The sequence below is a fragment of the Streptomyces sp. NPDC052396 genome (assembly GCF_044593195.1).
In the GTDB taxonomy this organism is placed as follows: domain Bacteria; phylum Actinomycetota; class Actinomycetes; order Streptomycetales; family Streptomycetaceae; genus Streptomyces.
The window spans coordinates 56,955-113,348 of the sequence record NZ_JBIUAW010000008.1 but is presented as its reverse complement, the minus strand read 5'-3'; the positions used below and the strand labels follow the sequence as shown (position 1 = coordinate 113,348).

General features: G+C 71.5%; 54 protein-coding genes and 1 riboswitch (2 of these 55 running past the window's edge). Of the genes, 43 read left to right on the top strand and 11 right to left on the bottom strand.

From position 1 onward, the window contains the following. The 10 genes from mltG to nusB form a co-directional block, all read left to right on the top strand. A protein-coding gene (gene mltG / locus ACIHFE_RS21960; protein WP_400108883.1) for an endolytic transglycosylase MltG crosses the window boundary here: on the top strand, nt 1-1,433 show its 3' portion. Its footprint begins 256 nt before the window's first position; 1,433 of the gene's 1,689 nt are visible here — the last part of the coding sequence; its start codon lies off the left edge, out of view; the stop codon is at nt 1,431-1,433. Beyond that, on the top strand, nt 1,430-2,263 hold the full coding sequence (locus tag ACIHFE_RS21955) for a shikimate dehydrogenase (RefSeq protein ID WP_400108882.1): 834 nt from the start codon (nt 1,430-1,432) through the stop codon (nt 2,261-2,263). Before mltG ends, ACIHFE_RS21955 begins: the two co-directional genes overlap by 4 nt. A gap of 117 nt (nt 2,264-2,380) precedes the next feature. Then, nucleotides 2,381-3,565 carry a chorismate synthase gene (gene aroC / locus ACIHFE_RS21950; RefSeq protein ID WP_400108881.1) on the top strand — a complete coding sequence of 395 codons (1,185 nt, stop codon included), beginning with the start codon at nt 2,381-2,383 and terminating at the stop codon, nt 3,563-3,565. Then, complete coding sequence (locus ACIHFE_RS21945; protein WP_400108880.1) at nt 3,562-4,095, top strand: shikimate kinase; 534 nt, start codon at nt 3,562-3,564, stop codon at nt 4,093-4,095. Before aroC ends, ACIHFE_RS21945 begins: the two co-directional genes overlap by 4 nt. A 7-nt stretch (nt 4,096-4,102) precedes the next feature. Further along, nucleotides 4,103-5,194, top strand: coding sequence for a 3-dehydroquinate synthase (gene aroB, locus ACIHFE_RS21940; protein ID WP_400108879.1), 1,092 nt, complete (start codon nt 4,103-4,105; stop codon nt 5,192-5,194). Nucleotides 5,195-5,232: 38 nt separating this feature from the next. Further along, a complete protein-coding gene (gene aroQ / locus ACIHFE_RS21935; protein WP_400109279.1) occupies nt 5,233-5,724 on the top strand; it encodes a type II 3-dehydroquinate dehydratase in 492 nt (163 codons plus the stop codon). 120 nt (nt 5,725-5,844) lie between these two features. After that, nucleotides 5,845-6,603 carry an AAA family ATPase gene (locus tag ACIHFE_RS21930; RefSeq protein WP_400108878.1) on the top strand — a complete coding sequence of 253 codons (759 nt, stop codon included), beginning with the start codon at nt 5,845-5,847 and terminating at the stop codon, nt 6,601-6,603. Nucleotides 6,604-6,660: 57 nt separating this feature from the next. Further along, the gene (locus tag ACIHFE_RS21925) at nt 6,661-7,782 is read left to right on the top strand and encodes a M24 family metallopeptidase (RefSeq protein ID WP_400108877.1); all 1,122 of its coding nucleotides are present in this window, start codon (nt 6,661-6,663) and stop codon (nt 7,780-7,782) included. 45 nt (nt 7,783-7,827) lie between these two features. Next, a complete protein-coding gene (gene efp / locus ACIHFE_RS21920) occupies nt 7,828-8,394 on the top strand; it encodes an elongation factor P (RefSeq protein ID WP_400108876.1) in 567 nt (188 codons plus the stop codon). A 2-nt stretch (nt 8,395-8,396) separates the two neighbouring features. Continuing rightward, nucleotides 8,397-8,825, top strand: coding sequence for a transcription antitermination factor NusB (nusB, locus tag ACIHFE_RS21915; RefSeq protein ID WP_400108875.1), 429 nt, complete (start codon nt 8,397-8,399; stop codon nt 8,823-8,825). Between the two features lie 87 nt (nt 8,826-8,912). On the opposite strand, the gene bldD is transcribed toward nusB, so the two are convergent. After that, on the bottom strand, nt 8,913-9,413 hold the full coding sequence (gene bldD, locus ACIHFE_RS21910; protein WP_004948690.1) for a transcriptional regulator BldD: 501 nt from the start codon (nt 9,411-9,413) through the stop codon (nt 8,913-8,915). A gap of 197 nt (nt 9,414-9,610) precedes the next feature. Between bldD and pyrR the strand changes: the two genes are divergently transcribed. The 13 genes from pyrR to metK all read left to right on the top strand — a co-directional run bounded on the left by pyrR (nt 9,611) and on the right by metK (nt 23,790). Further along, nucleotides 9,611-10,174 carry a bifunctional pyr operon transcriptional regulator/uracil phosphoribosyltransferase PyrR gene (gene pyrR / locus ACIHFE_RS21905; RefSeq protein ID WP_400108874.1) on the top strand — a complete coding sequence of 188 codons (564 nt, stop codon included), beginning with the start codon at nt 9,611-9,613 and terminating at the stop codon, nt 10,172-10,174. Nucleotides 10,175-10,265: 91 nt separating this feature from the next. Then, the gene (locus ACIHFE_RS21900) at nt 10,266-11,243 is read left to right on the top strand and encodes an aspartate carbamoyltransferase catalytic subunit (protein WP_400108873.1); all 978 of its coding nucleotides are present in this window, start codon (nt 10,266-10,268) and stop codon (nt 11,241-11,243) included. Beyond that, a complete protein-coding gene (locus ACIHFE_RS21895) occupies nt 11,243-12,538 on the top strand; it encodes a dihydroorotase (RefSeq protein ID WP_400108872.1) in 1,296 nt (431 codons plus the stop codon). Before ACIHFE_RS21900 ends, ACIHFE_RS21895 begins: the two co-directional genes overlap by 1 nt. A gap of 1 nt (nt 12,539) precedes the next feature. After that, nucleotides 12,540-13,103: a hypothetical protein gene (locus ACIHFE_RS21890; RefSeq protein WP_400108871.1), complete on the top strand. Its 564-nt coding sequence runs from the start codon at nt 12,540-12,542 to the stop codon at nt 13,101-13,103. After that, a complete protein-coding gene (gene carA, locus ACIHFE_RS21885) occupies nt 13,100-14,242 on the top strand; it encodes a glutamine-hydrolyzing carbamoyl-phosphate synthase small subunit (protein ID WP_400108870.1) in 1,143 nt (380 codons plus the stop codon). The genes ACIHFE_RS21890 and carA overlap by 4 nt, the downstream gene beginning before the upstream one ends. Then, on the top strand, nt 14,235-17,546 hold the full coding sequence (gene carB, locus ACIHFE_RS21880) for a carbamoyl-phosphate synthase large subunit (RefSeq protein ID WP_400108869.1): 3,312 nt from the start codon (nt 14,235-14,237) through the stop codon (nt 17,544-17,546). Before carA ends, carB begins: the two co-directional genes overlap by 8 nt. A gap of 70 nt (nt 17,547-17,616) precedes the next feature. Next, complete coding sequence (locus ACIHFE_RS21875) at nt 17,617-18,732, top strand: quinone-dependent dihydroorotate dehydrogenase (protein WP_400108868.1); 1,116 nt, start codon at nt 17,617-17,619, stop codon at nt 18,730-18,732. After that, on the top strand, nt 18,729-19,589 hold the full coding sequence (gene pyrF / locus ACIHFE_RS21870) for an orotidine-5'-phosphate decarboxylase (RefSeq protein ID WP_400108867.1): 861 nt from the start codon (nt 18,729-18,731) through the stop codon (nt 19,587-19,589). The genes ACIHFE_RS21875 and pyrF overlap by 4 nt, the downstream gene beginning before the upstream one ends. A 202-nt stretch (nt 19,590-19,791) precedes the next feature. Further along, nucleotides 19,792-20,115 (top strand): integration host factor, encoded by a 324-nt coding sequence (locus ACIHFE_RS21865; RefSeq protein ID WP_400108866.1) that lies wholly within the window; start codon nt 19,792-19,794, stop codon nt 20,113-20,115. Between the two features lie 37 nt (nt 20,116-20,152). Then, nucleotides 20,153-20,743 (top strand): guanylate kinase, encoded by a 591-nt coding sequence (gene gmk, locus ACIHFE_RS21860; protein WP_400108865.1) that lies wholly within the window; start codon nt 20,153-20,155, stop codon nt 20,741-20,743. Between the two features lie 74 nt (nt 20,744-20,817). Further along, entirely contained in the window at nt 20,818-21,090 is a 273-nt protein-coding gene (rpoZ, locus tag ACIHFE_RS21855) for a DNA-directed RNA polymerase subunit omega (protein WP_030360466.1), read from the top strand. Nucleotides 21,091-21,188: 98 nt separating this feature from the next. Continuing rightward, nucleotides 21,189-22,391, top strand: a complete 1,203-nt coding sequence (gene coaBC, locus ACIHFE_RS21850; protein ID WP_400108864.1) for a bifunctional phosphopantothenoylcysteine decarboxylase/phosphopantothenate--cysteine ligase CoaBC — start codon at nt 21,189-21,191, stop codon at nt 22,389-22,391. Nucleotides 22,392-22,581: 190 nt separating this feature from the next. After that, nucleotides 22,582-23,790, top strand: coding sequence for a methionine adenosyltransferase (gene metK / locus ACIHFE_RS21845; protein WP_400108863.1), 1,209 nt, complete (start codon nt 22,582-22,584; stop codon nt 23,788-23,790). Between the two features lie 88 nt (nt 23,791-23,878). Here the strand turns inward: metK and ACIHFE_RS21840 are convergent, their stop codons facing one another. Next, a complete protein-coding gene (locus tag ACIHFE_RS21840; RefSeq protein WP_400108862.1) occupies nt 23,879-25,126 on the bottom strand; it encodes a helix-turn-helix domain-containing protein in 1,248 nt (415 codons plus the stop codon). A 169-nt stretch (nt 25,127-25,295) separates the two neighbouring features. Here ACIHFE_RS21840 and ACIHFE_RS21835 point away from each other — a divergent pair, with 169 nt between their 5' ends. Then, nucleotides 25,296-27,413 carry a primosomal protein N' gene (locus ACIHFE_RS21835; protein WP_400108861.1) on the top strand — a complete coding sequence of 706 codons (2,118 nt, stop codon included), beginning with the start codon at nt 25,296-25,298 and terminating at the stop codon, nt 27,411-27,413. Nucleotides 27,414-27,536: 123 nt separating this feature from the next. On the opposite strand, the gene ACIHFE_RS21830 is transcribed toward ACIHFE_RS21835, so the two are convergent. Beyond that, on the bottom strand, nt 27,537-28,052 hold the full coding sequence (locus ACIHFE_RS21830) for a hypothetical protein (protein ID WP_400108860.1): 516 nt from the start codon (nt 28,050-28,052) through the stop codon (nt 27,537-27,539). A gap of 256 nt (nt 28,053-28,308) precedes the next feature. On the opposite strand from ACIHFE_RS21830, the gene fmt reads away from it, so the two are divergent. The 4 genes from fmt to ACIHFE_RS21810 all read left to right on the top strand — a co-directional run bounded on the left by fmt (nt 28,309) and on the right by ACIHFE_RS21810 (nt 32,575). Then, nucleotides 28,309-29,244, top strand: coding sequence for a methionyl-tRNA formyltransferase (fmt, locus tag ACIHFE_RS21825; RefSeq protein ID WP_400108859.1), 936 nt, complete (start codon nt 28,309-28,311; stop codon nt 29,242-29,244). 37 nt (nt 29,245-29,281) lie between these two features. After that, nucleotides 29,282-30,709 carry an RsmB/NOP family class I SAM-dependent RNA methyltransferase gene (locus ACIHFE_RS21820; protein ID WP_400108858.1) on the top strand — a complete coding sequence of 476 codons (1,428 nt, stop codon included), beginning with the start codon at nt 29,282-29,284 and terminating at the stop codon, nt 30,707-30,709. Between the two features lie 45 nt (nt 30,710-30,754). After that, complete coding sequence (gene rpe, locus ACIHFE_RS21815; RefSeq protein ID WP_400108857.1) at nt 30,755-31,441, top strand: ribulose-phosphate 3-epimerase; 687 nt, start codon at nt 30,755-30,757, stop codon at nt 31,439-31,441. Between the two features lie 144 nt (nt 31,442-31,585). Then, nucleotides 31,586-32,575, top strand: coding sequence for a sugar-binding transcriptional regulator (locus ACIHFE_RS21810; RefSeq protein ID WP_400109277.1), 990 nt, complete (start codon nt 31,586-31,588; stop codon nt 32,573-32,575). Nucleotides 32,576-32,609: 34 nt separating this feature from the next. Here ACIHFE_RS21810 and ACIHFE_RS21805 read toward each other — a convergent pair whose 3' ends face one another. Further along, complete coding sequence (locus ACIHFE_RS21805; protein ID WP_400108856.1) at nt 32,610-33,155, bottom strand: GNAT family N-acetyltransferase; 546 nt, start codon at nt 33,153-33,155, stop codon at nt 32,610-32,612. A 301-nt stretch (nt 33,156-33,456) separates the two neighbouring features. Here ACIHFE_RS21805 and ACIHFE_RS21800 point away from each other — a divergent pair, with 301 nt between their 5' ends. Further along, complete coding sequence (locus tag ACIHFE_RS21800) at nt 33,457-34,899, top strand: GuaB1 family IMP dehydrogenase-related protein (RefSeq protein WP_400108855.1); 1,443 nt, start codon at nt 33,457-33,459, stop codon at nt 34,897-34,899. Nucleotides 34,900-35,250: 351 nt separating this feature from the next. Then, nucleotides 35,251-36,747: an amino acid permease gene (locus ACIHFE_RS21795; protein WP_400108854.1), complete on the top strand. Its 1,497-nt coding sequence runs from the start codon at nt 35,251-35,253 to the stop codon at nt 36,745-36,747. 57 nt (nt 36,748-36,804) lie between these two features. On the opposite strand, the gene ACIHFE_RS21790 is transcribed toward ACIHFE_RS21795, so the two are convergent. Next, the gene (locus tag ACIHFE_RS21790; protein ID WP_400108853.1) at nt 36,805-37,923 is read right to left on the bottom strand and encodes an FAD-dependent monooxygenase; all 1,119 of its coding nucleotides are present in this window, start codon (nt 37,921-37,923) and stop codon (nt 36,805-36,807) included. 162 nt (nt 37,924-38,085) lie between these two features. On the opposite strand from ACIHFE_RS21790, the gene ACIHFE_RS21785 reads away from it, so the two are divergent. The 4 genes from ACIHFE_RS21785 to efeB all read left to right on the top strand — a co-directional run bounded on the left by ACIHFE_RS21785 (nt 38,086) and on the right by efeB (nt 43,144). After that, nucleotides 38,086-39,063: a TetR/AcrR family transcriptional regulator C-terminal domain-containing protein gene (locus ACIHFE_RS21785; RefSeq protein ID WP_400108852.1), complete on the top strand. Its 978-nt coding sequence runs from the start codon at nt 38,086-38,088 to the stop codon at nt 39,061-39,063. A 50-nt stretch (nt 39,064-39,113) separates the two neighbouring features. After that, nucleotides 39,114-39,569, top strand: coding sequence for an Lrp/AsnC family transcriptional regulator (locus ACIHFE_RS21780; RefSeq protein WP_109278803.1), 456 nt, complete (start codon nt 39,114-39,116; stop codon nt 39,567-39,569). Between the two features lie 160 nt (nt 39,570-39,729). After that, on the top strand, nt 39,730-41,793 hold the full coding sequence (gene efeU, locus ACIHFE_RS21775) for an iron uptake transporter permease EfeU (protein WP_400108851.1): 2,064 nt from the start codon (nt 39,730-39,732) through the stop codon (nt 41,791-41,793). 67 nt (nt 41,794-41,860) lie between these two features. Further along, the gene (gene efeB / locus ACIHFE_RS21770; protein WP_400108850.1) at nt 41,861-43,144 is read left to right on the top strand and encodes an iron uptake transporter deferrochelatase/peroxidase subunit; all 1,284 of its coding nucleotides are present in this window, start codon (nt 41,861-41,863) and stop codon (nt 43,142-43,144) included. 19 nt (nt 43,145-43,163) lie between these two features. Here the strand turns inward: efeB and ACIHFE_RS21765 are convergent, their stop codons facing one another. Continuing rightward, nucleotides 43,164-43,643 (bottom strand): DUF2269 family protein, encoded by a 480-nt coding sequence (locus ACIHFE_RS21765; protein ID WP_400108849.1) that lies wholly within the window; start codon nt 43,641-43,643, stop codon nt 43,164-43,166. Between the two features lie 123 nt (nt 43,644-43,766). Between ACIHFE_RS21765 and ACIHFE_RS21760 the strand changes: the two genes are divergently transcribed. Continuing rightward, a complete protein-coding gene (locus ACIHFE_RS21760; protein WP_400108848.1) occupies nt 43,767-44,219 on the top strand; it encodes a MarR family winged helix-turn-helix transcriptional regulator in 453 nt (150 codons plus the stop codon). Between the two features lie 6 nt (nt 44,220-44,225). On the opposite strand, the gene ACIHFE_RS21755 is transcribed toward ACIHFE_RS21760, so the two are convergent. Next, a complete protein-coding gene (locus tag ACIHFE_RS21755) occupies nt 44,226-44,765 on the bottom strand; it encodes a hypothetical protein (RefSeq protein ID WP_400108847.1) in 540 nt (179 codons plus the stop codon). 282 nt (nt 44,766-45,047) lie between these two features. Between ACIHFE_RS21755 and ACIHFE_RS21750 the strand changes: the two genes are divergently transcribed. Together ACIHFE_RS21750 and ACIHFE_RS21745 are read left to right on the top strand one after the other, a co-directional pair. Then, on the top strand, nt 45,048-45,851 hold the full coding sequence (locus tag ACIHFE_RS21750; protein ID WP_400108846.1) for a carbon-nitrogen hydrolase family protein: 804 nt from the start codon (nt 45,048-45,050) through the stop codon (nt 45,849-45,851). Between the two features lie 65 nt (nt 45,852-45,916). Next, complete coding sequence (locus ACIHFE_RS21745; RefSeq protein ID WP_400108845.1) at nt 45,917-47,614, top strand: flavin monoamine oxidase family protein; 1,698 nt, start codon at nt 45,917-45,919, stop codon at nt 47,612-47,614. 7 nt (nt 47,615-47,621) lie between these two features. Here the strand turns inward: ACIHFE_RS21745 and ACIHFE_RS21740 are convergent, their stop codons facing one another. From ACIHFE_RS21740 to ACIHFE_RS21730, 3 genes are all read right to left on the bottom strand, one after another. Further along, complete coding sequence (locus tag ACIHFE_RS21740; protein ID WP_400108844.1) at nt 47,622-48,254, bottom strand: DUF5995 family protein; 633 nt, start codon at nt 48,252-48,254, stop codon at nt 47,622-47,624. Between the two features lie 4 nt (nt 48,255-48,258). Further along, nucleotides 48,259-48,381, bottom strand: a complete 123-nt coding sequence (locus ACIHFE_RS21735; RefSeq protein ID WP_400108843.1) for a hypothetical protein — start codon at nt 48,379-48,381, stop codon at nt 48,259-48,261. A 67-nt stretch (nt 48,382-48,448) separates the two neighbouring features. After that, nucleotides 48,449-49,852 carry a uracil-xanthine permease family protein gene (locus ACIHFE_RS21730; RefSeq protein ID WP_400108842.1) on the bottom strand — a complete coding sequence of 468 codons (1,404 nt, stop codon included), beginning with the start codon at nt 49,850-49,852 and terminating at the stop codon, nt 48,449-48,451. 219 nt (nt 49,853-50,071) lie between these two features. Between ACIHFE_RS21730 and ACIHFE_RS21725 the strand changes: the two genes are divergently transcribed. Next, entirely contained in the window at nt 50,072-50,758 is a 687-nt protein-coding gene (locus ACIHFE_RS21725; RefSeq protein WP_400108841.1) for a hypothetical protein, read from the top strand. A gap of 128 nt (nt 50,759-50,886) precedes the next feature. Here the strand turns inward: ACIHFE_RS21725 and ACIHFE_RS21720 are convergent, their stop codons facing one another. Then, entirely contained in the window at nt 50,887-52,083 is a 1,197-nt protein-coding gene (locus ACIHFE_RS21720; protein ID WP_400108840.1) for an MFS transporter, read from the bottom strand. 157 nt (nt 52,084-52,240) lie between these two features. After that, nucleotides 52,241-52,371: riboswitch (FMN riboswitch) on the top strand. Between the two features lie 163 nt (nt 52,372-52,534). On the opposite strand from ACIHFE_RS21720, the gene ribD reads away from it, so the two are divergent. The 5 genes from ribD to ribH all read left to right on the top strand — a co-directional run. After that, nucleotides 52,535-53,638, top strand: a complete 1,104-nt coding sequence (ribD, locus tag ACIHFE_RS21715; protein WP_400108839.1) for a bifunctional diaminohydroxyphosphoribosylaminopyrimidine deaminase/5-amino-6-(5-phosphoribosylamino)uracil reductase RibD — start codon at nt 52,535-52,537, stop codon at nt 53,636-53,638. A gap of 3 nt (nt 53,639-53,641) precedes the next feature. After that, nucleotides 53,642-54,262: a riboflavin synthase gene (locus tag ACIHFE_RS21710; protein ID WP_400108838.1), complete on the top strand. Its 621-nt coding sequence runs from the start codon at nt 53,642-53,644 to the stop codon at nt 54,260-54,262. Next, nucleotides 54,259-54,903 (top strand): nicotinamide riboside transporter PnuC, encoded by a 645-nt coding sequence (locus tag ACIHFE_RS21705; protein WP_400108837.1) that lies wholly within the window; start codon nt 54,259-54,261, stop codon nt 54,901-54,903. The genes ACIHFE_RS21710 and ACIHFE_RS21705 overlap by 4 nt, the downstream gene beginning before the upstream one ends. 83 nt (nt 54,904-54,986) lie before the next feature. Beyond that, nucleotides 54,987-56,267: a bifunctional 3,4-dihydroxy-2-butanone-4-phosphate synthase/GTP cyclohydrolase II gene (locus ACIHFE_RS21700; protein ID WP_400108836.1), complete on the top strand. Its 1,281-nt coding sequence runs from the start codon at nt 54,987-54,989 to the stop codon at nt 56,265-56,267. Between the two features lie 25 nt (nt 56,268-56,292). Beyond that, nucleotides 56,293-56,394: the beginning of a 6,7-dimethyl-8-ribityllumazine synthase gene (ribH, locus tag ACIHFE_RS21695; RefSeq protein ID WP_400108835.1), read on the top strand. 384 nt of this gene lie beyond the right edge of the window; the window shows 102 of its 486 coding nt (coding positions 1-102); the start codon lies at nt 56,293-56,295; the stop codon falls past the right edge of the window.

Sequence of the window (56,394 nt, the reverse complement as noted above, 5' to 3'; positions counted from 1 at the left end):
GGGCTCCGGGCGCGTACCCCGCGCCGCACCAGCAACAGGCCGTACCCCAGCAGTACCAGCAGCAGCCGCATGAGCAGCTGGTACAGCAGCAGGACCAGCAGCATCAGCAACCCCAGCATCAGCAGTCTCAGCATCAGCAGCAGCCCGTGCCCCAGCAGCAGCACCAGCAGCCGCAGGAGCAGTGGCAAGCCGATCCTGATCCCGGGGACACCGGCGAACTCTCCTTCTTCGACGGCCTGTCCGGCGAGGAGGCCAAGGCCGCGCCCGCCGCCGGGGAAGCCGCCGAGGACGAGGAGGCGGCCGAGGAGAGCCCCCGCGGCCGGGAGCGGCGCGGCAAGGGCAAGGACAAGGGCAAGAAGAACAAGCGGCGCAGCGGCACCGCCTGTCTGGTGGCCTCCGTGGTGCTGCTGGGCACCGTGGGCGGCATCGGCTATCTGGGCTACGACTACTGGGAGACCCACTACGGCCCCGCGCCCGACTACCAGGGCGAGGGCTCCGGCCAGGTGCAGATCGTGGTGGCCAAGGGCGCCGGCCTCACCCAGATCGGTGATCTCCTGGCGCGCAACGGCGTGGTCAAGAGCGCCCGCGCCTTCTCCGAGGCGGCCGCCGGCAAGGCCATCCAGCCGGGCACCTACACCCTGCACCAGGAGATGTCCGGCGAGGCGGCGGTCGCCATGATGACCAACGCCGGGAACTTCCTGACCCTGCGCGAGGGCATCCGGGCCGCCCAGGTCTACAAGGCCGTTGACGACAAGCTCGGGCTCAAGCCCGGCACCACCAAGGATGTGGCGCACAGCCAGGCGAAGAACCTGGGGCTGCCGGACTGGGCGAACAGCGACCCCAGCATCAAGGACCCGCTGGAGGGCTTCCTCTTCCCCTCCCAGTACAACGCCGGCAAGGGCACCAAGCCGGAGGACCTGCTGCGGCAGATGGTCGACCAGGCCAAGAAGAAGTACGCCGAGCAGGACCTGGACGGCAAGGCCAAGGAGCTGGGCCTGAAGTCGCCGCTCCAGTTGATCACCGTGGCCAGCCTGGTCCAGGCCGAGGGCCGCTCCCCGCATGACTTCGACAAGATCTCCCGGGTGATCTACAACCGGCTCAAGCCGGACAACAAGGAGACTTACGGGCTGCTGGACTTCGACTCCACGGTCAACTACGCCAAGAGCCAGAGCACCCTGGACACCGGTTCGGTCAACGACCTGCGCAAGTTCAAGGACCCGTACAACACCTACAACATCAAGGGCCTGCCGCCCGGCCCGATCGGCAACCCGGGCGCGGAGGCGCTGAAGTCCGCGCTGGAACCGGCGCCCGGCCCCTGGTACTACTTCGTGTCGGTCAACGAGAACGAGACACTGTTCGCCGTGACCAACGAGGAGCAGAACAAGAACCGCCAGCGCTATGAGCAGGAGCACAAGAAGGCGGCCGGCCAGTGAGTGACCGCCACCGGGCGGCGGTACTGGGCTCGCCCATCGCCCACTCGCTCTCCCCGGTGCTGCACCGGGCCGCCTACGCCGCACTCGGCCTGGCCGGCTGGAGCTATGACCGGTTCGAGGTGGACGAGGCCGCGCTGCCCGGCTTCCTGGACCGGCTGGACGACAGCTGGGCCGGGCTGTCCCTGACCATGCCGCTGAAGCGGGCGGTGATCCCGCTGCTGGACGAGATCAGTGCCACCGCCGCCGCCGTGGAGGCGGTCAACACGGTGGTGTTCACCGGGGACGGCCGGCGGGTCGGCGACAACACCGACATCCCCGGCCTGGTGGCGGCGCTGCGCGAGCATGGCGTGGGCGAGGTCGGCTCGGCCGCGGTGCTCGGCGCCGGAGCCACCGCCTCCTCGGCGCTGGCCGCGCTGGCCCGGGTGTGCACCGGCGAGGTCACCGCCTATGTGCGCAGCGCGGAGCGGGCCGCCGAGATGCGCGGCTGGGGCGAGCGGCTGGGGGTGGCGGTGCGCACCGCCGACTGGTCCAGGGCTGCCGAGGCGCTGGGTGCGCCGCTGGTGATCGCCACCACCCCGGCCGGTGCCGTGGACGCGCTGGCGCATGCCGTGCCGGAGCACCCCGGCACGCTGTTCGATGTGCTCTACGAGCCCTGGCCCACCCCGCTGGCCACCGCCTGGGCGGCCCGCGGCGGATCCGTGCTGGGCGGCCTGGACCTGCTGGTGCACCAGGCGGTGCTCCAGGTCGAGCGGATGACCGGCCGGGTACCGGCCCCGCTGGCGGAAATGCGCCTGGCGGGCGAGGCGGCACTGGCGGCGCGCGGCGGCTGACCACGGCGGACGCCGGTGTCTCACCCACCCGTCCGCATCGCGGACCTGAGCCGGGTGCGGGCGGTCGCCCATGGGAGGATCAGGGCGAGCATTCCGCCTGGCACTTGAGGAGCACCGTTGAGCAGGTTGCGCTGGCTGACCGCTGGGGAGTCGCACGGCCCCGCACTGGTGGCGACGCTGGAGGGACTTCCCGCCGGCGTGCCGGTGACCACCGAGATGGTGGCGGACCACCTGGCCCGGCGGCGGCTCGGCTATGGCCGCGGCGCGCGGATGAAGTTCGAGCGCGACGAGGTCACCTTCCTCGGCGGGGTGCGGCACGGTCTGACCATGGGCTCCCCGGTCGCGGTGATGGTGGGCAACACCGAGTGGCCCAAGTGGGAGAAGGTGATGGCGGCCGACCCGGTGGACCCGGCGGAGCTGGCCGCCCTGGCCCGCAACGCCCCGCTGACCCGGCCCCGTCCGGGCCACGCGGACCTGGCCGGCATGCAGAAGTACGGCTTTGACGAGGCCCGTCCGGTGCTGGAGCGGGCCAGCGCCCGGGAGACCGCGGCCCGGGTGGCGCTGGGCGCGGTGGCCCGGTCCTTCCTCAAGGAGGCGGCCGGCATCGAGATCGTCTCCCATGTGGTGGAGCTGGCCGCCGCCAAGGCGCCCTACGGCGTCCACCCCAAGCCCTCCGATGTGGCGCGGCTGGACGCGGACCCGGTGCGCTGTCTGGACGAGGCCGCGAGCAAGGCGATGGTCGCCGAGATCGACCAGGCGCACAAGGACGGCGACACCCTGGGCGGCGTGGTCGAGGTGCTGGCCTACGGCGTGCCGGTGGGCCTGGGCTCCCATGTGCACTGGGACCGGCGGCTGGACGCCCGGCTGGCCGCCGCCCTGATGGGTATTCAGGCCATCAAGGGAGTGGAGGTCGGCGACGGCTTCGAGCTGGCCCGGGTGCCCGGCTCCCGGGCGCATGACGAGATCGTCCCCACCGAGGACGGCATCCGCCGCTCCTCCGGCCGCTCCGGCGGCACCGAGGGCGGCCTGACCACCGGCGAACTGCTGCGGGTGCGCGCCGCGATGAAGCCCATCGCCACCGTGCCCCGCGCCCTGGCCACCGTGGATGTGGCCACCGGCGAGCCGGCCCAGGCACACCACCAGCGCTCCGACGTCTGCGCGGTGCCCGCGGCGGGCATCGTGGCCGAGGCGATGGTGGCGCTGGTGCTGGCGGACGCGGTGCTGGAGAAGTTCGGCGGCGACAGCGTTGCGGAGACCCGCCGCAACCTGCGCGGCTACCTCGAGAACCTGGCCATCAGGTGACCGGGCCGCTGGTGGTGCTGGTGGGCCCGCCCGGCGCGGGCAAGTCCACCATCGGCGCGCTGCTGGCGCGGCGGCTGGAGACCGGCTACCGGGACACCGACGCCGATATCGAGGCGACGGCCGGCAAGCCCATCCCGGAGATCTTCGTCGAGGACGGCGAGCCGCACTTCCGCGAGCTGGAGCGGCGGGCGGTGCGCGCCGCCGTCGAGGAGCACCCTGGGGTGCTCGCGCTGGGCGGTGGCGCGATCATGGACCCCGGCACCCGCGCCCTGCTCGACGGCCTTCCGGTGGTCTTCCTGGAGGTCGAACTCGCCGACGCGGTACGGCGGGTGGGGCTGGACACCCCCCGCCCGCTGCTCGCGGTCAACCCCCGCAAGCGGTGGCGCGAGCTGATGGAGCAGCGCCGGCCGCTCTACACCGAGGTCGCCCGCGCGGTGGTGCCCACCGGCGGCCGCACCCCCGCCCAGGTCGCCGACGCGGTGATCGAGGCCTTGGGCCTGCAGGGCCGTAACCGACAGACCATCCAGTGAGGAACCCATGACCGACGCCCCCACCCGTATCCATGTCGCAGGCAGCGCGGGCACCGCGCCCTACGAGGTGCTGGTAGGGCACCAACTGCTGGGCGAGCTGGCCGGTTTGATCGGCAAGGCCGCCCGGCGGGTGGCCGTGGTGCACCCCGAGGCGCTGGCCGCCACCGGTGAGGCGCTGCGCGAGGACCTGGCCGCCCAGGGCTATGAGGCCGTCGCCATCCAGGTGCCCAACGCCGAGGAGGCCAAGACCGCCGAGGTCGCCGCCTACTGCTGGAAGGCGCTGGGCCAGAGCGGGTTCACCCGCACCGATGTGATCGTCGGTGTCGGCGGGGGAGCCACCACCGACCTGGCCGGCTTTGTGGCGGCCACCTGGCTGCGGGGGGTGCGCTGGATCGCGGTGCCCACCACCGTGCTGGGCATGGTGGACGCCGCGGTCGGCGGCAAGACCGGCATCAACACCGCCGAGGGCAAGAACCTGGTGGGCGCCTTCCACCCGCCCGCCGGGGTGCTGTGCGACCTGGCCGCGCTCCAGTCGCTGCCGGTCAACGACTATGTCTCCGGCCTGGCCGAGGTGATCAAGGCCGGTTTCATCGCCGACCCGGCCATCCTGGAGCTGATCGAGGCCGACCCGGAGGCCGCCCGCACCCCGGACGGCCCGCACACCGCGGAGCTGATCGGGCGGGCGATCCGGGTCAAGGCGGAGGTGGTCTCCAAGGACCTGCGGGAGTCCGGCCTGCGGGAGGTCCTCAACTACGGGCACACCCTGGCGCACGCCATCGAGAAGAACGAGCGCTACAACTGGCGCCATGGCGCGGCGGTTTCGGTCGGCATGGTGTTCGCCGCCGAACTCGGCCGGATCGCCGGGCGGCTGGACGACGCCACCGCCGACCGGCACCGCGCGGTACTCACCTCGGTGGGGCTGCCGGTGACCTACCGGGGCGACCAGTGGCCCAAGCTGCTGGAGACGATGAAGATCGACAAGAAGACCCGGGGCGACCGGCTGCGCTTTATCGTGCTGGAGGGCCTGGCCCGGCCGGCCGTGCTGGAGGCGCCGGATCCCGCCATGCTGCTGGCCGCGCACGCGGAGATCGCGGCGTGAGCGGCGCACGCGCGGCCGCCGGGCCGCAGACGGAGGCGATGGCCGCACCTCTGCGCCGCGCGGGCGGAGAAGCGAACCAGGAGCAGGTGACGGCCGCCCGGGTGCTGGTGCTCAACGGCCCCAATCTGGGGCGGCTGGGCTCCCGGGAGCCCGATGTCTACGGTTCCACCTCCTACGCCGGCCTGGTGCGCGAGTGCACCGCGCTGGGCGCGGAACTCGGCCTGGCGGTCGAGGTGCGGGAGACCAATGACGAGGGCGAGCTGGTGCGCTGGCTGCATGAGGCGGCCGACGGAGCGCTGCCGGTGGTCATCAACCCCGGTGCGTTCACCCACTACTCGTACGCCATGCGGGACGCGGCCGCCCAGCGCACCGCCCCGCTGATCGAGGTGCACATCTCCAACCCGCACGCCCGGGAGGAGTTCCGGCACACCTCGGTGATCTCGGCGGTGGCCAGCGGCACCATCGCCGGGTTCGGCATCGGCTCCTACCGGCTGGCGCTGCGTGCCCTGGCGGAGCAACTGACCGGCTGAGCCAGGGGCTTCGGGCACTTTCCGGGCCGTCGGGCCGTTGACCGCCCGGCGGCCCGCCGCGGCCGTCTCGGGTACCCTCAACGCGCCCCAGACACCAGTACGAGACGGAGTGCCAGTCGGATGCAGCACGCAGGGGGAGAGCCGCTGCCACCAGCGGGGGACGGCCTGGGGCCGATACCGGCCGCGCCCGGCTGGGCGGCCCCCGCTCCCCGGCCGGCCGGTCCGCCGGCGGTCCCCGGACCGCCCCCGGCGCACTTCCCGCCCGCGCCGGCCGCACCCGCACCCCCCGCGCCCCAGGCCACCGTGGTGGCCGACCCCCTGCAGGCGCCGGTGGCGGTGCTGCTGATCGGCCCGGCGGGCGCCGGCAAGACCACCGTGGCCCGGCACTGGGCGGACACCCGGCGGGTGCCCACCGCTCACATCAGCCTGGACGACGTCCGGGAATGGGTGCGGGCCGGCTTTGCCGACCCCCAGTCCGGGTGGAACGACCACTCCGAGGCCCAGTACCGCCTGGCCCGTCGCACCTGTGGCTTCGCTGCCCGCAACTTCATCGCCAACGGCATCTCCTGCATCATCGACGACGCGGTCTTCCCCGACCGGCCCTCGGTGGGCCTGGGCGGCTGGCAGCGGCATATCGGCCCCGGCCTGCTGCCGGTGGTGCTGCTGCCGGGCCTGGAGGTGGTCCTGGAGCGCAATGCCGAGCGCACCGGCAACCGCCGCCTCGGCGACGAGGAGGTCGCCCGGATCCACGGCCGGATGGCCGGCTGGTACGGCGCCGGGCTCCCCATCATCGACAACTCCCAGCAGGACGTGGCCACCACCGCCCGGCTGCTGGACGAGACCGTCACCCGCGCGCTGGCCGCGTCCAGCGGCTGGTAAAGCCCGGTCGGACGCGCTGGAACGGACGGTTCCGCTCGCCGTACGTACGCTCGAAGCATGTCCGACGTGTACGCGGCACGGCGCTCACGGCTCCTCGAACGATGTGTCACGGGCGGCAGCGAGGCCGCGCTGGTGACCGGCACGGCCAATGTCCGCTATCTGGCGGGCGGCGCGCCGGCCGGTTCCGCGCTGCTCGTCGGCCCCGGCCATGATGTGCTGCTGTGCACGGTCGACCCGTACGCCGACCACTTCGCCGGCACCGGCCCGGCCGGGCGGCCCGCCGAGGATCTCAGGGTCCAGCTGCTGCCCAGCGTGGAAGGCGACCCGGCGGTGGCCGCCGCCGAGCGGGCGGTGGCCGCCGGAGCGCGGTCGCTGGCGGTCGAGGAGCACCATCTGACCGTGATGCGCCATCGCGCCATGGGCTCGGTGGCGCCCCGGCTGCGCCTGGACGACCTGGGCCCGGCCGTGGAGCAGCAGCGCGTGGTCAAGGACGGCGAGGAGATCGCCGCGCTGCGCATCGCCGCCGAGATCGCCGACCAGGCGCTGGGCGAGCTGCTGGAGTCCATTCTGGTCGGGCGCACCGAGCGGCATCTGGCGCTGGAGCTGGAGCGCCGCCTGGTGGACCACGGCGCCGGCGGGGCGGCCTTCCCCACCTCGGTGGGCACCGGCCCCAACTCGGGGCTGGCCGGGCATGTACCGACCGACCGGCGGGTGGAGGAGGGCGACTTCCTCAGCGTCTGCCTGGGCGCCGACTACCGGGGCTACCACAGCGAGGTCGCCCGTACCTTTGTCATCGGCACCTCGCCCGCGGAGTGGCAGATCGAGCTCTACGACCAGGTGTTCGCGGCCCAGCGGGCCGGGCGGGAGGCGCTGGCCCCCGGCACGCCGTACCGTGAAGTGGACCGGGCGGCACGCCGGGTGCTGGAGGCGGCGGGGCACGGGGAACGGGTCGGTCCGTCCATCGGGCACGGGGTGGGACTGGAAAACGGCGAGGACCCGCGTCTCGCGCCCTCGGCCATGGGTAAACTGGACGCTTGCGTGCCGGTCACCGTAGATCCGGGAGTCCACCTCCCGGGGCGGGGCGGCGTCCGGATCGATGACACGCTCGTCGTCCGCCCAGAGGCGGACGGCGGACCCGAGCTACTCACCATCACGACCAAGGAGCTGCTCGCGCTGTAGCGCGCGCCTTCGGGGTCCCAGTTCAGTCCAGGAGATTCCGCAACCGTGGCTTCCACGAACGACCTCAAGAACGGCATGGTGCTCAAGCTCGAAGGCGGCCAGCTCTGGTCCGTCGTCGAGTTCCAGCACGTCAAGCCTGGCAAGGGCCCCGCGTTTGTCCGCACCAAGCTCAAGAACGTGCTCTCGGGCAAGGTTGTCGACAAGACCTTCAACGCCGGCGTGAAGGTTGAGACGGCCACCGTCGACCGCCGCGACATGCAGTTCTCCTACATGGACGGCGACTACTTCGTCTTCATGGACATGGAGACCTACGACCAGCTGCACATCGACCGCAAGGCCGTCGGTGACGCCGCCAACTTCCTGATCGAGGGCTTCAACGCCTCCGTCGCCCAGCACGAGGGCGAGGTGCTCTATGTCGAGCTCCCGGCCGCCGTCGAGCTGGTCATCAAGCACACCGACCCGGGCGTCCAGGGCGACCGCTCCACCGGTGGCACCAAGCCCGCCACCCTGGAGACCGACTACGAGATCCAGGTCCCGCTGTTCATCTCGACCGGCGAGAAGATCAAGGTCGACACCCGCTCCGGTGAGTACCTCGGCCGGGTGAACAGCTAACCGTGGCCGCCCGTAGCAAGGCCCGTAAGCGCGCCTTCCAGATCCTCTTCGAGGCCGATCAGCGCGGCACCACCGTGCAGACGGTGCTCGCCGACTGGATCCGGCACTCGCGGTCCGACGACCGGCAGCCGCCGGTCACCGAGTACACCATGCGGCTGGTCGAGGGGTACGCCGGGCATGTGGCCCGGATCGACGAGCTGATCGCGACCTATGCGGTGGACTGGGACCTGGACCGTATGCCCGTCGCCGACCGGAACATCGTCCGGCTCGGAGCGTACGAGCTGATCTGGGAGGACGAGACTCCGGACGCGGTGGCCATCGATGAGGCCGTGCAACTGGCCAAGGAGTTCTCGACCGACGAGTCGCCCGCCTTCGTCAATGGTCTGCTGGGCCGTTTCAAGGAGCTGAAGCCGAACATCCGGCGTTCCTGAACGGCCAACGGCCATGCGAAACCGCCGTGGGGCGGGAAACCGGCAAGGTTTCCCGCCCCACGGCGGTTTGTTTCCAAGAGCCGGACGTCAGGCGTCCTCGTGCTGCACGGCCCGACGGGCGTCCGCGTCCAGCACCCCCCAGCTGATGAGCTGCTCGGTCAGGACCGAAGGGGACTGGTCGTAGATCACGGCGAGGGTGCGCAGGTCATCCTGGCGGATGGAGAGCACCTTGCCGTTGTAGTCGCCGCGCTGGCTCTGAATGGTGGCCGCATAACGCTGGAGCGGACCCGCCTTCTCGGCCGGGACATGGGCCAGCCGCTCAAGGTCCAGCACCAGCTTCGGCGGGGGCTCGGCGGCACCGCCCGGCGTGGTGCCGGGCAGCAGCTCCTGCACGGGCACACCGTAGAAGTCGGCCAGCTCGGCCAGGCGCTGCACGGTCACGGCACGGTCGCCGCGCTCGTACGAGCCCACCACCACGGCCTTCCAGCGCCCCTGGGACTTTTCCTCGACTCCATGGAGGGAGAGTCCCTGCTGGGTGCGGATGGCACGGAGCTTGGCCCCGAGCTGTTTGGCGTATTCGCTGGACATAAAGCTCCCCGGACGAAGAGTGGTAACTCACTGTGAGGTTACGCAGCGTAATCTGCCTTCGTCAAGCCGAATGGTTCATGCGGTGCACCCCCCAAGGGCCCGTTCACCGGTTCCCGGCGGTACTGGTACCGTGGACCACGCAATTTCGACGTCCTTTAATGTCCGTCCCGTGAGGCGGAGAAGGAGGTCCGTTTCGTATGGACGCAAATGCTCCGGCGCGTCCCGTGCTCGAAGCACCGGACATCGCCCGGGTTCTCACCCGTATCGCCCACGAAATCGTCGAGCGCGCCAAGGGCGCGGACGATGTGGTGCTGCTTGGCATTCCCACCCGGGGTGTCTTCCTCGCCCACCGGCTGGCCGCCAAACTCCAGGAAATCACCGGCGCCCGCACCCCGGTCGGCTCTCTCGACATCACCATGTACCGCGATGACCTGCGGCTGCGCCCGGCACGTGCGCTGGCCCGTACCGAGATTCCCGGTACCGGCATCGACGGCCGGCTGGTGGTCCTGGTGGACGACGTCCTCTTCTCCGGCCGGACCATCCGCGCCGCGCTGGACGCGCTGAACGACATCGGCCGCCCGCGCGCCGTGCAGCTCGCGGTCCTGGTCGACCGCGGCCACCGCGAACTTCCGATCCGCGCCGACTATGTCGGCAAGAACCTCCCCACGTCGTTGCGGGAGACGGTCAAGGTGCAGCTCACCGAGGAGGACGGGCGCGACAGCGTCCTGCTCGGCGTGCACCCGGCCCCCGCCGGGCAGTAGCGGCCCCCAGCGGACCCGGTGACACCGGGCCCGCGAGCCCGCATGCCCGGCCCTCACTCCCGCATACCTCCCCAACATCGGAGTAATCCGGATGAAGCGTCACCTCATCTCGGCCGCCGACCTCTCCCGCGACGACGCGGTGCTGATCCTCGACACCGCCGAGGAGATGGCCCGGGTCGCTGACCGGCCGATCAAGAAGCTGCCGACCCTGCGCGGCCGCACCGTGGTCAACCTCTTCTTCGAGGACTCCACCCGCACCCGCATCTCCTTCGAGGCCGCCGCCAAGCGGCTGTCGGCCGATGTCATCAACTTCTCCGCCAAGGGCTCCTCGGTCTCCAAGGGCGAGTCGCTCAAGGACACCGCGCTGACCCTGGAGGCGATGGGCGCGGACGCGGTGGTCATCCGCCACCACGATTCCGGCGCCCCGTACCGGCTGGCCAACTCCGGCTGGATCGACGGCGCGGTGGTCAACGCCGGCGATGGCACCCATGAGCACCCCACCCAGGCCCTGCTGGACGCCTTCACCATGCGCCGCCGGCTGACCGGCCCGGACGCCGGGCTGGGCCAGGGCCTGGACGGCCGCCGGATCACCATCGTGGGCGACATCCTGCACAGCCGGGTGGCCCGCTCCAACGTCCATCTGCTGACCACCCTGGGCGCCCAGGTCACCCTGGTCGCCCCGCCCACCCTGGTGCCCATCGGGGTGGAGCAGTGGCCCTGCGAGGTCTCCTACGACCTGGACGCGGTGCTGCCCAAGTCCGACGCGGTGATGATGCTGCGCGTCCAGCGCGAGCGGATGAACGCCGCCTTCTTCCCCACCGAGCGGGAGTACGCCCGCCGCTACGGCCTGGACTCCGAGCGGATGGGCCGGATGCCGGAGCACTCCATCGTGATGCATCCCGGGCCGATGAACCGGGGCATGGAGATCACCGCGGAGGTCGCCGACTCCGCCCGCTGCACCGCGGTGGAGCAGGTCGCCAATGGCGTCTCCATCCGGATGGCCGTGCTGTACCTGCTGCTGGGCGGCGCGGAGCCCGCCGTCACCAACCGCACCGAGGAGAACAAGTGATGACCGACAAGACCCTGATCCGCGGTGCGAAGGTCCTCGGCGGCGAGCCGCAGGACGTGCTGATCGACGGCGAGACCATCACCGAGGTCGGCACCGGCCTCAGCGCCGACGGCGCCACCGTCATCGAGGCGGCCGGCAAGATCCTGCTGCCCGGCCTGGTCGACCTGCACACCCACCTGCGCGAGCCCGGCCGCGAGGACTCCGAGACCGTCCTGACCGGCACCCGCGCCGCGGCCGTCGGTGGCTACACCGCCGTGCACGCCATGGCCAACACCTTCCCGGTGGCCGACACCGCAGGCGTGGTCGAGCAGGTCTGGCGGCTGGGCCGGCAGTCCGGCTACTGCGACGTCCAGCCGGTGGGCGCGGTCACCGTGGGCCTGGAGGGCAAGAAGCTGGCCGAGCTGGGCGCCATGCACGACTCGGCCGCCGGGGTGCGGGTCTTCTCCGACGACGGCAAGTGTGTGGACGACGCCGTGATCATGCGGCGGGCGCTGGAGTATGTGAAGGCCTTCGACGGCGTGATCGCCCAGCACGCCCAGGAGCCCCGGCTGACCGAGGGCGCCCAGATGAACGAGGGCGTGGTCTCCGCCGAGCTGGGCCTGGGCGGCTGGCCGGCCGTCGCCGAGGAGTCGATCATCGCCCGCGATGTGCTGCTGGCCGCGCATGTCGGCTCCCGGGTGCACATCTGCCACCTGTCCACCGCCGGCTCGGTGGAGATCGTGCGCTGGGCCAAGTCCAAGGGCTGGCATGTCACCGCCGAGGTGACCCCGCACCACCTGCTGCTCACCGACGAGCTGGTGCGCAGCTACAACCCGGTCTACAAGGTCAACCCGCCGCTGCGCACCGAGGCCGATGTGACGGCCCTGCGCGAGGCGCTGGCAGACGGCACCATCGACTGTGTGGCCACCGACCACGCCCCGCACCCGCACGAGGACAAGGACTGCGAGTGGGGCGCGGCCGCCATGGGCATGGTGGGCCTGGAGACCGCGCTGTCGGTGGTCCAGCACACCATGGTCGACACCGGCCTGCTGGACTGGGCCGGGGTCGCCGACCGGATGTCCTTCCGTCCGGCCGCCATCGGCCGGCTGGCCGGGCACGGCCGGCCCGTCGCCGCGGGGGAGCCCGCCAACCTCACCCTGGTCGATTCCGCTTACCGTGGTGTGGTGGACCCCGCGGGCTTCGCCTCCCGCAGCCGTAACACCCCCTACCAGGGCCTGGAGCTGCCGGGGCGCGTCACCCACACCTTCCTGCGGGGCCGGGCGACGGTCGCCGACGGGAAGCTGACGGGAATCTGACGTGACAACTTTGATCAACCTGGCGGGCGAGCAGAAGTCGCAGGCCGTCACCGACTGGGCCGCGCGCATCGGCTGGGTGGTCGGACTGCTGCTCTTCGTCGCGCTGCTGTACTGGCTGATGCGCGAGGGCTGGAAGTGGCGCGGCACCCTCCAGGGCGACCTGCCCGAGCTGCCCGCCGTTCCCGGGGAGCCGGGCGAGCCCCTGCTGGAGATGGCCGGCCGCTACCACGGCTCCACCACCGCCGGGCAGTGGCTGGACCGCATCGTCGCCCAGGGCCTGGGCACCCGCAGCCGAGCCGAGCTCACCCTGACGGAGCAGGGCGTGACCGTCGTCCGTCCCGGAGCCCAGGACTTCCTCATCCCGGCCGGTGCCCTGCGCGGGGCCCGGCTGGAGAAGGGCATCGCCGGCAAGGTCCTCACCGAGGGCGGCCTGCTGGTGCTCACCTGGCAGCACGGCGAACGGACCATCGACTCCGGTTTCCGCTCCGACCGGGCGGCCGAGCACCCGGCCTGGGTCGAAGCAGTGAACAAGCACCACAACCGCACCACGGAAGGCGCACGATGACGACCTCCACCAGGGGGACCGAAAAGGTCCCCGCAGTACTCGTCCTGGAGGACGGCCGCAGTTTCCACGGCCGTGCCTACGGGGCCGTGGGGTCGACCTTCGGCGAGGCCGTCTTCTCCACCGGCATGACCGGCTACCAGGAGACCCTCACCGACCCCTCCTACCACCGCCAGGTGGTCGTCATGACCGCCCCGCACGTCGGCAACACCGGTGTCAACGACGAGGACCCCGAGTCCGCCCGGATCTGGGTGGCCGGCTATGTGGTCCGCGACCCCGCCCGGATCCCCTCCAACTGGCGCTCCCGCCGCTCCCTGGACGAGGAGCTGCGCGCCCAGGGCGTGGTTGGCATCTGCGGCATCGACACCCGGGCGCTCACCCGCCACCTGCGCGAGCGGGGTGCCATGCGGGTGGGCATCTTCTCCGGCAACGCGCTGCCCGACGAGGGCACCATGCTGGCCGAGGTGCGCCGGGCACCGGAGATGACCGGTGCCGACCTGTCCGCCGAGGTGGCCACCAAGGAGACGTATGTCGTCCCGGCCATCGGCGAGAAGCGGTTCACCGTGGCCGCCATCGACCTGGGCATCAAGGGCATGACCCCGCACCGGATGGCCGAGCGCGGCATCGAGGTGCATGTGCTGCCCGCCACCGCCACCATCGACGATGTCTACGCGGTCGCCCCGGACGGCGTGTTCTTCTCCAACGGCCCCGGCGACCCGGCCACCGCCGACCATCCGGTCTCGGTGATGCGCGGCGTGCTGGAGCGCGGAACTCCGCTGTTCGGCATTTGCTTCGGCAACCAGATCCTCGGCCGCGCGCTGGGCTTCGGCACCTACAAGCTGAAGTACGGCCACCGGGGCATCAACCAGCCCGTGCAGGACCGTACGACCGGCAAGGTCGAGGTCACCGCGCACAACCATGGCTTCGCCGTCGACGCCCCGCTCGACAAGGCGACCGACACCCCTTACGGCCGTGTCGAGGTCTCCCACGTCTGTCTGAACGACAACGTGGTCGAGGGTCTCCAGCTGCTCGACCAGCCGGCCTTCAGCGTCCAGTACCACCCCGAGGCAGCCGCAGGTCCGCACGACGCCGCATACCTGTTCGACCGCTTCGTCTCCCTGATGGAGGGCCAGCGTGCCTAAGCGCACCGACATCCAGTCCGTTCTGGTCATCGGCTCCGGCCCGATCGTCATCGGTCAGGCCGCCGAGTTCGACTACTCCGGCACCCAGGCCTGCCGCGTGCTGAAGGCCGAGGGCCTGCGGGTCATCCTGGTCAACTCCAACCCGGCCACGATCATGACCGACCCGGAGATCGCCGACGCCACCTATGTCGAGCCGATCACCCCGGAGTTCGTCGAGAAGATCATCGCCAAGGAGCGCCCCGACGCGCTGCTGCCCACCCTCGGCGGCCAGACCGCGCTCAACACCGCGATCTCCATGCATGAGAACGGCGTTCTGGAGAAGTACGGCGTCGAACTCATCGGCGCCAATGTGGAGGCGATCCACAAGGGCGAGGACCGCGACCTGTTCAAGGGCGTCGTCGAGGCCGTGAACGCCAGGACCGGTCATGGCGAGTCCGCCCGCTCGGTCATCTGCCACACCATGGACGAGGTCATCGCGGGCGTGGAGACGCTCGGCGGCTACCCCGTCGTCGTCCGCCCCTCCTTCACCATGGGCGGCGCCGGCTCCGGCTTCGCGCACGACGAGGAGGAGCTGCGCCGCATCGCTGGCCAGGGCCTGACGCTCTCCCCGACCACTGAGGTGCTCCTGGAGGAGTCCATCCTCGGCTGGAAGGAGTACGAGCTGGAGCTGATGCGCGACAAGCACGACAACGTGGTGGTCGTCTGCTCCATCGAGAACTTCGACCCGATGGGCGTGCACACCGGCGACTCCATCACCGTCGCCCCGGCGATGACGCTCACCGACCGCGAGTACCAGGTGCTGCGTGACATCGGCATCGCGATCATCCGCGAGGTCGGCGTCGACACCGGTGGCTGCAACATCCAGTTCGCCGTCAACCCCGACGACGGCCGGGTCATCGTCATCGAGATGAACCCGCGCGTCTCGCGCTCCTCGGCGCTGGCCTCCAAGGCCACCGGCTTCCCGATCGCGAAGATCGCTGCCCGTCTTGCGGTCGGCTACACCCTCGATGAGATCCCCAACGACATCACCGAGAAGACGCCGGCGTCGTTCGAGCCGACCCTCGACTATGTCGTGGTGAAGGCGCCCCGTTTCGCCTTCGAGAAGTTCCCCTCCGCCGACCCCACCCTCACCACCACCATGAAGTCGGTGGGCGAGGCCATGGCCATCGGCCGTAACTTCACCGAGGCGCTGCAGAAGGCCCTGCGCTCGCTGGAGAAGAAGGGCTCCCAGTTCGACTTCGTCTCCGCACCCGGGGACAAGGCGGAACTGCTGGCCAAGGCCAAGCAGCCGACCGATGGCCGGATCAACACCGTGATGGCCGCCATCCGCGCCGGGGCGACGCAGGAGGAGGTCTTCGAGGCCACCCGCATCGACCCCTGGTTCGTGGACCAGCTGTTCCTGATCCACGAGATCGCCGAGGACCTGCGCACCGCCGCCGAGCTGGAGCCCGCCCTGCTGGCCGAGGCCAAGCGGCACGGCTTCTCCGACGCCCAGATCGCCGCCGTCCGCGGCCTGCGCGAGGACGTGGTCCGCGAGGTGCGGCACGCACTGGGCGTCCGGCCGGTCTACAAGACGGTGGACACCTGTGCCGCCGAGTTCGCCGCGAAGACCCCGTACTTCTACTCCTCCTACGACGAGGAGTCCGAGGTCGCCCCGCGCGAGAAGCCCGCGGTGATCATCCTGGGTTCCGGCCCCAACCGCATCGGCCAGGGCATCGAGTTCGACTACTCCTGCGTCCACGCCTCCTTCGCGCTCAGCGACGCGGGCTATGAGACCGTGATGGTCAACTGCAACCCGGAGACCGTCTCCACCGACTACGACACCTCCGACCGGCTTTACTTCGAGCCGCTCACCCTGGAGGACGTCCTGGAGATCGTGCACGCCGAGCAGCAGGCCGGCCCGGTGGCCGGCGTGGTGGTCCAGCTCGGCGGCCAGACCCCGCTCGGCCTGGCGCAGGCGCTCAAGGACAACGGCGTGCCCATCGTGGGCACCTCGCCCGAGGCCATCGACCTGGCCGAGGAGCGCGGCGCCTTCGGCCGGGTGCTCACCGAGGCCGGCCTGCCCGCGCCCAAGTACGGCACCGCCTTCTCCTTCGAGGAGGCCAAGACCATCGCCACCGAGATCGGCTACCCGGTGATGGTCCGCCCCTCCTACGTCCTGGGCGGCCGCGGCATGGAGATCGTCTACGACGAGCCCTCGCTGGCCGGCTACCTGGAGCGGCACGCGGGCCTGATCTCCGAGCACCCGGTGCTGATCGACCGCTTCCTGGACGACGCCATCGAGATCGACGTGGACGCGCTCTACGACGGTCGGGAGCTCTACCTCGGCGGCGTGATGGAGCACATCGAGGAGGCCGGCATCCACTCCGGCGACTCGGCCTGCGCGCTGCCCCCGATCACCCTCGGCGGCTTCGACATCAAGCGGCTGCGCGCCTCGACCGAGGCCATCGCCAAGGGTGTCGGCGTCCGGGGCCTGATCAACATCCAGTTCGCCATGGCCGGGGACATCCTCTATGTGCTGGAGGCCAACCCGCGTGCCTCCCGTACCGTCCCCTTCACCTCCAAGGCCACCGCGGTACCGCTGGCCAAGGCCGCCGCCCGGATCTCGCTGGGCGCCACCATCGCCGAGCTGCGGGCCGAGGGGATGCTGCCCCGGTCGGGCGACGGCGGCACGCTGCCGATGGACGCGCCGATCTCGGTCAAGGAGGCCGTGATGCCGTGGTCGCGCTTCCGCGACATCCACGGCCGCGGCGTGGACACCGTGCTGGGCCCGGAGATGCGCTCCACCGGCGAGGTCATGGGCATCGACAGTGTCTTCGGCACCGCCTACGCCAAGTCCCAGGCGGGCGCCTACGGGGCGCTGCCGACCAAGGGCCGGGCCTTTGTCTCGGTGGCCAACCGCGACAAGCGCTCGATGATCTTCCCGGCCCGGGAGCTGGTGGCCCATGGCTTCGAGCTGATGGCCACCTCCGGCACCGCCGAGGTCCTCAAGCGCAACGGCATCAACGCCACCGTGGTGCGCAAGCAGAGCGAGGGCGAGGGGCCCAACGGCGAGAAGACCATCGTCCAGCTGATCCACGACGGCCAGGTCGACCTGATCGTCAACACCCCCTACGGCACCGGCGGCCGGCTCGACGGCTATGAGATCCGCACCGCCGCGGTCGCCCGGGCGGTGCCCTGCCTGACCACGGTCCAGGCGCTGGCCGCCGCGGTCCAGGGCATCGAGGCCCTCACCCGGGGCGACGTCGGCGTCCGTTCCCTGCAGGAGCACGCCGGACACCTGACCGCCGCCCGCGAGGCATAAGGCGACAGCAGGGGGACACCCGCGCGGTGTCCCCCTCTTCGCGAGCCCTCACCGCCCGAAAAGGGATGGAATGTACCGACTCTTCTTCAACCTGATCTTCAAGCGGATGGATCCGGAGCAGGCCCACCACCTGGCCTTCGCCTGGATCCGCGGCCTTGCCCGGATCCCCGTCCTACGCACCTTCGCGGCCGCCGTCCTGGCCCCCCGCCACCAGGAGCTGCGCACCGAGGCCCTGGGGCTGCGGATGCACGGTCCGTTCGGCCTGGCCGCCGGCTTCGACAAGAACGCCGCCGCCATCGACGGCATGGCCATGCTGGGCTTCGACCATGTCGAGATCGGCACCGTCACCGCCCAGCCGCAGCCGGGCAACCCCAAGCAGCGGCTGTTCCGCCTGGTCGCCGACCGCGCCCTGATCAACCGGATGGGCTTCAACAACGACGGCTCGGCCGCCGTGGCCCAGCGGCTGGCCAACCGGAACCCGGTGTTCCGTACCACCGTGGGCGTCAACATCGGCAAGACCAAGGTGGTGCCCGAGGCCGAGGCGGTCGCCGACTACGTCACCTCCACCGAACGTCTGGCGGCCCACGCCGACTACCTGGTGGTCAATGTCTCCTCGCCCAACACCCCCGGCCTGCGCAACCTCCAGGCCACCGAGCAGCTGCGCCCGCTGCTCACCGCGGTCCGCGAGGCCGCCGACCGCACCGTCACCGACCGCCGGGTCCCGCTGCTGGTCAAGATCGCGCCCGACCTCGCCGACGAGGACGTGGACGCGGTCGCCGACCTCGCCGTGGAACTGGGCCTGGACGGCATCATCGCCACCAACACCACCATCGCCCGGGACGGACTGGGCCTGGCCACCCCCCGCGACACCGTCGAGGCCATCGGCGCGGGCGGCCTGTCCGGCGCCCCGCTCAAGGCCCGCTCCCTGGAGGTGCTGCGCCGCCTGTACGCCCGCGTCGGCGACCGGATCACCCTGATCGGCGTCGGCGGCGTGGAGAGCGCCGAGGACGTCTGGGAGCGGATCCTGGCCGGTGCCACCCTGGTCCAGGGCTACAGCGCCTTCATCTACCAGGGCCCGTTCTGGTGCCGGGCCATCCACCGCGGCCTGGCCCGGCAGCTGGCCGCCAGCCCGTACGCCACCCTCGCCGAGGCCGTCGGCGCCGACCACCGGAAGGTGACCGCATGACCGAGCCCGTACCCTTCGGCGCCCGGCTGCGCCGTGCCATGGACGAGCGCGGCCCGCTGTGCGTGGGCATCGACCCGCATGCCTCGCTGCTCGCCGACTGGGGCCTGACCGATGACATCGCCGGCCTGGAGCGCTTCAGCCGCACCGTGGTCGAGGCGCTGGCCGACCGGGTGGCCGTGCTCAAGCCGCAGTCCGCCTTCTTCGAGCGCTTCGGCTCGCGCGGCATCGCCGTGCTGGAGCGGACCGTGGCCGAGGCCCGGGCCGCCGGCGCCCTGGTGCTGATGGACGCCAAGCGCGGCGACATCGGCTCCACCATGGCCGCCTATGCCGCCACCTACCTCGACCCCGCCTCCCCGCTGTTCTCGGACGCGGTGACGGTCAGCCCGTACCTGGGCTACGGCTCGCTGCGCCCGGCCCTGGACCTGGCCCGGGCGAGCGGCACCGGCGTCTTCGTGCTGGCCCTCACCTCCAATCCGGAGGGCCCCGAGGTGCAGCACGCCCTGCGCGCGGACGGGACGAGCGTGGCCGCCACCATGCTGGCCCACCTGCGGGCGGAGAACGCCGGGGCGGCCCCGATGGGCTCCTTCGGCGCGGTGGTCGGCGCCACCCTGGGCAGCGCGCCCGCCGCCGACCTGGCGATCAACGGTCCGCTGCTGGCCCCCGGCATCGGCGCTCAGGGCGCCACCGCGGCCGACCTGCCGAAGGTGTTCGGCGCGGCGGCCGGCGATGTGGTCCCGAACGTCAGCCGGGGTGTGCTGCGGCACGGTCCGGACCTCGGCGCGCTGCGCGAGAGCGCGGCCCGGTTCACCGATGAGGTGCGCTCGGCGGTGGAATCCGCGCTCCAGTCAAAAAATTGACGGTTGGTATGTCCGGAAAAGTCCTGGTCGAGCAAGGCTGACCAGGACTTTTCGTCTGTTCTCGCTGACTGGAGCGGGATCGGCCGCTAGTCTCCGACAAGAGCGAACGTGCAAGCGCGTTGCTCGTTGCTCCCCAGGTGTGGGCCGACTAGGTTCCTCACCGGTCCGTATCCGACAGTTCGACATCCGAGGTGACGTAGGCGTGGCTCTTCCGCCCCTTACCCCTGAACAGCGCGCAGCCGCGCTCGAAAAGGCCGCCGCGGCTCGCCGGGAGCGCGCCGAGGTCAAGAATCGGCTCAAGCACTCCGGCGCCTCGCTGCACGAGGTCATCCAGCAAGGCCAGAAGAACGACGTCATCGGCAAGATGAAGGTCAGCGCTCTCCTGGAGAGCCTGCCGGGCGTGGGCAAGGTCCGTGCCAAGCAGATCATGGAACGGCTCGGAATCTCCGAGAGCCGCCGGGTGCGGGGGCTCGGCTCCAACCAGATCGCCTCCCTGGAGCGGGAGTTCGGCAGCAGCGCCGCCTGAGTTTCCAGGCACTCCCGGGAACCGGGATAATCACTGCATGAGTAATGCTGTCTCCCGGGGGACGTCCCCCGTACCCCCGGCCAGACGTCCGCGGCTGACCGTGCTCTCCGGCCCATCCGGGGTCGGCAAGAGCACGGTCGTCGCCCATATGCGCAAGGCCCACCCCGAGGTGTGGCTGTCGGTCTCCTGCACCACCCGCAAGCCGCGCCCCGGTGAGCAGGAGGGCGTGCAGTACTTCTTCGTCAACGACGAGGAGTTCGACAAACTGATCGCCAATGGCGAGCTGCTGGAGTGGGCCGAGTTCGCGGGCAACCGCTATGGCACGCCGCGCCAGGCGGTGCTGGACCGCCTGGAGGCCGGCGAGCCGGTGCTGCTGGAGATCGACCTGCAGGGCGCCCGCCAGGTGCGGGAGACCATGCCGGACGCCCAGCTGGTCTTCCTGGCCCCGCCCAGCTGGGAGGAGCTGGTCCGCCGGCTCACCGGCCGGGGCACCGAATCGCCCGAGGTGATCGAGCGCCGGCTGGCCACCGCCAAGGTGGAGCTGGCGGCCGAGTCCGAGTTCGATGTGACGCTGGTCAACACCTCCGTCGAGGACGTCGCCCGTGAGCTGCTAGCCTTGCTGCGTTGAACTGGGAATTTCCTGAAGATTTCCACATCAGCCGGATCAACTGGATCGCAACATCCCCCGTCGGAAGGCAGAGAGTGTCCTCTTCCATCACCGCGCCCGAGGGCATCATCAACCCGCCGATTGATGAGCTGCTCGAGGCGACCGACTCGAAGTACAGCCTGGTGATCTACGCCGCCAAGCGCGCGCGCCAGATCAACGCGTACTACTCGCAGCTGGGCGAGGGTCTGCTGGAGTACGTCGGCCCGCTGGTGGACACCCACGTCCACGAGAAGCCGCTCTCCATCGCGCTCCGCGAGATCAACGCGGGCCTGCTGACCTCCGAGGCCGTCGAGGCCCCGGCTCAGTAAGGCGAAGAGTTCCACCGAAGGGTCCGGCAGCGCTGCTGTCGGACCCTTGGTGTGTCATGGGTACATAGACACTTCGGCAGCGCGGGGAGAAGCGAGCGATGGACAAGCCCAAGGTCGTCCTGGGGGTCAGCGGCGGGATCGCCGCCTACAAGGCGTGCGAGCTGCTGCGCCGTCTCACCGAGTCGGGGCATGACGTACGGGTGGTACCCACCGCCTCCGCGCTGCACTTCGTCGGCGAGGCCACCTGGTCCGCGCTCTCCGGCCACCGGGCCGCCACCGAGGTGTGGGAGACCGTGCACGAGGTGCCGCATGTGCGCATCGGCCAGCAGGCCGACCTGGTGGTGGTGGCGCCCGCCACCGCCGACATGCTGGCCAAGGCCGCCCATGGCCTGGCCGACGACCTGCTGACCAACACCCTGCTCACCGCCCGCTGCCCGGTGGTCTTCGCGCCCGCCATGCACACCGAGATGTGGGAGAACCAGGCCACCCAGGAGAACGTCGCCACCCTGCGCCGGCGCGGCGCCGTGGTCATCGAGCCCGCCGTCGGCCGGCTGACCGGGGTGGACACCGGCAAGGGCCGGCTGCCCGATCCGGAGGAGATCTTCGAGGTCTGCCGCCGGGTGCTGGCCCGTGGCCCGCTCCCCGCGGACCTGGCCGGCCGCCATCTGGTGATCAGCGCGGGCGGCACCCGGGAGCCGCTGGACCCGGTGCGCTACCTGGGCAACCGCTCCTCCGGACGGCAGGGCTACGCCCTGGCCCGCACGGCGGTGGCCCGCGGCGCCCGGGTCACCCTGGTCGCGGCCAACAGCGAGCTGGCGGATCCGGCCGGGGCCGATGTGGTGCATGTGGGCACGGCGGTCCAGCTGCGGGAGGCGGTGCTCAAGGCGGCGGCGGACGCGGACGCCGTGGTGATGGCCGCCGCGGTGGCCGACTTCCGGCCCGTCCACTACGCCACTGGCAAGATCAAGAAGCAGGAGGGCCAAGAGCCCGCGCCGGTGGAGCTGGTGCGTAATCCGGACATCCTCGCCGAGCTGTCCGCCGACCGCGCCCGCCCGGGCCAGGTGGTGGTCGGCTTCGCCGCGGAGACCGACGATGTGCTCGCCAACGGCCGCGCCAAGCTGGCCCGCAAGGGCTGTGACCTGCTGGTGGTCAATGAGGTGGGGGAGCACAAGACCTTTGGCTCCACCGAGAACGAGGCCGTGGTGCTGGCCGCCGACGGCGCGGAGACGCCGGTTCCGCATGGCCCCAAGGAGGCCCTGGCCGATGTGGTATGGGACCTGGTCGCCCGCCGTCTGGCCTGATGACCGCTTGAGTCCCTGTCCAGTGTGACTCAAGAGGCCAGTGTCGCAGGTCACGTAACCGGTGATGGCCAACCCGATGCCCGGAGCGCACCAAGGACGGATAAACTGACACCGGATCCGCGCCGAGCGCAGCTCTTGGCAGGCTCCGTCAAATGATCAGCCAGCAGCCGCTGCAACCCCAGGGAGCGATGTGTCCCGCCGCCTGTTCACCTCGGAATCTGTGACCGAGGGCCACCCCGACAAGATCGCTGACCAGATCAGCGACACCATTCTCGACGCCCTCCTGCGGGAGGACCCCACATCCCGGGTCGCCGTTGAGACGATGATCACCACCGGCCTGGTGCATGTGGCCGGCGAGGTGACGACCAAGGCGTACGCGCCGATCGCGCAGCTGGTGCGCGAGAAGATCCTGGAGATCGGCTACGACTCCTCCAAGAAGGGCTTCGACGGCGCGTCCTGCGGCGTCTCGGTCTCCATCGGCTCCCAGTCCCCGGACATCGCCCAGGGCGTGGACGCCGCCTACGAGGCCCGGGTCGAGGGCGATGAGGACGAGCTCGACAAGCAGGGCGCCGGCGACCAGGGCCTGATGTTCGGCTACGCCTGCGACGAGACGCCCGAGCTGATGCCGCTCCCGATCAACCTGGCGCACCGCCTCTCCCGTCGGCTGACCGAGGTGCGCAAGAACGGGACCATCCCCTACCTGCGCCCCGACGGCAAGACCCAGGTCACCATCGAGTACGACGGCAACAAGGCCGTCCGTCTGGACACCGTGGTGGTCTCCTCCCAGCACGCCTCGGACATCGACCTGGAGTCCCTGCTGGCCCCCGACGTCCGTGAGTTCGTGGTGGAGCACGTCCTCAAGGAGCTGATCGAGGACGGCATCAAGCTGGACACCGAGGGCTACCGCCTGCTGGTCAACCCCACCGGCCGCTTTGAGATCGGCGGCCCGATGGGCGACGCCGGCCTCACCGGCCGCAAGATCATCATCGACACCTATGGCGGCATGGCCCGCCACGGTGGCGGCGCCTTCTCCGGCAAGGACCCGTCCAAGGTGGACCGCAGCGCCGCCTACGCCATGCGCTGGGTGGCCAAGAACGTGGTCGCCGCCGGTCTGGCCGCGCGCTGTGAGGTCCAGGTCGCCTACGCCATCGGCAAGGCCGAGCCGGTCGGTCTGTTTGTGGAGACCTTCGGCACCAACACGGTGGAGACCGAGAAGATCGAGAACGCCATCGCCGAGGTCTTCGACCTCCGCCCGGCCGCGATCATCCGCGACCTCGACCTGCTCCGCCCGATCTACTCGCAGACCGCCGCCTATGGCCACTTCGGCCGTGAGCTGCCCGACTTCACCTGGGAGCGCACCGACCGGGTGGAGGCGCTGCGCAAGGCCGTGGGTCTGTAACCCGCGCCGAGCCTCTGTCACCGGGGCCCGGAGACCGCTGACGGTCTCCGGGCCCCGGTGTATTGCCCGGCCCGCGCATGGCCCGCGCCTAGCGACCGGCGAGGCGCAGGCAGACATTCAGTTCCGGGGACAGTTCCCGCACCGCCGGTACCGCGTCATGGCGGGACAGGGCGTGGGCCAGGCGCCGGAGATCGGTGCCGATGGTCGCGGAGCGGACCAGGGCGAGCGGCTGCAGCAGTTCGCGGGTCACCACGCACGCCTGCTCGACCTCGCCCGCGGCCGCATGGGCGAGCGCGCGGCGTACGCCGAAGCGGGCGCGCATGCGCAGGGCGTGTTCCGGTATGCGGGCCGTGACCTGGTCGAGCAGGGCCGCCGCTTGCCGCGGGCACCCCAGATCGTGCAGGCACCAGCCGGTGGCGGCCTGCACCGGATCCGGAAGGTGGCTTGTCCCGATCACCGGCTCGTCGGGGCGGTCATCGGGCCGGGCCAGCAGCTCCCGGGCCTCCTCCAGCGAGCGCATACAGGCGTCGTAGTCGCCCGCCAGGGCATGCCCCTGGGCCTCCTGCTGGGCGGCGAGTCCGGCGATGCGCGGGTGCCGGGTGCCGGCCCGGGCCCGGTGCGACAGGGCGATGGTCCGGGCCGAGTCATCGCGGTAGAAGGTGACCAGGGCCTGGCGGACCAGGCCATAGGCGGCGAAGTCCCGGTCGCCCGCGGCGGCGGCCAGCTCCACGGCCCGGCCCGTCCACCTCAACGCGCCCGGCTCGTCGCCCGCCTCCTGGGCCATCCACCCGGCGTACTCGGCGAACCGCGAGGTCAGCGACAGCAGGCCGGGCCCGCCCCGGTGGCCCGCCTGCAGCGCGAGATCCCGCAGCGAGTGCGTCTGGGCGGTCAGCGCCGGCAGCACCAGGGCCGGCCCGACGACCTGGCCGAGCTTTCTGAACTGGTCGAACAGCGACCGGGCGATCTCCAGTACCGCCGGCTCACCGAGTTCGGAGGCCGCCGCGGGGGCGGCGATGCCCACGCCGAGCGCCGAGGCGGCGCCCGCGAACACCAGCTGCCGCCTGCCCAGGGGGTGGTACCAGCCCTGGGCGCCGGCGTCCGGCGGCGGTGCCGGGCACGGCCGCACCGGTACCAGGCCCGCCAGCGCGCCGTCCGCCGCCAGCCGGACGTCGCACAGCCGGGCCAGTTCGGGCGTGGGCCGCTTGAGCCCGCGCTCCACCTTGCTCAGCTGCGCCTTGCTGTAGTGCACCAGAGTGCCGAGCCGGGCCAGTGACATCCCCGCCGCCTGGCGGCGTCGGCGCAGTTCCTGACCGAAGTCCTGTAGGCCCTCCACCATCCGCCCCCTGACCGTTCGCCGAACCGTCCGGCGCCATTGTCCTGCCGGCCCGTGGCCGGCGCCCCGGTGCGAACAAGGCGAACCGGCGGTTTCCCGTTTCCCCTTGGCCGGAGGGGCCGAGCAGCGGACGCGGCGGCCACTGTCCGAGCCGTCTGATAGGACTGAGGCTGTGAGCAGCGAGAACGGTCGGCCGGAGGAGGAGCCTTCGCCTCAGCGGGCGGAGCAGCTCGAGCTCATCCGGGAGCTGGTGCGCAAGGCGGAGGTGCCGCGGGCCAAGCCGCGGACCTGGCGGGGCGCGCCCCTGGCGGCCGAGCTCCCGGTGGCCCGGGTGCTGGTGGACAAGGGGCCCGTCCACCTGGACCGGCTGTGGGACTACGCGGTGCCCGCCGAACTGGACGCCGAGGCCCGGCCCGGCACCCGGGTACGGGTCCGCTTCGGTGCCGGTGCCCGCAATGTGCACCAGGGCCGCCGCGAGGGCGGCGGGCTGCTGGACGGCTTCATCGTGGAGCGGGTGGCCGAGTCCGACTACCAGGGGCCACTGGCGGTCATCGCCCAGGTGCTCTCCCCGGAGCCGGTGCTGGGCCCGCAGCTGCTGCGGCTGTGCCGGGCGGTGGCCGACCGGTACGCCGGGTCGCTGGCGGACGTCCTGCAGCTGGCGGTGCCGCCCCGGCACGCCCGGATCGAGGCCGAGCCCTCACCGTCCCTGCTGCCGCCGCCCCCGCCCCCGCCACCGGGCAGCTGGTCCCGCTATCCCACCGGCCCCGGCTTCCTGGACGCCCTGTCCCGGGGCGGCTCCCCGCGGGCGGTGTGGACCGCGCTGCCGGGGGAGCAGTGGGCGAGGGAACTGGCCGGGGCGGCCGCGGCCACCCTGGCGTCCCGGCGCGGGGCGCTGATCGTGGTGCCGGACGGCCGCAGCGCTGCCCGGGTCGACGCCGCGCTGGGCGAGCTGCTGGGCCCGGGGCGGCATGTGCTGCTGACCGCCGACACCGGCCCCGAGGAGCGCTACCGCCGCTGGCTGGCCGTCAACCGCGGTGCGGTACGGGCGGTGGTCGGCACCCGGGCGGCCATGTTCGCACCGGTGCGCGACCTGGGGCTGGCGGCGGTCTGGGACGACGGCGACTCCAGCCACAGCGAGCCGCACGCCCCCCAGCCGCACACCCGGGAGGTGCTGCTGATGCGCGCCGCGCACCAGAAGGCGGCCTTCCTGCTCGGCGGCTTCTCCTGCACCGTCGAGGCCGCCCAGCTGGTGCGCACCGGCTGGGCCCGGCCGCTGGCGGCCGGCCGGGAGCGGATACGCGCGGCGGCCCCCCTGATCCGTACGGTCGGCGACGGCGAGCTGGCCCGGGACGAGGCGGCGCGGGCGGCCCGGCTGCCCTCGCTGGCCTGGCGGGTGGCCCGGGAGGGCCTGGAGCGCGGCCCGGTGCTGGTGCAGGTGCCGCGCCGGGGGTATGTGCCCCGGCTGGCCTGTGACCGGTGCCGGGAGCCCGCTCGCTGTACGCACTGTGCCGGCCCGCTGGAGGCCCATGACGCGGACGGTGCGCTGCACTGCGGCTGGTGCGGGGAGCGGCAGGGCGACTGGCACTGCGCCGAGTGCGGCGGGACCCGGCTGCGGGCCCGGGTGGTCGGTGCCCGGCGCACCGCCGAGGAGCTGGGACGGGCCTTTCCGGCGGTGCCGGTGCGCACCTCCGGACGGGACCAGGTGCTGGACACCGTGCCGGGCACCCCCGCCCTGGTGGTGTCCACGCCCGGGGCGGAGCCGGTCGCCGAGGGCGGATATGCGGCGGCCCTGCTGCTGGACGGCTGGGCGCTGCTGTCGCTGCCCGATCTGCGGGCGGGGGAGGAGGCGCTGCGCCGCTGGCTGGGCGCGGCGGCGCTGGTGCGCGGCCAGGAGGCGGGCGGCCAGGTGGTGATCGTGGCCGAGCCGACGCTGCGGCCGGTGCAGGCACTGGTCCGCTGGGATCCGGCGGGGCACGCGGTGCGCGAGCTGTCCGAGCGGGCGGAGCTGGGCTTTCCGCCGGTGTCGCGGATGGCTTCGGTCAGCGGACCGGCGGACGCGGTCGCGGAGTTGCTGACGGCGGCCGAACTCCCTTCGGAGGCCGAGGTGTTGGGGCCGGTGCCGGTGACCTCGCGGGGCGCCGCACCGGGGGAGGAACGGGCGCTGGTACGGGTCCGGCCGGGCCTGGGCGGGGAGTTGGCCGCGGCGTTGAAGACGGCCCAGGCGGTGCGGCTCGCCCGGGGCGCGGGCCTTGGTGTGCGGTTGCGGATGGATCCGCCGGATATCGGGTGACCGCCGCGGGGAGGCCATGCGCCTGGCGGCGGGTGGGGTACCCACCCGCACCGTCTTTGGCTGTCAACGGGGTTGGCCGGTCTTTCCGCCGGGCGGCCCGTCGACGTCGGCGGCCGGCCGTGGTCAGCCGTTGCGGGGGCCCGGGAACGCCGAGGGGCGGGCCGGCTCCTCGCGGTGCGAACCCGAGGGCTGACCCGGCACCGAGCGGGCCGCCGGCACCACCGGCATGGCGGCCGGGGTCAGCGAGGTGCTCTGCTCGGCCGTCGAACTCTCCACCGCGTTCTGCCCGTTGGCCCGGCGGGCGCCGTAACGCCGGTGCACCGCCTGCTTGGTGACGCCCAGCGCCGAACCCACCGCGTCCCAGGAGAAGCCCAGCGAGCGGTCGAAGTCGACCGCCGCCGTCACCAGGGTCTCCACGCTGTCGCGCAGTTCCTGCGCCAGCCGGACGGTCGGGGCGGGGGCCCGGCCGTAGACCACAAAGCCCGCGGACGGGCCGGTACGGCGTGGACGGTAGACATTGCCCAGCTGAGCGGTCAGGGTACGAAGCGCGTCCACCTGTCGGCGGACCCGCTCGATGTCCCGGACCAGAAGATGCAGGCTGGCCCTCGCCTGGGCGTCATGGGTTGCGTGGTCGGGCATGAACAAGCCTCTCGAACCGGCGGTGAACGGGACGTAAGCAAGAGAGAGTTGACACGCAACGGAAGCGGGCCGCGGTTGCGGCCCGGTTCGGTCAATCTCTCTTGACCCAACGCGCCACGGCCCCGCGGGTCACGGTATGGGGGCGCACATCCGCCGGAATGAGGCGCATGCCGCCCCGCACGCCCCTTCAACTGGGGCCCCCGCCTAGACTGGTGCGCCGTCCCGCCCGGTGCTTGAGAGGTTGTGTTCGTCCCCCATGAGGCTCGTCTTCGCCGGAACCCCCGAGGTCGCCGTCCCCGCCCTCGACGCCTTGATCGCCTCCGAGCGCCATGAGGTCGTCGCCGTGGTCACCCGCCCCGACGCACCCGCCGGGCGCGGCCGCCGGATGGTGGCCAGCCCGGTGGCCGAGCGCGCCGAGGAAGCGGGCATCGAGGTGCTCAAGCCCGCCCGCCCGCGCGACGAGGATTTCCTCGCCCGGCTGCGCGAGATCGACCCGGACTGCTGCCCGGTGGTCGCCTATGGCGCGCTGCTGCCCAGGCCGGCCCTGGAGATTCCCCGGCACGGCTGGGTCAATCTGCACTTCTCCCTGCTGCCCGCCTGGCGCGGCGCCGCCCCCGTGCAGCACGCCGTGCTGGCCGGGGACGAGGTCACCGGGGCGGCCACCTTCCAGATCGAGGAGGGACTGGACTCCGGCCCGGTCTATGGCGTGATCACCGAGCAGGTGCGCCCCACCGACACCAGCGGTGACCTGCTCACCCGGCTGGCCTTCGCCGGCGCCGGGCTGCTGGCCGCGACCATGGACGGCATCGAGGACGGCAGCCTCAAGCCGGTGCCGCAGCCCGCCGACGGCATCTCGCTGGCTCCCAAGCTCACCGTGGAGGACGCCCGGCTGGACTGGTCGGCGCCCGCGCTGCGGGTGGACCGGGTGGTCCGCGGCTGCGCCCCGGCGCCCGGTGCCTGGACGCAGTTCCGCGGCGAGCGGTTGAAGGTGATGCAGGTGACCCTGGACCACGACCGCACCGACCTGACCCCCGGGCAGATCGCCGCGGGCAAGAACAGCGTGCATGTCGGCACCGGCTCGCACGCCGTGGAGCTGCTGTGGGTCCAGCCGCAGGGCAAGAAGCCGATGAAGGCCGCCGACTGGGCCCGTGGGGTGCGCATCGCCGCAGGCGAGAGGCTGGGCGGGGCGTAGGCTTGAGCCTTCGCCACTTCGTTTTCCGGAGCACCTTGTGAACCACGGCAACGGCCCCGCCCCTACCAGCAAGCGCCCGCCGAGGCCGCACCGCAGGCCCAAGAAGGACCCGGTGCGCATCCTCGCCTTCGAGGCACTGCGGGCCGTGGACGAACGGGACGCCTACGCCAACCTGGTGCTCCCGCCCCTGCTGCGCAAGGCCCGGGAGAAGGAGGGCTTCGACTCCCGGGACGCCGCACTGGCCACCGAGCTGGTCTATGGCACCCTGCGCCGGCAGGGCACCTATGACGCGATCATCGCCGAGTGCGTGGACCGCCCGCTGCGCGAGGTGGACCCGCCGGTGCTGGATGTGCTCAGCCTGGGCGCGCACCAGCTGCTGGGCACCCGCATTCCCAGTCATGCGGCGGTCTCCGCCAGCGTGGAGCTGGCCCGGGTGGTGCTCGGCGACGGACGGGCCAAGTTCGTCAATGCCGTACTGCGCCGGATCAGCGCCCACGATCTGGACGGCTGGCTGGAAAGGGTCGCTCCGCCGTACGAGGAGGACCCCGAGGAGCACCTCGCGGTGGTCCACTCCCACCCGCGCTGGATCGTTTCCGCCCTGTGGGACGCGCTGGGCGGGGACCGGGCCGGGATCGAGGAGCTGCTGGCGGCGGACAACGACCGTCCCGAGGTCACCCTGGTCGCCCGCCCCGGCCGGGCCACCGTGGACGAGCTGCTGGACGAGCACACCCTGCCCGGCCGCTGGTCGCCGTACGCGGTACGGCTGGCCGAGGGCGGCGAGCCCGGAGTGCTGGAGGCGGTACGCGAGGGCCGGGCCGGCGTCCAGGACGAGGGCAGCCAGCTGGTCGCACTGGCCCTGGCCAACGCTCCGCTGGCCGGGCCGGACCGCCGCTGGCTGGACGGCTGCGCCGGCCCCGGCGGCAAGGCCGCCCTGCTGGCCGCGCTGGCGGCCGGCCGCGGCGCCGCCCTGCTGGCCTCCGAGAAGCAGCCGCACCGCGCCCGCCTGGTGGCCCGCGCCCTGGCCGGCAACCCCGGCCCGTACCAGGTCATCGCCGCCGACGGCACCCGCCCGCCGTGGGCGGAGGGCGCCTTCGACCGCGCCCTGGTCGATGTGCCCTGCACCGGGCTGGGCGCGCTGCGCCGCCGCCCGGAGGCCCGCTGGCGCCGCCGCCCGGAGGATGTGGCGGGATTCGCGCCCCTGCAGCGCGACCTGCTGAACCAGGCGCTGCGCGCGGTGCGCGTGGGCGGCGTGGTCGGCTACGCCACCTGCTCCCCGCACCCGGCGGAGACCCGGGCGGTGGTGGAGGACGTGCTGCGGCGCCCGGGTGTGACGGCGGAGTGGATCGACGCCCGGCCCCTGATGCCGGACGTGCCCTCGCTGGGCGACGGACCCGACGTCCAGCTCTGGCCGCATCTGCATGGCACCGATGCGATGTACCTGGCCCTGCTGCGCCGTACCGGCTGACCCTGGCGGTCGGCGCCGCCCCGGGGACATGGCAGGCTTGGGGGCATGAGTGTCCAGATCAACCCCAGCATCCTGAGCGCGGACTTCGCCCGCCTGGCCGACGAGGCGCAGGCGGTGAAGGGGGCCGACTGGCTCCACGTCGACGTGATGGACAACCACTTCGTCCCCAACCTCACGCTGGGCGTGCCGGTCGTGGAGTCGCTGAGCCGGGCCACCGACACCCCGCTGGACTGCCATCTGATGATCGCCGACCCGGACCGCTGGGCCCCGCAGTATGTGGAGGCCGGCGCCGGCTCGGTCACCTTCCACGCGGAGGCGGCCGCCGCCCCGGTGCGGCTGGCCCGGGAGATCCGGGCCAAGGGCGCCCGGGCGTCCATGGCGCTGCGGCCCGCGACGCCGATCGAGCCCTACGCCGATCTGCTGCCCGAGCTGGACATGATCCTGATCATGACCGTGGAGCCCGGTTTCGGCGGCCAGGAGTTCCTGGACGTCACCCTCCCCAAGATCCGCCGTACCCGGGAGCTGATCTCCCGGCATGGGCTGCAGCTGTGGCTCCAGGTCGACGGCGGCGTCTCGGCCTCCACCATCGAGCGCTGCGCCGAGGCGGGCGCCGATGTCTTCGTGGCCGGGTCCGCCGTTTACGGTGCGGACGACCCGGCGGCGGCCGTACGCTCGCTGCGTGAGCGGGCCGCGGCGGCCACCGCCACCGCGTCTTGGGCCTGTACGCACTGAGCAGGCCAGGCCCCGGCCCGGCTCTTCGCGCTAAGGTCAAGACCTGATCAAGGACCGCCGTTTCTGACAGGATGACGGTCGAGTCCACAACCTGAACACAGCAGTGAGGAGACCGTGGTGTCGACGGGCCGTTCAGCCGTGCCGATGGGGCCCGCCGAGCTGGTGCAGGCGGCCGCCATGGCCCGCCGCTTCTACCTCGAGGGCAAGTCGAAGATCCAGATCGCCGAGGAGTTCGGCGTCAGCCGCTTCAAGGTGGCCCGGGTGCTGGAGACGGCACTGGAGCGCGATCTGGTGCGGATCGAGATCCGGGTGCCGGCGGAACTGGACGCGGAGCGCTCCGACGCGCTGCGCGCCCGCTACGGCCTGCGGCACGCGGTGGTCGTGGAGTCCCCGGCCGACGCGGCCGAGGACGCGCCCGACCCGGAGAACCTGGGCGAGGTCGCGGCCGGCCTGCTCGGTGAGCTGGTGCACGAGGGCGATGTGCTGGGCCTGGCCTGGGGCCGCTCCACCATCCATATGGCGGCGGCGCTGCACCGGCTGCCGCCGTGCACGGTGGTCCAGCTCACCGGCGTCTATGACGCGGGCACCGCCGAGCGCGGCTCGGTGGAGGCGGTGCGCCGCGCCGCCGCCGTCTCCGGCGGCGAGGCACACCCCATCTACGCCCCGATGCTGCTCCCCGACCCGGCCACCGCCGCCGCACTGCGCGGCCAGACCGGCATCGCCCGGGCCTTCGACTACTTCGACAAGGTGACCGTGGCGGCCGTCTCCATCGGCTCCTGGGAGCCCGGCATCTCCACCGTCTACGACATGCTCAGCGACGACGAGCGCGCCCACTACGCCTCGCTGGGGGCCGCCGCCGAGATGTCCGCGCACCTCTTCGACACCGAGGGCCGCCGCATCGGACGGGACCTGGGGGAGCGCTGCATCACCGTGGAGGCGGACCGGCTGCGCCGCATACCAGAGGTGGTGGCCATCGCCGGTGGACAGCGCAAGGCGGCGGCGATCGGTGCGGTGCTGCGGTCCGGGCTGGTCACCAGCCTGGTCACGGACACCGCCGCCGCGGACTATCTGCTGCACCAGACCGGCCCCGGCCCGCGCCCGGCCCTGGACCGGGCCGACCCCGACACCCACTGACCCGCCCCGGAAGACCGCCCGCCGCCCCCGCCGTTCAGCAGGGGCGGCTCATGAACAGGGCGACCTCGCCGGCGGACGCGGTGCCCTGGTACAGGGAGGTGTCCAGCCCGCAGAAGCGGAAGCCCATCCGCAGATAGGCCCGGATGGCCGGGGCGTTGACATGGGTGACCTCCAGCCAGAGGTGCCCGGCGCCGGCCCGGCGCCCATGCTCCAGGGCCCGTTCCAGCAGTGCCCGGCCCGCCCCGCGCCCCCGGTGGGCGGGGGAGACCGCGATATCGGCGATGGTCAGCCGCCGGTTCCAGGACTCGTAGCGGACGTCCGCAAACCCGCACACCAGGTCACCATGCACGGCGACGAACCGCTGCATACCGGCCGGTTCCGGGTCCGCCTGGGCATCGTCCTCCGGGAAGATCTTGCGGAGAGGGGGGTCCACCGGTATCGACCGGAGGGTGAAGCCGTCCTCGGCGGTGGTGACCTCGAAGACGGTGTCCGTGGCGAACGATGCGTCGATGGCGCTGATGGCGTCCTGATCCCCGGGGCGTGCCGGACGACAGGTGATCTCCCGCTCGGTCCTCGTCATGGCGCCACGCTATCGGCGCGGGGCGGCCGCATGGTGCGGCTCCGCCGGGTGGGCGCGACTGGCCGCCGACGGCCCGCACCTGGAACACACCGAACGCGCGGCCGAACCCGGCGCGCCCGCTTGGCCGAAGCGACAGCCCCCCTCGGCCGGAGCTGGCCGAAGCCACAGAATGCGACATGGGTTCGCCAGAAACCGGGATCATCATGGATGATGGGTCCAGGAACCTCAGCCCGATCCGGTGCTGGTTCGAGCTGACTCCCCACCCGCATCCGCATTCAACATCGCAGGTGAGAGAGCCAGTATGCGTTTCCTCAATGACCAGAAGCCGCCGTACGACCTGACGTACGACGATGTGTTCATGGTGCCCAGCCGCTCCGCGGTCGGCTCCCGGCAGGGTGTGGACCTTTCCGCGCCCGACGGCACCGGCACCACCATCCCGCTGGTCGTCGCCAACATGACCGCGATCGCCGGCCGCCGCATGGCCGAGACGGTCGCCCGCCGGGGCGGTCTGGTGGTCATTCCCCAGGACATCCCGATCGAGGTCGTGGCCGAGGTCATCTCCTGGGTCAAGGGCCGCCACCTGGTGCTGGACACCCCGATCGTGCTCGCCCCGACCCAGACCGTGGCCGACGCGCTGGCCCTGCTGCCCAAGCGGGCGCACGGCGCCGGCGTGGTGGTGGACGAGAACCACCGCCCGGTCGGCGTGGTCACCGAGCACGACCTGACCGGCGTGGACCGCTTCACCCAGCTCTCCGAGGTCATGTCCAAGGAGCTGCTGCTGCTGGACGCGGACATGGACCCGCGGGAGGCCTTCAACCAGCTGGACGGCGCGCACCGCAAGCTGGCGCCCGCCGTGGACAAGGACGGCAAGCTGGCCGGCATCCTCACCCGCAAGGGTGCGCTGCGTGCCACCCTCTACACCCCGGCCACCGACGCCCAGGGCAAGCTGCGGGTCGCCGCCGCCGTGGGCATCAACGGCGATGTGGCGGGCAAGGCCAAGGCGCTGCTGGAGGCCGGGGCGGACACCATCGTGGTGGACACCGCGCACGGCCACCAGGAGGGCATGATCGCCGCGGTCAAGGCCGTCCGCGGTCTGGACCCGCAGGTGCCGATCGTGGCCGGCAACATCGTGGCCGCCGAGGGCGTGCGCGACCTGATCGAGGCCGGCGCGGACATCATCAAGGTCGGTGTGGGCCCCGGCGCCATGTGCACCACCCGGATGATGACCGGCGTGGGCCGCCCGCAGTTCTCCGCGGTGCTGGAGTGCGCCGCCGAGGCCAAGAAGTACGGCAAGCATGTGTGGGCCGACGGCGGCGTCCGTCACCCGCGCGATGTGGCCATGGCGCTGGCCGCCGGTGCCTCCAATGTGATGATCGGTTCCTGGTTCGCCGGCACCTATGAGTCCCCGGGCGACCTCCAGCAGACCGCCGACGGGCGGCTGTACAAGGAGAGCTTCGGCATGGCCTCGGCCCGCGCGGTGCGCAACCGCACCAGCGAGGAGTCGGCCTACGACCGGGCGCGCAAGGGGCTGTTCGAGGAGGGCATCTCCACCTCGCGGATGTTCCTGGACCCGGCCCGCCCGGGCGTCGAGGACCTGATCGACTCGATCATCGCGGGTGTCCGTTCCTCCTGCACCTACGCGGGTGCGGGCAACCTGGCGGAGTTCGCCGAGCGCGCCGTGGTGGGTGTGCAGAGCGCCGCCGGTTATGCGGAGGGCAAGCCGCTGCACGCCAGCTGGCAGTAACCGCCAACACCGTTTCACCTGCACAAAGGGGCGTGGCCGCCAAAGGCCACGCCCCTTTGTGCCTTATGCGCCACATGCCTATTGACGATGCTGCATATCCATGCGTAAGGTGACATGCAATGAACAGTCGTTCTTGACGTGCAGACGCAACGATCATGCGGGCATGCGCAAGAATGGTGCATTACGAGCGCAGGTCCCCTCCCCATAAGGTCCTGCGCAGTACGTGGAGTGGCGGGTACCGCTTCTCGCGGTCCCCCTCTTTTCCTCCGGGTTGCTCGTCCTGCCGATGCCCCGTGGGCGGCCGCTTGGGTACCGGTGTTCCACCGGCAGCGAGGAAACGGAGCGACCCCAGTGTTGGACCAAGGCACAGCGGCCCCCGCCACCGGCGAGGACCAGCGGTCCCCCCGCCCGTCCAGCGGATTCGGCGGCCGCATGATGCGGCGCAAGCCGGTCGAGCGACTGGTCGCCGAGGGCGGCCATGGCGAGGGCGGTACGCTGCGCCGTTCGCTGGGCATGTGGCAGCTGACGATGATCAGCATCGGGGCCACCCTGGGCACCGGCATCTTCGTGGTGCTGGGCGACGCGGTGCCCAAGGCCGGTCCCGCGGTGATCATTTCCTTTGTGATCGCCGGTGTGACCGCGCTGTTCTCCGCGCTGTCCTACGCCGAACTGGCCGGCTCCATCCCGGTCTCCGGCTCCTCCTACTCCTACGCCTATGCCACCCTCGGTGAGCTGGTGGCCTGGATCTGCGGCTGGTGCCTGATCCTGGAGTACGGCGTCTCGGTCGCGGCGGTGGCCGTGGGCTGGGGCCAGTACCTCAATGAGCTGCTGGACGGCACCATCGGGGTCACCATCCCCGGCTGGCTGGCCAACCCCCCTGGCCACGGTGGGTACTTCAACCTGCCGGCGCTGCTGGTGGTGCTGCTCTGCATGGCCTTCCTGCTGGGCGGCGCCAAAGAGAGCGCCCGGGCCAACACCATCATGGTGTGTGTGAAGATCGCCGCGCTGCTGCTGTTCTGCGCGGTGGCCTTCCAGGGCATCAAGTCCGGCAACTACAAGCCCTTTATGCCGCTGGGCATCGCGGGTGTCAGCCACGCCGGAGCCTCGCTGTTCTTCTCCTACATCGGCTTTGACGCCGCCTCCACGGCCGGCGAGGAGGCCAAGGACGCCCAGCGCGACCTGCCGAAGGCGATCATGCTCTCGCTGCTGATCGTCACCACGCTCTACTGCCTGGTCGCCGCCGTCGCGGTGGGCGCCATGCCGTGGAAGCAGTTCGACGGGGCCGAGGCCGCGCTCGCCGGGATCATGAAGGATGTCACCGGGCAGAGCTTCTGGGCGGTGATGCTGGCGGCCGGCGCCGTGATCGCCATCGCCAGCGTGGTGCTCACCGTGCTCTACGGCCAGACCCGCATCCTGTTCGCCATGGCCCGGGACGGCCTGGCGCCCAAGGTCTTCGCCAAGGTGCACCCCAAGACCGGGGTGCCGCGCGCCAACACCGTGATCGTCTCGCTGTTCTGCGGTCTGCTGGCCGCCGCCATCCCGCTGGACCAGCTGGCCGACGCCACCAGCATCGGCACCCTGTTCGCCTTCGCGCTGGTCAATATCTCGGTCATTGTGCTGCGCCGCACCCGCCCGGAGATGAAGCGGAGCTTCAAGGTGGCGCTGGGTCCGGTGTTCCCGCTGATCGGCTTTGCGCTCTGCGTCTACAACATGGTCAATCTGCCCGGCATCACCTGGCTGACCTTCGCGGGCTGGATGGCCGTCGGCCTGGTCATCTACTTCCTGTACGGGATGAAGTCCTCGCGGCTGGCCCGTGAGGCATCGGAGACGGTCACCCTGGAGGGCTGAGCGCCATCCGGCAGCTGTAAAGGGCCCGCGCGGGATCCGCGCGGGCCTTTTTGCCCGTCAACGGTCCAGTGCGATCGCGGACTTGGCCTCCTCCAGCGCGTCCTCGGACGGAGCGTTGTCCAGGTTGTGGAGCGCCAGTGCCTGGTTGAGCGCCACATAGGGCCGCATCCGCGCCTCGTACCGGGCGAACGCGGCAGGGTGGCCGGCGCCGTCCGCGCTCAGCTCGTCGGCCAGGATGTACGCGCCCACCATCGCCAGGCTGGTGCCCTGGCCGGAGAGCGGCGAGGGGCAGTACCCCGCGTCACCGACCAGTGCCACCCGGCCGGTTGACCAGCGGTCCATCCGGACCTGGGCCATGGAGTCGAAGTAGAAGTCCGGGGAGCGGCGCATGGCGCTCAGCAACCTCGGGGTCTCCCAGCCCACTTGGGACAGCCGCTCGGTCAGCAGGCTCTGCTGCTGCTCGGTGTCCCGGTGGTCCATGGCGACCGGCGCCGAACGGAAGCCCAGGGTGATCCGCAACTGGCTGTTGTCGCGTACCGGGTAGACGCAGTAAGTGGCCTCCCGCTGCCCCTTGTTGAGCCAGATCTCCCAGTTGTCAAGCCCCAGGAAGTTCTCGGCGCTGAACACCGCCACATAGGAACCCATGTGGTGCACAAATTCCCGCTCCGGGCCGAAGGCCAGCGCCCGCGTCCTCGAATGCAGGCCGTCCGCGCCCAGCACCAGACCGAAGCGCTGTGAGCCGCCGCTCTCGAAGCCGGCCAGGACGCCGTCCGGCCGGTCCTCCAGGGTGGTCAGTGAGTCACCGAAGACAAATGCGGCGCCCGCCTCGCGCGCCCGCTCGTACAGCAGCGCGGTGAGATCCTCACGCAGCAGCTCGATGTCCTCGTTGTCCAGCCGGCCGCCGCTGAGGGTCATCTCGGTCGAGCGCCACAGTTCATTGCCCTGGCCGTCCAGCATGGCCATGCCGCGCAGCCGGGTGCGGGCGAGCGCGGCCCGCTCCCGGATTTCCATCCGGTCGAGCACCGACAGCGCCACCCCGCGCACATCGATGGCCTGACCGCCCGGGCGGATGTCGGGCGCCCGTTCGACGACGGTGACCTCATGGCCGTGGCGGCGCAGCCAGTAGGCGAGCGTGAGTCCGGCGACGCTGGCGCCGGAGACCAGAACCGAGTACATGGGTCCTCCCCCTCAGTACGGTGTACGCGACTGAATGTACGACGTACGCGCGACCTCGCCAAGTGCCTGTCCAGCAGCCTGACATAGAACAGTTCGCTGGCTGTGCAGGCGAGTGCGCTGGTAGTCTCTGTGCTAGTACAGGACAGCAGGGGGACGAAAAAAATGGCCGCAGCATCGGTTCCGCCGTACCTGCGGATCGCCGCCGCGATCCGCAAACGCATCGCCGAGGGCGAGCTGGCGCCCGGCGACCGGGTGCCCTCCACCCGGCAGATCGCCCGGGAGTGGCATGTGGCCCTGGCCACCGCCGCCAAGGTGCTGACCACCCTGCGCCAGGAGGGTCTGGTGCGGGCCGAGCCACGGGTGGGCACCGTGGTGGCGGCCGCCACGCCGCCGGCCACGGCCGCCCCGGCCCGTCCCCGGGCCGCCGTGGCCTCCGAACGGGAGCTGACCCGTGAGCGGATCGTGCGGGCCGCCATTGAGATCGCCGACCGGGAGGGGCTGGCCGCGCTGTCCATGCGGGGAGTGGCCGCCCGGCTGGGTGTCGCCGTGATGTCGACCTATCGCCATGTCAATGGCAAGGACGATCTGATCCTGCTGATGGCCGACACGGTCCTGGCCGGCACCACGCTGCCCGCCGAGGCCCCGGCCGACTGGCGGGCCCGGCTGGAGACCGGCGCCCGGACGCTCTGGGCCGTTCACCGGGCCCACCCCTGGCTCGCCCATATCGGCCCGCTCACCCGGCCGCTGGCGCTGCCCTCGCTGCTGTCCTACTCCGAGTGGAACCTGGCCGCGCTCGACGGTCATGGCCTCGATATGACCACCATGTTCAACCTCAATGTGCTGCTCTACGGCTATGTCCAGGGCATCGCCGTCCATCTGGAGCGCCAGGCACAGGCCGAGAGTCTGACCGGGATGACGGAGAACGAGTGGCTGGACGCCCAGGCCGGAACCCTGGTGGCGCTGGCCGCCACCGGCCGCTACCCGACCTTCGCCAAGGTCGTGGAGAGCTTCGCCGAGACCGGCTACGACCTCTATCTGGACGAGCTGTTCGAGTTCGGCCTGGGGCCGCTGCTGGACGGCATGGCCGCGCTGATCGAACGCCGGGCCATGCTCGGGTCGGAGGCCGGGCCGGACGCGTGATCTACTTTTCACCGGTACCGCAGTTTTCCGCAGAGAAGTGATCCGCCCCCGTGCGACTGAACGAGCTCGACGAACGCATCGTCCACGCCCTGGCCGAGGATGCCAGGCGTTCCTACGCCGACATCGGCGCGGAGATCGGCCTGTCCGCCCCGGCGGTCAAGCGGCGCGTCGACCGGCTGCGTGCCGAGGGTGCCATCACCGGCTTCACGGTCCGGGTGGATCCGGCGGCGCTGGGCTGGGAGACCGAGGGCTTTATCGAGCTCTACTGCCGGCGCAACACCTCGCCGGAGGCCATCCACCGGGGTCTCTCGCGCTATCCGGAGGTGGCGTCGGCCTCCACGGTCACCGGCGAGGCCGACGCCCTGGTCCAGATCTTCGCCTCCGATATGCGGCACTTCGAGCGGGTGCTGGAGCGCATCGCGGGCGAGCCCTTTGTGGAGCGCACCAAGTCGGTGCTGGTGCTGTCACCGCTGCTGCGCCGGTTCAGTTCGGGCGCACCCTCCTGAGCCGTTACCTCCCTGAGCAGTGCAAATGTGATTTTTTGACTACGCTTCCGTAGACAACTAAGGTCCACCTCATTAAGGTATGGCTTCGCTAACCAGGGCGACCGGCAGTCGGTGGCACGGGACTTGACCATGCGCCATCACGGCTGCGGGGAGGGACACCATGTGGGATGACGCTTTTCCAAGCTTTCTGATCGGACTTCGGGAAGGCCTGGAAGCCGGCCTCATCGTCTCCATCCTGGTCGCCACCCTGGTGCGTGCCGACGCCAAGTCCCGTCTGCCGCAGGTGTGGACGGGCGTGCTGGCCGCGATAGCCCTGGCCATGAGCTTTGGCGCGGTGCTCACCTTCACCGCCGCCAACCTCTCCACCACCGCCCAGGAGTCCTTCGGCGGCTCGCTGAGCGTCATCGCCGTCGCCTTTGTCACGGCCATGGTGTTCTGGATGCGCCGCTCGGCCCGCAATCTCTCCGGTGAGATCAAGGAGAAGGTCACCAGCGCGCTCACCATGGGCGCCGGCATGCTGATCGTCACCTCCTTCCTGGCCGTGGGTCGCGAGGGCCTGGAGACCGCGCTGTTCCTGTGGACCACCGCCCGCGCGGCGGGCGAGTCCGCCGGGCCGCTCACCGGCGCCGGCATTGGACTGGTCATCGCGGCGGGGCTGTGCTGGGGCCTGTACCGCCGGGTGCTGAAGATCAACCTGTCGAAGTTCTTCACCGCCACCGGTGTGGTGCTGATCGTCATCGCGGCCGGCGTACTGGGCTACGGTCTGCGCGACCTCCAGGAGGGCGGCACCCTCCCGGGCAAGACCGCCTTCGCCTTCGACCTCAGCCCGCATATCGACGCGAGCTCCTGGTACAGCACCCTGGTCCAGGGCGTCTTCAACCTCACCCCGGCCATGACCTGGCTCCAGGTGGTCGCCTACGCCGGTTATCTGGCCGTGGTGATGACGCTGTTCATCCGGGGCGTCCGGGCCACGGCCCCCAAGACACCCAAGACCCCCAAGCCCGCGAAGGCCGAGCGGGCCACGGAGTCCGAGGGCGATGGACCCGCCGGGGACGCCCGGGCACGCCGCCGCCCGGCCTGGGTGATCCCCGCCGCCGTGGTCGCGGTGCCCGCCGTGGCCGCCGGAGCGGTGGTCGCCTTCAGCGGCGGCAAGCCCGCCGGAGCCCAGACCGTGGCCGTCTCCGAGAAGGAGTGCGGCAAGGGCTTCACCGCCCCCAGGCCCGGCCGGCAGACCTTCCAGATGCACAACACCGGTGACAAGGCATCCGAGGTCTATCTGATCGACCCGGCCAGCAACGCGGTCTACGGCGAGATCGAGGGACTCGCCCCCGGCACCACCCGCGACCTGGTGGCCACCGTGGGCGGCGGCCAGTACGCCTGGCGCTGTGTGCCCACCGGCGGCAAGGCGGTCACCTCCGCCGCGGTGCGGGTCAGCGGCGGCGGCAACGTCAAGGCCGTGGCCCCGGTCTCCGAGGAGGACCTGGCCGCACCGCTCGCCGCCTACAAGAACTATGTCAACCAGGGCCTGGGCACGCTCACTTCGCAGACCCAGAAGCTCAGCGACGACATCCACGGCGGCGACCTTGACGCCGCCCGCGCCGACTGGCTCACCGCCCACCGCACCTACTCCTCCCTCGGCGCGGCCTACGGCACCTTCCAGGACTTCGACCAGAAGATCAACGGACGCAAGGACGGCCTGCCCGACGCGGAGCGCGACAAGGACTTCGCCGGCTTCCACCGCCTTGAGTACGGGCTGTGGCACGGCCAGTCCGCGGACGACCTGCGCGGCCCGGCCGAGCAGCTCACCAAGGACGCCGACGGACTGCGCAAGGCCTTCCCCACCCAGGACTTCGACCCGGGCGACCTGCCGCTGCGCACCCACGAGATCCTGGAGAACACCCTCCAGTTCGAGCTGACCGGCGACACCGACGAGGGCAGCGGCACCAACCTGGCCACCGCGGACGCCAACCTGACCGGCACCCGCGAACTCCTGGACGTCCTGCGCCCGTTGCTCGCCAAGCGCGACCCGGCCCTGCTCACCCGGGTCGACGGCGACATCGCCCGGGTGCAGAAGCTGCTGGACGCCGCGCACCACGACGACAAGTGGACCCCGGTGGACCAGCTGGACGCCGGCACCCGGGCCCGGCTCAACGGGGCCACCGGACAGCTGCTCGAGCACCTGGCCCCCGTGCCCGACCTCCTGGAAATCCGCAAGTCCGCCTGATGCACCGCCGATTGACGCCCTGCCGACTGACGCACGGCCGACGCACCGCCGCGAAGGGAACCATGCCATGACCGCCGACTCGGACCTCACGCCGGGCGGATTCGCTCCAGGACGCCGGGGCTTCACCAAGACGGTGCTGGGCGCGGGCGCGGCCGGCGCCGCCCTGGCGGGCGGGGGCTTCGCCCTGGGCCGGACCGTCACCGGCACCCCGGCCCAGGCCGCCGAGAGCGAGGTGCCCGGAGACCATGGGAAGGTCCCCTTCCACGGTGCCCACCAGGCGGGCATCACCACCCCGCAGCCCGAGGCCGCCAGCTTTGTCTCGCTCAATGTGATCGCGGACAACCGCAAGGAACTGGCCGAGCTCTTCCGGACCATCACCGAGCGGGCCCGCCTGCTGACCGCCGGCGGAGCCCCGGAGGACCTGGGCGTGGGCGCCCCGCCCGCGGACAACGGCATCCTGGGCCCCACCGTCCCGGCCGAGAAGCTGACCGTCACCCTGGGCGTGGGGGCCTCGCTCTTCGACGGCCGCTTCGGCCTGGAGAAGGCCAAGCCGCGCAAGCTCACCCCGATGCGCACCTTCCCCAACGACAATCTGCGGGCGGCCGAGTGTCACGGCGACCTCTCGCTGCAGATCTGTGCCGCGCGGCAGGACGTGGTGCTGCACGCGCTGCGGGACATCGCCCGGCACACCCGCGGGGCCATGCAGATCAAGTGGCGGGTGGACGGCTTCCAGAACGCGCCGCGCCCGACCGGCGCCCAGCGCAATCTGCTGGGCTTCAAGGACGGCATCGTCAACCCGGACACCGGCTCCGGGCGGGAGATGGACCAGCTGGTCTGGGTCACCGAGCGACTGGGCGAGCCGGCCTGGGCGGTGGGCGGCAGCTACCAGGTGATCCGCATCATCCGGATGCTGGTGGAGTTCTGGGACCGGGTCTCGCTGGCCGAACAGGAGAAGATGTTCGGCCGCCGCAAGGACACCGGGGCTCCGCTGGACGGGGCCAAGGAGACCGATATCCCGCGCTACTCGGCGGACCCCAAGGGCCAGGCCATCCCGCTCAACGCCCATATACGGATGGCCAACCCGCGCACCGCCAAGACCGACGACTCCCGGATCCTGCGCCGCGGCTATAACTACGACCGGGGCGTGGACAACGTCGGCAACCTCGACATGGGCCTGGCCTTCTGCTGCTACCAGCAGGACGTCCAGCGCCAGTTCGAGGCCACCCAGGAGCGGCTGAAGGACGAGCCGCTGGTCGACTACATCTCGCCGACCGGCGGCGGCTACTTCTTCGCCCTGCCCGGTGTCCGGGACGCCGACGACTGGCTGGGCCGCGGCCTGCTCGCCGGCTGAGCCCGGCGCGGGCGGGGAGCTACGCGCCGGTGCTGGAGCCGGGGCGGAAGACCATCAGGACGGTGACCACCGCCCAGGCCAGCGAGAACAGCCCGGTGATCATGGCCAGCCGGGGCAGGGTGGCCGCGGCGGCCGATCGCGCGGCCTGGTCATCGGCGTGCTCGTCCAGGACGTCCATCACGGCGTCCTGGCTGAAGACGGTGAAGGCCAGCAGGCCCGCGGCGACCGCGGTCAGCGCCATGGAGGCGATCATCCAGCTCTGGCCCAGCGAACCCATCAGCTGGGCGGTGACCACGCCGAGGGCGGGCACGAGCAGCGAGATCCCGGCATAGACCCGGGTGACCCGGTGCAGTACCCGCACCGCGGCTACCGCCGAGTCCCCGCCCTCGGGGGCCAGCGCCTGGCGGGCATAGCGGGGGAAGAGGCTCGCGGCGACCGTGGCCGGGCCTATCAGGATGATGGCCGCCAGGACGTGGAGGCTGAGCACGAGCTTGGTCATGGCGCATGGCTCCCATTGGTTTCAGTCCGGCTTAAACGTCAGGACGCTAGCATCCGAGGGCGGCCGCCCGGATGGCGGGTGTGCCGCGGTGACGGTGACGGACACGGGAGCGGGGGAGCGGACTTGGCGGAGGACCAGCGGCTGTCACTGACGCTGATGCTGATCGGCGTGGGCCGGTTGGTACGGGAGGAGGCCGACCGCTCCCTGGAGGCCGCGGGCGACGGCCACTCACTGCGGCTGATGAGCGCCCTGGGACATCTGGCCCATGAACCGGGCCTGTCCTACAGCGAACTGGGCCGGCGGGCCGGGATCACCGCTCAGAGCATGCAGGCCACCGTGGGCCGGCTGGAGCGGGCCGGCGCGGTGAGCCGGACCTCCCCCTCGGGCCGGGGGAGGACGGCCGTGCTCCGGGTGACCGAGCACGGCCACCGGATGCTGGACGAGATGCGCCGGACGCTGGCGGCGGTGGAGGAACCTCTGCTGGCCGGGCTGTCGGCGGAGGAACGAACGGTCCTGGCCAAGGCGCTGTCGACGGTGGCCGCCCAGCTCTCGCCGGCCGGCCCCGGCCGCCGCTAGCGGGCCTCACAGCTTGGGCTGCCACGGCACCACCGTGATGTGCCCCTTCTCCACCACCTCATAGGGCGCCGAACTCACACACTTGGGCAGGTTCTTGGTGGCCACCAGGTCCTGGGCCGAGGTCCAGCTGTGGCCGAGCCGCTCGCGCCCACCGAGGTCCTGGACGGTGAAACCGACCCGGACCCCCTTGGCCCCCTGGACATCGGACTTGACGATCACCCCGGTGGCCACCGCCGTCCTGCCACCGGTGAGCAGGCAGTCGATCCGTCCCTCCGCGAAGCCGTGTACGCCATTGGGGAAGCGATGGCTGAAGCGGAAGCTGCCCTTGGCCTGGTCGTAGAAACCATGGGCGTCAAAGGAGAAGCGGATGTCATCCCCCTTGGACCGGTAGAGCTTGGCGGAGCCGGTGAGGCTGGGTGCCTTCGGCGGCCGGGCTCCGTCCCCGGAGGAATCGAAGGCCACGGCCGACCCCGTCGCCGAGGCGGCGAGCAGCAGGGCACCGCCGATGGCGGCGGCCCGGACACGGAATCGCGACAAGGGGTTCATCACAAGCCTTTCGAAGGGGTGCTGGGCCGGCGGTCGATCCGGCCCGCCACCAAGATCCCGCCCACCCGCGCCCCCGGACATCCGCCCGGGTGCTGACCGTCCTCCACCCAGCGGCGGAGCGGCTCGGCCCCCCGGCGGCACCCCTGTGCAACGAATCGCCGCAAGTGCCGCCAAAGGCGCAATGAATCGACCGCTGCCACGCAACATCCGCGCCTTGTCGCACCCCGATTTCCGGCCGTACCGTCAAGGCGCTTAACGAAATCCTGTTGAAGACGAGGACTTATGACGCCGCTGCGTATCGCACTGTTCCAGGGCCCCAGCGGCGTTCCCTCCTCCACCGCCGAGAGCCTCCACGCCCTGGAGAACGCCGCCCGCCGTGCCGCCTCGGGCGGAGCCCGGCTGCTGCTCACCAATGAGCTCTACCTCACCGGCTATGCGCTGGGCGCCGAGGTCCGCGACCGCGCCGAAGCAGCCGATGGCCCCTCCGCCCGGGCGGTGTCCCGCATCGCCGCCGAGCACGGCCTGGCCATCTGCTACGGCTACCCCGAGCGCGAGGGCGAGCGGCTGTTCAACTCCAGCGCCCTGACCGGCCCGAGCGGCGAACCGCTGGCCCACTACCGCAAGACCCATCTCTTCGGCGCCTATGAGACAGCCCACTTCACCCCCGGCGAAGTCCCAGTGGTGCAGGCCGAGTTGGACGGCGTCCGGCTGGGCCTGCTGACCTGCTACGACGTGGAGTTCCCGGAGCCGGTGCGGGCGCATGCCCTGGCCGGCACCGAGGTACTGCTGGTACCCACCGCGCTGATGCGGCCCTATGAGATCGTGCCGCAGACCGTCGTCCCGGCCCGCGCCTGGGAGAGCCAGCTCTACATCGCCTACGCCAACCGGTGCGGACCGGAAGGCGACTTCACCTTCGCCGGACTGTCCTGCCTGGCCGCCCCGGACGGAACCGTCCGGGCCCGGGCCGCCGCCGACCGCCCCGACCTGGTTCTGGGCGACGCCGACCCACAACTGGTCAGGACCTCGCGAGCCGAGAACACCTACCTCACCGACCGCCGTCCCGAGCTGTACACCTCGCTCCTCTGAGCACCCCGCCGGCAGCTCACACCCCCAACACCCCCTGTCAGTCCGTCAGTAGGAGAGTCCAGCCGATGACGTCCACGGTGCCCACCGCCGTCCACGACGAGCAGCTCCCGGCCGAGCCGCCCATCACCATGTTCGGGCCGGACTTCCCCTTCGCCTATGACGACTTCCTGGCCCACCCGGCCGGCCTGGGCCAGATACCCGCCACCGAGCACGGCAATGAGGTCGCTGTGATCGGCGGCGGTCTGTCCGGCATCATCGCGGCCTATGAGCTGATGAAGATGGGCCTCAAGCCGGTCGTCTATGAGGCCGACCAGATCGGCGGACGGCTGCGCACCGTGGGGTTCGAGGGCTGTGAGGGCGACCTGACGGCCGAGATGGGCGCCATGCGCTTCCCGCCGTCCTCCACCGCCTTCCAGCACTACATCGACCTGGTGGGCCTGGAGACCAAGCCCTTCCCCAACCCGCTGGCCCCCTGCACCCCCTCCACCGTGGTGGACCTCAAGGGCGAGTCCCACTACGCGGAGAGCATCGACGATCTGCCCCAGGTCTACCGCGATGTGGCCGCCGCCTGGAACGCCTGCCTGGAGGAGGGCGCCGACTTCTCCGCCATGAACCGGGCCATGCGGGAGCGCGATGTGCCGCGCATCCGGGAGATCTGGGCGAAGCTGGTCGAGAAGCTCGACAACCAGACCTTCTATGGCTTTCTCTGCGACTCGGCCGCCTTCGCCTCCTTCCGGCACCGCGAGATCTTCGGGCAGGTCGGCTTTGGCACCGGCGGCTGGGACACCGACTTCCCCAACTCCATCCTGGAGATCCTGCGGGTCGTCTACACCGAGGCGGACGACCACCACCGCGGCATCGTCGGCGGCAGCCAGCAGCTGCCGCAGCGCCTGTGGGAGCGCGAGCCGGAGAAGATCGTCCACTGGCCCTACGGCACCTCGCTGGCCTCGCTGCACGGCGGCGAGCCGCGCCCGGCCGTCACCCGGCTGCACCGCACGGCGGGCAACCACATCACGGTCACCGATGCCGCCGGGGACATCCGCACCTACCGGACGGCGGTCTTCACCGCGCAATCCTGGATGCTGCTCTCGAAGATCCAGTGCGATGACGAGCTGCTGCCCATCGACCACTGGACGGCGGTCGAGCGTACCCACTACATGGAGTCCTCCAAGCTGTTCGTTCCGGTGGACCGGCCGTTCTGGCTGGACAAGGACGAGGAGACCGGCCGGGACCGGATGAGCATGACGCTCACCGACCGGATGACCCGTGGCACCTATCTGCTGGACAACGGGCCGGACCAGCCCGCCGTGATCTGCCTCTCCTACACCTGGTGCGACGACAGCCTCAAGTGGCTGCCGCTGTCGGCGAACGAGCGCCTTGAGGTGATGCTGAAGTCGCTGGGCGAGATCTATCCCAAGGTCGACATCCGCAAGCACATCATCGGCAACCCGGTCACCGTCTCCTGGGAGAACGAGCCCTACTTCATGGGCGCGTTCAAGGCGAACCTGCCCGGCCACTACCGCTACCAGCGCCGCCTGTACACCCACTTCATGCAGGACCGCCTCCCCGAGGACAAGCGTGGCCTCTTCCTGGCCGGCGATGACATCTCCTGGACCGCGGGCTGGGCCGAAGGCGCGGTGCAGACCGCACTGAACGCGGTATGGGGAGTGATGCACCACTTCGGCGGCGCCACCGACGCCACCAACCCGGGCCCCGGCGATGTCTTCGACGAGATCGCCCCGGTGGAACTCCCGGAGGACTGAGGGAGATTCAGCCGAGCGGGGTGAGCAGGCAGCGGCCCACCAGGCCGACGCCGGCGTCGATCCGGTCCGCGAACTCCCGGGCCAGATCGGGCAGATGACGTATGGCCCAGAGCGTACGGAAGGCGGACCAGGCCGCACCCCGCGCGGCCTCCAGGGTCCAGGAGCCCAGCAGATGGGTCAGTGGATCGGCCACATCCAGCAGCTCCTGACCAGGCATCAGTTCTTCCCGGATCCGCTCCTCCAGGCAGACCAGCAGCTCGCCGACGCGGTCGAAGTCCTTCTCCAGATCGTGGGGTTCGGCCCCCAGGGCCCGGCAGGTGTCGGCGAGCGCCAGCGGCAGGTCATGCCCGATATGGGCGTTGATCCCGGCCAGGGCAAACTGAACCGGCCGCACACCCGGGTGGCCGCGCAGCTGGAACAGCGGCCGCCAGCAGGCCGGTGCGGGCTGCCCGGCGGTGGCATGGTCCACTGCCATGAGATAGCGCCCGGCGAAGAGCACATCCAACTCCGTGGTGGCCAGCCTGTCCTGGAACCGGCCGGCGGTCACCCGCCGGCCGACCTCCTCGGTGACCGCCAGATACACCCGGTTGAAGACGGCCACCCCGTCCCGTGGCGGTAACGCCGCTTCCAGCCCGCGCATCCGGTCAAGTACCCGGTCGATTCCGGCGGGTGCCGCCGGTGGCGCCGCCCCTGCCGTTGCTGTCCCAGCTGCCGTTGTCCCCGGTGCCGTGGTCCCCGCTGTCGTCGTCATATACAGAGAGTGACATATGAACACGGAGAGTGGGGAGAGTCGGTGCCCGGTTTACCGGAAAGAGTGAGAGCGCCGCAACAGGCTTACGGCTGCTCCGACTTGGGTTCGTCTTCCGTGACGCTGTCATAGCCGCTGGTTCCCTCGTCCAGCAGCGGCTCCTGCTGCCGGAGGTGAGCGGGGGCCAGGGCGCGCAGTGTGTGGTAGCCGGTGAGCACCACCAGGGTGCCCAGGGCGATCCCGCTCAACTCGAAGTTCTTGCCGAACTTCAGGCTCACCCCGCCGATGCCGATGATGATGCCCGCCGCGACCGGCACCAGATTGAGCGGATTGCGCAGGTCCACCTTGTTGTGCACCCAGATCTGGGCACCCAGCAGGCCGATCATGCCGTAGAGGATCACCGTGATCCCGCCCAGCACCCCGCCCGGAACGGCCGCGACCACCGCGCCGAACTTGGGGCAGACGCCGAACAGCAGGGCGAAGCCGGCCGCCGCCCAGTAGGCGGCCGTCGAGTAGACCCGGGTGGCCGCCATCACCCCGATGTTCTCGGAGTAGGTGGTGTTGGCGGGGCCGCCCACCGCGGTGGAGAGCATGGTCGCCGCGCCGTCGGCGGAGATCGCGGTGCCCAGCTGGTCGTCCAGCGGGTCCCCGGTCATCTCGCCCACCGCCTTGACATGACCGGCGTTCTCGGCGATCAAGGCGATCACCACCGGCAGTGCCACCAGCGTGGCCGACCAGCCGAAGGAGGGGGCGTGCAGCGAGGGCAGGCCGATCCAGTCGGCCTTGGACACGCCGGAGAGGTCCAGCCGCCAGTGGTCCACCGCCTGGGGACCCCCGTGCACTGAGTGGATCCTGCCGAAGAGCCGGTCCTGGATCCAGGAGAGGGCATAGCCGAAGACCAGCCCCAGGAAGATCGCCACCCGGGACCAGAAGCCGCGCAGGCAGACCACCGCCAGCCCGGTGAAGAGCATGGTCAGCAGCGCCGTCCACTGGTCCTGCGGCCAGTAGACGGTGGCCGTGACCGGCGCCAGGTTGAACCCGATCAGCATCACCACCGCACCGGTCACCACCGGCGGCATCGCCGCGTGGATCACCCGAGCGCCGAACCGGCGTACGGCCAGACCGCTCAGCAGCAGCGCTCCGCCGACCACGAAGATGGCGCCGGTGACCGCCGCGCTGCCACCGCCCTGGGCCCGGATGATGGCCGCCACACCGACGAAGGAGAGGCTGCAGCCCAGATAGCTGGGGATGCGGCCCCGGGTGGCCAGCAGGAAGAGGATGGTGGCGACCCCGGACATCATGATGGCCAGATTGGGGTCCAGGCCCATCAGCACCGGAGCCACGAACGAGGCGCCGAACATGGCCACCACATGCTGCGCGCCCAGCCCCATGGTGCGCGGCCAGGACAGCCGTTCGTCGGGCCGGACCACCGCCCCCGGCGCCGGGGTGCGTCCGTCGCCGTGCAGGGTCCAGCGCAGGCCAAGGTCCATGACCGCTCCTGAATGTGTTCGATGTGATGATCCGGACCATGTTAAGGGCGTGTCAGGAGCGCACCCGGTCCTGGATGCGCGGCCTGTCCTCCGCCGGGCGCTGCTGCGATCGGCCCAATTCCCACCCCCTAAGGCTGTACGGCCGAGACTCCAGGCTGATCATCTGTCAGTACGCGGTATGGGTCCGTTGTCAGATTTCCTGCAAACCAGGAGACATACATGCGTAAGCTCGTCGGCCGCACTGCGGCTGCTGCGATCCTTGCTACTGGCGTCATCGTGCCGGCGGCCGCCGGGGTGGCTCACGCCGCGCCGCAGTCCCCGTCCGTCGGCCAGACGGTGAGCTGGGACGACGACCACGGCCGCGATGACGGCCGGGACCGTGACCGTGACCGGGGTCGCGACCGCGGCCGGGACCGTGACCGCGGCCGTGACCGCGGCCGGGACCGTGACTGCGACCGCGGCCGGGACCGTGGCCGGGACCGGGACTGCGACCACGAACACGGCCGCCGCTGGGGTGGCCATGAGGACTGCGAAGGCTGGTTCGACTGGAACGAGTGGAACTTCTTCGGCATCGGCCACAACCGCAACCGCTGGGGCGGTGGCGGCTGCCACGGGGGCGGCGGCCTCTGGGGTGGCGGCGGTAACTGGGGTGGCGGCCTGTGGGGCGGCGGCCTCAGCAACTGGGGTGGAAACTGGGGCCGTGGTGGCGGTCGCGGTGAGGACTGCGACCGTGGCCATGGCGGCTGGGAGCGCGGTCGCGGTGAGGACTGCGACCGTGGCCGTGGCGGCTGGGACCGTGGGCGTGGTGAGGACTGCGACCACGGGCACGAGGGTGGCGGGCGTCACCACTGCAACCGTCACTTCAGCAGCGTCAACCGCGTCAACCTGTTCGGCATCTTCGACTAAGCCGGAGATTCAGCCGACGATCACCGTCTGAAACAGCCCCTTCCACCGCGGGCCGCGTACCTGGGCATCTCGCCCGGCACGCGGCCCGCAGTGGCGTGTCAGTGGTGTGTCAATGGCGTGCACCCGGGTCACTCCTCCGGGACGGGCAGTGCCGGTGCCTCCCCGGCCGGGTGGCGTACGGGCACCCCCAGCACACCCGCGGCGGCGGTCAGACCCACCGTCAGCGCCGTCACCAGGCCGAAGGAGACGGTCAGCGAGGTGGCGTCGGCCAACTGCCCAAGGGCCGAGGGAGCGACCAGGCCCGAGGTATAGGTGACGGTGGCCACCCCGGCGATGGCCTGGCTGGGGGCCGGCCCGCTGCGGCCCGCCGCGGCGAAGGCCAGCGGGACGACCACCGCGATGCCCAGACCGGTCAGCGCGAATCCGGCCACCGCCGGTGCCGGGCCCGGCGCGGTGACGACCAGCAGCCCGCCGGCGGTGGCCAGCGCGCCGCCCGCGCGCACCGTCCGTACCGCGCCGAAGCGGCGCACCGCGGCGTCGCCGGCGAACCGGGCGGCCGCCATGGTGCAGGAGAAGGCCGTGGTGCAGGCGGCCGCCAGCCCGGCGCCGGAGCCGATGACATCGCGCAGATAGACGGCCGACCAGTCCAGGCCCGCTCCCTCGGCGAACACCGCGCAGAAGCCGACCGCCCCAATGGCCAGCGCGGACCGCGGGGGCGGTGCGAAGCGCGGCGGCGGACGTTCCCCGGGCGAGGTGCGCAGGGCCGGCGCCCAGTGGCAGGCGGCCGCGCCCAGCAGGGCGAGCACGGCGGCCGCCGACGCCAGATGGACCCGGGCGTCGAGGTCCGCGTGCGCGGCCAGGGCGCCCGCGGCCGCCCCGGCCAGCGCTCCGGCGCTCCACATGCCGTGCAGCCCGGACATGATGGAGCGGCCCAGACGGTTCTCGGTCTCCACACCCAGCGCGTTCATCGCCACATCGGCCATCCCCGAGGTGGCCCCGTACACCGCCAGCGCACCGCACAGCGCGGGCAGCCCGGGGGCTGGTGCGGGCAGCGCCAGCGAGACGCACCACAGAACGGTCAGCGTGCGCAGCGCGGTGCGGGAGCCGAGACGGTGGGTGATGCGGCCCGCCAGTGGCATCGCGGCGAAGGAGCCCAGCGCGGGAAAGGCCAGGGCCAGGCCCAACTCCCCGTTGTCCAGGCCCAGATGGTCCCGGATCCAGGGAATGCGGGTGGCGAAGTCACCGGTGACCGCGCCATGCACGGCGAAGACGACGGCCAGCGCCAGTCGCGCCCGGGGCCACTGCCCCGGGTGGCAGCCGGTCATGCCGGACCCCCTTCCGTACCACCACCCCACCGCAACCAACGTGAGCTGGCACACCTTGTCAAGTCCCCGTGGACACCATGTGGCCGGGCGTCGTACGCTCGGGGGGCGTCGATCCGTGGATACCTGCCGCGGATCGGACACCGTAAATCAACTTACGCAGCGCACTCCGGGGTCGGTGAAAGTCCGAACCGGCGGTTACAGTCCGCGACCCGTCCGCAGCCAGCGGCTGGTTGACCAGGTGAAATTCCTGGACCGACGGTTAAAGTCCGGATGGGAGGCAGTGCGCGGCGGGCAGACGTCGGCCATGGTGCCGCCGCCGGTCCGGCCATCCCGCGGATATGGGGGTGGCTGTGTCGGCACAGGCGGTGTTTTCCCCGGCGTTGTACACCCGCTTTCTCGTCGTTTCCTGACGACGCCCCGGAGTCCGTGCCCGAAGAGGCAGGAGGACCCGGTGGCCACCGCGACCGAAGCAGCGGCGATGCGACGCGCCATCGCGCTCGCCGCCCGCGCACTCGGTGCGACCAGCCCCAATCCCGTCGTCGGCTGTGTCCTGCTGGACCCGGACGGCCGGACGATCGGCGAGGGCTGGCACCGGCGCGCCGGCGAGGCGCATGCCGAGATCAACGCGCTGCGCGAGGCCGCCGCCCAGGGCCATGAGGTGCGCGGCGCCACGGCCGTGGTCACCTTGGAACCCTGCAACCACACCGGCCGTACCGGGCCCTGCGCCCAGGCGCTGATCGAGGCCGGCGTGGCCCGCGTGGTCTACGCGGTGGCCGACCCCAACCCCACCGCCACCGGCGGCGCGGCCACCCTGGCCGCGGCCGGGGTGGCCACCGAGGGTGGTCTGCTGGCCGAGGAGGCCGCGGCGGGCAACGCCGCCTGGCTGTTCGCGGTCGTCCGGGGCCGCCCCCAGGTGCTGTGGAAGTACGCGTCGACCCTGGACGGCCGCAGCGCCGCCGCCGACGGCAGCAGCCGCTGGATCACCTCCGCCGCCGCCCGCGCGGATGTCCACCGGCTGCGTGCCGAGGCGGACGCGGTGGTGGTCGGCTCCGGCACGCTGCACGCCGACGACCCCCAGCTCGCCGTCCGCGGGATCGAGGGTGCCGTCCAGCCGCTGCGTGTGGTGGTGGACGCCCGGGCCACCATCCGGCCGGACGCCCGGATCCTGGACGATGCCGCGGCCACCCTGGTGGTGACCGGCGAGGACGCGGACACCCGGCACCTGCCCGGAGCGGAGGTGCTGCGGCTGCCCCTGCGCGACGGCCGCGTACCCATCCCGGAGATGCTCACCGCGCTCCACGCCCGGGGCGTGCGCTCGGTGTTGCTGGAGGGCGGGCCGGTGCTGGCCGGCGCCTTCCTGGAGGCCGGCGCCGTCGACCGGGTGATCGGCTACCTCGCCCCCGCCCTGCTGGGCGCCGGACCGGCCGCCCTGGGCGAGGCCGGCATCGGCAGCATCGGCCAGGCGCTGCGCCTCGACATCACCGAGGTCACCCGGATCGGCCCCGATCTTCGGCTCACCGCCATTCCCAAGTCTCAAGCCACTGAGGAGAACTGACACATGTTCACCGGAATCGTCGAAGAGCTGGGTGAGGTCGTCGCCGTGCAGAACCTCGGCGACAGCTCCCGGATCCGGCTGCGCGGCCCCCTGGTCACCGAGGACGCCGGGCATGGCGACTCGATCGCGGTCAACGGCGTCTGCCTGACCGTGGTCGACACCGCGGACGGCGAGTTCACCGCCGATGTGATGGCCGAGACCCTCAAGCGCTCCAGCCTGGGCGGGCTGGCCCCGGGCTCCCGGGTGAACCTGGAGCGCCCGCTGAAGGCGGACGGCCGGCTGGGCGGCCACCTGGTCCAGGGGCATGTGGACGGCACCGGAGTGATCCTCGGCCGGGAGCGCTCGGAGCACTGGGAGGTGGTCACGGTCTCACTGCCCGCCGAGCTCAGCCGCTATGTGGCCGCCAAGGGCTCGATCACCGTGGACGGGGTGAGCCTGACCGTGGTCGAGGCGGCGGAGGAGTTCTTCACCATCAGCCTGATCCCCACCACCCTCGCCCTGACCACCCTGGGCTTCAAGACCGCCGGCGACCTGGTCAACCTCGAGGTGGACGTGCTGGCGAAGTACACCGAGCGGCTGCTCGGCCACACCACCGCGGCCCGGGACGAGGAGGAGCAGGCATGAGCTCGCTGGACTGGCTGAGCGGCGAGGCCTTCGCGGCCTTCGGCCAGCATGTGATCTGGTCCGACGCCATCGGCAACACCTTTGGCCTGGTGGCCCTAGCCCTGGGCTGGAAGCGCTCCATCTGGACCTGGCCCGCCCAGTTCGTGGCCGGCCTGATACTTGTGGCCGCCTATGCCTCCGCCCAGCTCAGCGGGGGAGTGGGCAAGCAGCTGCTGGTGATCGGCGTGGCCACCTGGGGCTGGCGGCAGTGGCAGCGCGGCGGCAGTGACGGAGAGGGCGGCTCGGTGGCCGTGCGCTTCGCCACCGGGCGCGAGCGGCTGGCGCTGCTGGGCGGGACGGCCCTGGGCACCCTGGCCGTAGGCACCCTGTTCACCGCCCTGCCCCAACTGTCCTGGAATCCCTGGCCGGACGCCTATATCTTCGTCGGCACGCTCGCCGCGATGGTGGCCCAGGCCCGGGGGCTGGTCGAGTTCTGGTTCGCCTGGCTGCTGGTCGATGTGGTCGGCGTCCCGCTCGCCTTCTCCAGCGGGCTCGCCTTCTCCGGCCTGGTCTATGTGGTCTACCTCGGCCTGGTCCTGTGGGGCCTGCGCGACTGGTGGCTGCGCTCCCGCCCGAGCGCCCGTACCGCACCGGCCTTCTGATGCCCCCGCCCGGCGGACCCGACCCGACAACCGTGTTGCCGCGTGGTGCGCACGCGGCCGCCCGACGACCTTACGGAGACAGCATGACCGCCCCGCAGCACACCGCCGTGACCGGGGAACACGTCCTCGACCCGGTCGAGCAGGCCATCGCCGACATCGCGGCCGGCCGGCCGGTGATCGTGGTCGACGACGAGAGCCGGGAGAACGAGGGCGACCTGGTGATCGCCGCCGAGGCGGCCACCCCCGAGATCCTCGCCTTTATGATGAGCGAGTGCCGCGGCCTGATCTGCGTCCCCATGGAGGGCGAGGACCTGGACCGCCTGGAACTCCCGCAGATGGTCGAGAACAACACCGAGACCATGCGCACCGCCTTCACCGTCTCCACCGATGCCACCGCCGCCCATGGCATTGACACCGGTATCTCCGCCGCCGACCGCGCCACCAGCATCCGGCTGCTGGCCGACCCCGACAGCAAGCCCGGTGACTTCGTCCGGCCCGGACATGTCTTCCCGCTGCGGGCCAAGCCCGGCGGCGTCCTGGTCCGCCCCGGCCACACCGAGGCCGGCTGCGACCTGGCCCGGCTGGCCGGCTTCCGCCCGGCCGCCGCGATCGTGGAGATCGCCGGCGAGGACGGCCGGATGCTGCGCCTGCCCGAACTGACCGCCTTCGCCCGGCGGTTCGGCCTGACCCTGATCTCCATCGAGGACCTGGTCCGCTACATCAAGGCGGGCGAGCCGACGGTGCGCCGCGAGGCCACCACCCAACTGCCCACCGCCTACGGCGACTTCCGGGCCCATGGCTACCGGGCCGGCGCCGACGGAGTGGAGCACATCGCCCTGGTGATGGGCGAACTCGACGGTGCCGAGGATGTGTTGGTGCGGGTGCACTCCGAGTGCCTGACCGGCGATGTGTTCGGGTCGCTGCGCTGTGACTGCGGCCCCCAGCTGCAGGCATCGCTGCGCCGGATCGCCGAGGAGGGCCGGGGCGCCGTGATCTACCTGCGCGGACACGAGGGCCGGGGCATCGGACTGCTGTCCAAGCTGCGGGCCTATGAGCTGCAGGAGAACGGGCACGACACGCTGGACGCCAACCTGGAGCTGGGCCTGCCCGCCGACGCCCGGGACTACGGGGCCGGGGCGCGGGTGCTCACCGACCTGGGCGTGCGCTCGGTGCGGCTGATGACCAACAACCCCGACAAGACCATCGCCCTGGAGCGGCACGGTCTGAAGATCACCGGACGGGAGCCGATGCCCGCCCCCGCCGGCGAGCACAATCTGCGGTACCTGCGGACCAAGCGCGACCGCATGGGACACGACCTGCCCTGGCTGGACGCCGAGCCGGTGTCCGCCTGCGGAAACCAGTAAGCACCACAAGCCACCGAGGAGAAACATGAGCGGCAAGGGCGCACCCGAGCTGAGTGTGAAGAACTGTCAGGACCTGCGGGTGGCCGTGATCGCCGCGCAGTGGCACGAGAAGGTGATGGACGGGCTG

Bases quoted from the DNA above. Each gene is read 5' to 3' on its own strand.
- ACIHFE_RS21930 (WP_400108878.1), top strand. From the start codon at position 5,845: ATGCAGCACGCAGGGGGAGAGCCGCTGCCACCAGCGGGGGACGGCCTG.
- coaBC (WP_400108864.1), top strand. From the start codon at position 21,189: ATGGACAAGCCCAAGGTCGTCCTGGGGGTCAGCGGCGGGATCGCCGCC.
- ACIHFE_RS21725 (WP_400108841.1), top strand. From the start codon at position 50,072: ATGCGTAAGCTCGTCGGCCGCACTGCGGCTGCTGCGATCCTTGCTACT.
- ACIHFE_RS21830 (WP_400108860.1), bottom strand. From the start codon at position 28,052: ATGCCCGACCACGCAACCCATGACGCCCAGGCGAGGGCCAGCCTGCAT.
- ACIHFE_RS21745 (WP_400108845.1), top strand. From the start codon at position 45,917: ATGACGTCCACGGTGCCCACCGCCGTCCACGACGAGCAGCTCCCGGCC.
- ACIHFE_RS21705 (WP_400108837.1), top strand. From the start codon at position 54,259: ATGAGCTCGCTGGACTGGCTGAGCGGCGAGGCCTTCGCGGCCTTCGGC.
- fmt (WP_400108859.1), top strand. From the start codon at position 28,309: ATGAGGCTCGTCTTCGCCGGAACCCCCGAGGTCGCCGTCCCCGCCCTC.
- ACIHFE_RS21785 (WP_400108852.1), top strand. From the start codon at position 38,086: ATGGCCGCAGCATCGGTTCCGCCGTACCTGCGGATCGCCGCCGCGATC.
- gmk (WP_400108865.1), top strand. From the start codon at position 20,153: ATGAGTAATGCTGTCTCCCGGGGGACGTCCCCCGTACCCCCGGCCAGA.
- ACIHFE_RS21805 (WP_400108856.1), bottom strand. From the start codon at position 33,155: ATGACGAGGACCGAGCGGGAGATCACCTGTCGTCCGGCACGCCCCGGG.
- ACIHFE_RS21810 (WP_400109277.1), top strand. From the start codon at position 31,586: ATGGGGCCCGCCGAGCTGGTGCAGGCGGCCGCCATGGCCCGCCGCTTC.
- ACIHFE_RS21895 (WP_400108872.1), top strand. From the start codon at position 11,243: ATGACCGACAAGACCCTGATCCGCGGTGCGAAGGTCCTCGGCGGCGAG.
- ACIHFE_RS21755 (WP_400108847.1), bottom strand. From the start codon at position 44,765: ATGAACCCCTTGTCGCGATTCCGTGTCCGGGCCGCCGCCATCGGCGGT.
- efeB (WP_400108850.1), top strand. From the start codon at position 41,861: ATGACCGCCGACTCGGACCTCACGCCGGGCGGATTCGCTCCAGGACGC.
- ACIHFE_RS21730 (WP_400108842.1), bottom strand. From the start codon at position 49,852: ATGGACCTTGGCCTGCGCTGGACCCTGCACGGCGACGGACGCACCCCG.
- ACIHFE_RS21800 (WP_400108855.1), top strand. From the start codon at position 33,457: ATGCGTTTCCTCAATGACCAGAAGCCGCCGTACGACCTGACGTACGAC.
- ACIHFE_RS21700 (WP_400108836.1), top strand. From the start codon at position 54,987: ATGACCGCCCCGCAGCACACCGCCGTGACCGGGGAACACGTCCTCGAC.
- efeU (WP_400108851.1), top strand. From the start codon at position 39,730: ATGTGGGATGACGCTTTTCCAAGCTTTCTGATCGGACTTCGGGAAGGC.
- ACIHFE_RS21765 (WP_400108849.1), bottom strand. From the start codon at position 43,643: ATGACCAAGCTCGTGCTCAGCCTCCACGTCCTGGCGGCCATCATCCTG.
- pyrF (WP_400108867.1), top strand. From the start codon at position 18,729: ATGACCGAGCCCGTACCCTTCGGCGCCCGGCTGCGCCGTGCCATGGAC.
- carA (WP_400108870.1), top strand. From the start codon at position 13,100: ATGACGACCTCCACCAGGGGGACCGAAAAGGTCCCCGCAGTACTCGTC.
- pyrR (WP_400108874.1), top strand. From the start codon at position 9,611: ATGGACGCAAATGCTCCGGCGCGTCCCGTGCTCGAAGCACCGGACATC.
- ACIHFE_RS21750 (WP_400108846.1), top strand. From the start codon at position 45,048: ATGACGCCGCTGCGTATCGCACTGTTCCAGGGCCCCAGCGGCGTTCCC.
- ACIHFE_RS21875 (WP_400108868.1), top strand. From the start codon at position 17,617: ATGTACCGACTCTTCTTCAACCTGATCTTCAAGCGGATGGATCCGGAG.
- ACIHFE_RS21735 (WP_400108843.1), bottom strand. From the start codon at position 48,381: ATGTCACTCTCTGTATATGACGACGACAGCGGGGACCACGGCACCGGG.
- ACIHFE_RS21900 (WP_400108873.1), top strand. From the start codon at position 10,266: ATGAAGCGTCACCTCATCTCGGCCGCCGACCTCTCCCGCGACGACGCG.
- ACIHFE_RS21925 (WP_400108877.1), top strand. From the start codon at position 6,661: ATGTCCGACGTGTACGCGGCACGGCGCTCACGGCTCCTCGAACGATGT.
- ACIHFE_RS21790 (WP_400108853.1), bottom strand. From the start codon at position 37,923: ATGTACTCGGTTCTGGTCTCCGGCGCCAGCGTCGCCGGACTCACGCTC.
- bldD (WP_004948690.1), bottom strand. From the start codon at position 9,413: ATGTCCAGCGAATACGCCAAACAGCTCGGGGCCAAGCTCCGTGCCATC.
- ACIHFE_RS21720 (WP_400108840.1), bottom strand. From the start codon at position 52,083: ATGACCGGCTGCCACCCGGGGCAGTGGCCCCGGGCGCGACTGGCGCTG.
- rpe (WP_400108857.1), top strand. From the start codon at position 30,755: ATGAGTGTCCAGATCAACCCCAGCATCCTGAGCGCGGACTTCGCCCGC.
- aroQ (WP_400109279.1), top strand. From the start codon at position 5,233: ATGGCCGCACCTCTGCGCCGCGCGGGCGGAGAAGCGAACCAGGAGCAG.
- aroB (WP_400108879.1), top strand. From the start codon at position 4,103: ATGACCGACGCCCCCACCCGTATCCATGTCGCAGGCAGCGCGGGCACC.
- ACIHFE_RS21740 (WP_400108844.1), bottom strand. From the start codon at position 48,254: ATGCGCGGGCTGGAAGCGGCGTTACCGCCACGGGACGGGGTGGCCGTC.
- ACIHFE_RS21840 (WP_400108862.1), bottom strand. From the start codon at position 25,126: ATGGTGGAGGGCCTACAGGACTTCGGTCAGGAACTGCGCCGACGCCGC.
- ACIHFE_RS21710 (WP_400108838.1), top strand. From the start codon at position 53,642: ATGTTCACCGGAATCGTCGAAGAGCTGGGTGAGGTCGTCGCCGTGCAG.